Origin of the sequence: Stutzerimonas sp. FeSN7, from assembly GCF_030263795.1 — a bacterium.
In the GTDB taxonomy this organism is placed as follows: Bacteria; Pseudomonadota; Gammaproteobacteria; order Pseudomonadales; family Pseudomonadaceae; genus Stutzerimonas; species Stutzerimonas stutzeri.
The window spans coordinates 1,486,323-1,541,778 of sequence record NZ_JARPMN010000001.1 but is presented as its reverse complement, the minus strand read 5'-3'; the positions used below and the strand labels follow the sequence as shown (position 1 = coordinate 1,541,778).

The 55,456-nt window shown below is 63.5% G+C and carries 60 protein-coding genes (2 of these 60 only partly in view); 10 read left to right on the top strand and 50 right to left on the bottom strand.

Features of this window, described 5'->3' with window-relative positions:
* From P5703_RS07215 to ccmA, 3 genes are all read right to left on the bottom strand, one after another.
* Positions 1-469: the 5' portion of a heme ABC transporter permease gene (locus P5703_RS07215; protein ID WP_011913665.1), read on the bottom strand. It extends 287 nt beyond the left edge of the window; only the first 469 of its 756 coding nucleotides appear in the window; its start codon is at positions 467-469; its stop codon lies beyond the left edge, outside the window.
* An 87-nt stretch (positions 470-556) separates the two neighbouring features.
* Positions 557-1,228 (bottom strand): heme exporter protein CcmB, encoded by a 672-nt coding sequence (gene ccmB / locus P5703_RS07210; protein WP_011913666.1) that lies wholly within the window; start codon positions 1,226-1,228, stop codon positions 557-559.
* On the bottom strand, positions 1,225-1,860 hold the full coding sequence (gene ccmA / locus P5703_RS07205) for a cytochrome c biogenesis heme-transporting ATPase CcmA (protein ID WP_011913667.1): 636 nt from the start codon (positions 1,858-1,860) through the stop codon (positions 1,225-1,227). The genes ccmB and ccmA overlap by 4 nt, the downstream gene beginning before the upstream one ends.
* A gap of 136 nt (positions 1,861-1,996) precedes the next feature.
* Between ccmA and fliK the strand changes: the two genes are divergently transcribed.
* Both fliK and P5703_RS07195 read left to right on the top strand, forming a co-directional pair.
* On the top strand, positions 1,997-3,523 hold the full coding sequence (fliK, locus tag P5703_RS07200) for a flagellar hook-length control protein FliK (RefSeq protein WP_014597052.1): 1,527 nt from the start codon (positions 1,997-1,999) through the stop codon (positions 3,521-3,523).
* Positions 3,520-3,852: an EscU/YscU/HrcU family type III secretion system export apparatus switch protein gene (locus P5703_RS07195; protein WP_234493406.1), complete on the top strand. Its 333-nt coding sequence runs from the start codon at positions 3,520-3,522 to the stop codon at positions 3,850-3,852. The genes fliK and P5703_RS07195 overlap by 4 nt, the downstream gene beginning before the upstream one ends.
* Here P5703_RS07195 and P5703_RS07190 read toward each other — a convergent pair.
* The 15 genes from P5703_RS07190 to flhA form a co-directional block, all read right to left on the bottom strand.
* Entirely contained in the window at positions 3,833-4,273 is a 441-nt protein-coding gene (locus P5703_RS07190; RefSeq protein ID WP_011913670.1) for a rhodanese-like domain-containing protein, read from the bottom strand. The genes P5703_RS07195 and P5703_RS07190 overlap by 20 nt on opposite strands.
* A gap of 124 nt (positions 4,274-4,397) precedes the next feature.
* The gene (locus P5703_RS07185; RefSeq protein WP_011913671.1) at positions 4,398-4,811 is read right to left on the bottom strand and encodes a DUF2802 domain-containing protein; all 414 of its coding nucleotides are present in this window, start codon (positions 4,809-4,811) and stop codon (positions 4,398-4,400) included.
* Positions 4,812-4,814: 3 nt separating this feature from the next.
* Entirely contained in the window at positions 4,815-5,294 is a 480-nt protein-coding gene (locus P5703_RS07180) for a chemotaxis protein CheW (protein WP_003296576.1), read from the bottom strand.
* A gap of 81 nt (positions 5,295-5,375) precedes the next feature.
* Positions 5,376-6,206, bottom strand: coding sequence for a CheW domain-containing protein (locus P5703_RS07175; RefSeq protein WP_049339443.1), 831 nt, complete (start codon positions 6,204-6,206; stop codon positions 5,376-5,378).
* An 86-nt stretch (positions 6,207-6,292) separates the two neighbouring features.
* Entirely contained in the window at positions 6,293-7,081 is a 789-nt protein-coding gene (locus P5703_RS07170; protein ID WP_011913673.1) for a ParA family protein, read from the bottom strand.
* An 86-nt stretch (positions 7,082-7,167) separates the two neighbouring features.
* Positions 7,168-8,004, bottom strand: a complete 837-nt coding sequence (gene motD / locus P5703_RS07165; protein WP_013983214.1) for a flagellar motor protein MotD — start codon at positions 8,002-8,004, stop codon at positions 7,168-7,170.
* A 5-nt stretch (positions 8,005-8,009) separates the two neighbouring features.
* Positions 8,010-8,750, bottom strand: a complete 741-nt coding sequence (locus P5703_RS07160) for a flagellar motor protein (RefSeq protein ID WP_013983215.1) — start codon at positions 8,748-8,750, stop codon at positions 8,010-8,012.
* Complete coding sequence (locus P5703_RS07155) at positions 8,750-9,868, bottom strand: protein-glutamate methylesterase/protein-glutamine glutaminase (protein ID WP_017243984.1); 1,119 nt, start codon at positions 9,866-9,868, stop codon at positions 8,750-8,752. The genes P5703_RS07160 and P5703_RS07155 overlap by 1 nt, the downstream gene beginning before the upstream one ends.
* A gap of 50 nt (positions 9,869-9,918) precedes the next feature.
* Positions 9,919-12,135, bottom strand: coding sequence for a chemotaxis protein CheA (locus tag P5703_RS07150; protein ID WP_279641031.1), 2,217 nt, complete (start codon positions 12,133-12,135; stop codon positions 9,919-9,921).
* An 11-nt stretch (positions 12,136-12,146) separates the two neighbouring features.
* Positions 12,147-12,941: a protein phosphatase CheZ gene (locus P5703_RS07145; protein ID WP_011913678.1), complete on the bottom strand. Its 795-nt coding sequence runs from the start codon at positions 12,939-12,941 to the stop codon at positions 12,147-12,149.
* A gap of 23 nt (positions 12,942-12,964) precedes the next feature.
* Complete coding sequence (locus P5703_RS07140; protein ID WP_011913679.1) at positions 12,965-13,339, bottom strand: chemotaxis response regulator CheY; 375 nt, start codon at positions 13,337-13,339, stop codon at positions 12,965-12,967.
* Between the two features lie 74 nt (positions 13,340-13,413).
* Entirely contained in the window at positions 13,414-14,139 is a 726-nt protein-coding gene (gene fliA / locus P5703_RS07135) for an RNA polymerase sigma factor FliA (RefSeq protein WP_013983217.1), read from the bottom strand.
* A 17-nt stretch (positions 14,140-14,156) separates the two neighbouring features.
* Positions 14,157-14,984 (bottom strand): flagellar synthesis regulator FleN, encoded by an 828-nt coding sequence (fleN, locus tag P5703_RS07130; protein ID WP_013983218.1) that lies wholly within the window; start codon positions 14,982-14,984, stop codon positions 14,157-14,159.
* 91 nt (positions 14,985-15,075) lie between these two features.
* Positions 15,076-16,368, bottom strand: a complete 1,293-nt coding sequence (flhF, locus tag P5703_RS07125) for a flagellar biosynthesis GTPase FlhF (protein ID WP_013983219.1) — start codon at positions 16,366-16,368, stop codon at positions 15,076-15,078.
* Positions 16,369-16,383: 15 nt separating this feature from the next.
* Positions 16,384-18,504 (bottom strand): flagellar biosynthesis protein FlhA, encoded by a 2,121-nt coding sequence (gene flhA / locus P5703_RS07120; protein ID WP_151320052.1) that lies wholly within the window; start codon positions 18,502-18,504, stop codon positions 16,384-16,386.
* Between the two features lie 222 nt (positions 18,505-18,726).
* On the opposite strand from flhA, the gene sodC reads away from it, so the two are divergent.
* A complete protein-coding gene (gene sodC, locus P5703_RS07115) occupies positions 18,727-19,248 on the top strand; it encodes a superoxide dismutase family protein (RefSeq protein ID WP_011913684.1) in 522 nt (173 codons plus the stop codon).
* 39 nt (positions 19,249-19,287) lie between these two features.
* Here the strand turns inward: sodC and flhB are convergent, their stop codons facing one another.
* The 18 genes from flhB to fliE all read right to left on the bottom strand — a co-directional run bounded on the left by flhB (position 19,288) and on the right by fliE (position 34,766).
* A complete protein-coding gene (flhB, locus tag P5703_RS07110; protein ID WP_279641030.1) occupies positions 19,288-20,424 on the bottom strand; it encodes a flagellar biosynthesis protein FlhB in 1,137 nt (378 codons plus the stop codon).
* A 33-nt stretch (positions 20,425-20,457) separates the two neighbouring features.
* Positions 20,458-21,234 (bottom strand): flagellar biosynthetic protein FliR, encoded by a 777-nt coding sequence (fliR, locus tag P5703_RS07105; RefSeq protein WP_285585954.1) that lies wholly within the window; start codon positions 21,232-21,234, stop codon positions 20,458-20,460.
* A 4-nt stretch (positions 21,235-21,238) separates the two neighbouring features.
* Positions 21,239-21,508 (bottom strand): flagellar biosynthesis protein FliQ, encoded by a 270-nt coding sequence (fliQ, locus tag P5703_RS07100; RefSeq protein WP_011913687.1) that lies wholly within the window; start codon positions 21,506-21,508, stop codon positions 21,239-21,241.
* A 12-nt stretch (positions 21,509-21,520) separates the two neighbouring features.
* Positions 21,521-22,297, bottom strand: a complete 777-nt coding sequence (gene fliP / locus P5703_RS07095) for a flagellar type III secretion system pore protein FliP (RefSeq protein ID WP_068506625.1) — start codon at positions 22,295-22,297, stop codon at positions 21,521-21,523.
* Positions 22,297-22,716: a flagellar biosynthetic protein FliO gene (fliO, locus tag P5703_RS07090; RefSeq protein ID WP_017243980.1), complete on the bottom strand. Its 420-nt coding sequence runs from the start codon at positions 22,714-22,716 to the stop codon at positions 22,297-22,299. Before fliO ends, fliP begins: the two co-directional genes overlap by 1 nt.
* Before the next feature lies 1 nt (position 22,717).
* Positions 22,718-23,200: a flagellar motor switch protein FliN gene (gene fliN / locus P5703_RS07085; RefSeq protein ID WP_264884992.1), complete on the bottom strand. Its 483-nt coding sequence runs from the start codon at positions 23,198-23,200 to the stop codon at positions 22,718-22,720.
* A 40-nt stretch (positions 23,201-23,240) separates the two neighbouring features.
* The gene (gene fliM, locus P5703_RS07080; RefSeq protein WP_013983226.1) at positions 23,241-24,212 is read right to left on the bottom strand and encodes a flagellar motor switch protein FliM; all 972 of its coding nucleotides are present in this window, start codon (positions 24,210-24,212) and stop codon (positions 23,241-23,243) included.
* A gap of 13 nt (positions 24,213-24,225) precedes the next feature.
* Entirely contained in the window at positions 24,226-24,759 is a 534-nt protein-coding gene (gene fliL, locus P5703_RS07075) for a flagellar basal body-associated protein FliL (protein ID WP_011913692.1), read from the bottom strand.
* Positions 24,760-25,004: 245 nt separating this feature from the next.
* On the bottom strand, positions 25,005-26,234 hold the full coding sequence (locus tag P5703_RS07070; RefSeq protein WP_020307190.1) for a flagellar hook-length control protein FliK: 1,230 nt from the start codon (positions 26,232-26,234) through the stop codon (positions 25,005-25,007).
* Positions 26,235-26,393: 159 nt separating this feature from the next.
* Positions 26,394-26,744, bottom strand: a complete 351-nt coding sequence (locus P5703_RS07065) for an Hpt domain-containing protein (RefSeq protein WP_285585953.1) — start codon at positions 26,742-26,744, stop codon at positions 26,394-26,396.
* A 28-nt stretch (positions 26,745-26,772) separates the two neighbouring features.
* Complete coding sequence (locus P5703_RS07060; RefSeq protein WP_285585952.1) at positions 26,773-28,464, bottom strand: ATP-binding SpoIIE family protein phosphatase; 1,692 nt, start codon at positions 28,462-28,464, stop codon at positions 26,773-26,775.
* Position 28,465: 1 nt separating this feature from the next.
* Entirely contained in the window at positions 28,466-28,771 is a 306-nt protein-coding gene (locus P5703_RS07055) for an STAS domain-containing protein (protein ID WP_011913696.1), read from the bottom strand.
* Between the two features lie 262 nt (positions 28,772-29,033).
* The gene (gene fliJ, locus P5703_RS07050) at positions 29,034-29,486 is read right to left on the bottom strand and encodes a flagellar export protein FliJ (RefSeq protein ID WP_285585951.1); all 453 of its coding nucleotides are present in this window, start codon (positions 29,484-29,486) and stop codon (positions 29,034-29,036) included.
* A gap of 3 nt (positions 29,487-29,489) precedes the next feature.
* Positions 29,490-30,848, bottom strand: a complete 1,359-nt coding sequence (gene fliI / locus P5703_RS07045; protein WP_285585949.1) for a flagellar protein export ATPase FliI — start codon at positions 30,846-30,848, stop codon at positions 29,490-29,492.
* Positions 30,838-31,611, bottom strand: coding sequence for a flagellar assembly protein FliH (gene fliH, locus P5703_RS07040; protein WP_133456682.1), 774 nt, complete (start codon positions 31,609-31,611; stop codon positions 30,838-30,840). Before fliH ends, fliI begins: the two co-directional genes overlap by 11 nt.
* Positions 31,612-31,629: 18 nt before the next feature.
* On the bottom strand, positions 31,630-32,646 hold the full coding sequence (fliG, locus tag P5703_RS07035; RefSeq protein ID WP_011913700.1) for a flagellar motor switch protein FliG: 1,017 nt from the start codon (positions 32,644-32,646) through the stop codon (positions 31,630-31,632).
* The gene (gene fliF / locus P5703_RS07030) at positions 32,639-34,423 is read right to left on the bottom strand and encodes a flagellar basal-body MS-ring/collar protein FliF (protein WP_049326201.1); all 1,785 of its coding nucleotides are present in this window, start codon (positions 34,421-34,423) and stop codon (positions 32,639-32,641) included. The genes fliG and fliF overlap by 8 nt, the downstream gene beginning before the upstream one ends.
* 13 nt (positions 34,424-34,436) lie before the next feature.
* Positions 34,437-34,766, bottom strand: a complete 330-nt coding sequence (gene fliE / locus P5703_RS07025) for a flagellar hook-basal body complex protein FliE (protein WP_011913702.1) — start codon at positions 34,764-34,766, stop codon at positions 34,437-34,439.
* A 246-nt stretch (positions 34,767-35,012) separates the two neighbouring features.
* Here fliE and P5703_RS07020 point away from each other — a divergent pair, with 246 nt between their 5' ends.
* Entirely contained in the window at positions 35,013-36,200 is a 1,188-nt protein-coding gene (locus P5703_RS07020) for a benzoate/H(+) symporter BenE family transporter (RefSeq protein WP_285531538.1), read from the top strand.
* 45 nt (positions 36,201-36,245) lie between these two features.
* Here the strand turns inward: P5703_RS07020 and P5703_RS07015 are convergent, their stop codons facing one another.
* A complete protein-coding gene (locus tag P5703_RS07015; RefSeq protein WP_011913704.1) occupies positions 36,246-37,007 on the bottom strand; it encodes an SDR family oxidoreductase in 762 nt (253 codons plus the stop codon).
* Positions 37,008-37,224: 217 nt separating this feature from the next.
* On the opposite strand from P5703_RS07015, the gene P5703_RS07010 reads away from it, so the two are divergent.
* On the top strand, positions 37,225-38,229 hold the full coding sequence (locus tag P5703_RS07010) for an NADP-dependent oxidoreductase (protein WP_011913705.1): 1,005 nt from the start codon (positions 37,225-37,227) through the stop codon (positions 38,227-38,229).
* Positions 38,230-38,285: 56 nt separating this feature from the next.
* On the opposite strand, the gene pyrF is transcribed toward P5703_RS07010, so the two are convergent.
* A complete protein-coding gene (pyrF, locus tag P5703_RS07005) occupies positions 38,286-38,981 on the bottom strand; it encodes an orotidine-5'-phosphate decarboxylase (protein WP_017243975.1) in 696 nt (231 codons plus the stop codon).
* Between the two features lie 158 nt (positions 38,982-39,139).
* Here pyrF and P5703_RS07000 point away from each other — a divergent pair, with 158 nt between their 5' ends.
* From P5703_RS07000 to P5703_RS06990, 3 genes are all read left to right on the top strand, one after another.
* Positions 39,140-39,307 carry a DUF2897 family protein gene (locus tag P5703_RS07000; protein ID WP_011913707.1) on the top strand — a complete coding sequence of 56 codons (168 nt, stop codon included), beginning with the start codon at positions 39,140-39,142 and terminating at the stop codon, positions 39,305-39,307.
* A 114-nt stretch (positions 39,308-39,421) separates the two neighbouring features.
* Positions 39,422-41,926 carry a bifunctional diguanylate cyclase/phosphodiesterase gene (locus tag P5703_RS06995; protein WP_285585945.1) on the top strand — a complete coding sequence of 835 codons (2,505 nt, stop codon included), beginning with the start codon at positions 39,422-39,424 and terminating at the stop codon, positions 41,924-41,926.
* A gap of 55 nt (positions 41,927-41,981) precedes the next feature.
* Positions 41,982-42,971 (top strand): IS5 family transposase, encoded by a 990-nt coding sequence (locus tag P5703_RS06990; RefSeq protein WP_049341153.1) that lies wholly within the window; start codon positions 41,982-41,984, stop codon positions 42,969-42,971.
* A gap of 252 nt (positions 42,972-43,223) precedes the next feature.
* On the opposite strand, the gene P5703_RS06985 is transcribed toward P5703_RS06990, so the two are convergent.
* The 7 genes from P5703_RS06985 to P5703_RS06955 form a co-directional block, all read right to left on the bottom strand.
* Positions 43,224-43,733, bottom strand: a complete 510-nt coding sequence (locus P5703_RS06985) for a hypothetical protein (RefSeq protein WP_017243973.1) — start codon at positions 43,731-43,733, stop codon at positions 43,224-43,226.
* 36 nt (positions 43,734-43,769) lie between these two features.
* Entirely contained in the window at positions 43,770-45,200 is a 1,431-nt protein-coding gene (locus tag P5703_RS06980) for an aminotransferase-like domain-containing protein (protein WP_017243972.1), read from the bottom strand.
* A 106-nt stretch (positions 45,201-45,306) separates the two neighbouring features.
* Positions 45,307-46,104 carry an OmpA family protein gene (locus tag P5703_RS06975; RefSeq protein WP_013983238.1) on the bottom strand — a complete coding sequence of 266 codons (798 nt, stop codon included), beginning with the start codon at positions 46,102-46,104 and terminating at the stop codon, positions 45,307-45,309.
* Positions 46,101-46,454: a DUF4398 domain-containing protein gene (locus P5703_RS06970; RefSeq protein ID WP_017243971.1), complete on the bottom strand. Its 354-nt coding sequence runs from the start codon at positions 46,452-46,454 to the stop codon at positions 46,101-46,103. Before P5703_RS06970 ends, P5703_RS06975 begins: the two co-directional genes overlap by 4 nt.
* 11 nt (positions 46,455-46,465) lie before the next feature.
* Positions 46,466-47,290, bottom strand: a complete 825-nt coding sequence (locus P5703_RS06965) for a substrate-binding periplasmic protein (protein WP_017243970.1) — start codon at positions 47,288-47,290, stop codon at positions 46,466-46,468.
* Between the two features lie 123 nt (positions 47,291-47,413).
* Positions 47,414-48,343, bottom strand: a complete 930-nt coding sequence (locus tag P5703_RS06960) for an electron transfer flavoprotein subunit alpha/FixB family protein (RefSeq protein ID WP_017243969.1) — start codon at positions 48,341-48,343, stop codon at positions 47,414-47,416.
* Entirely contained in the window at positions 48,344-49,093 is a 750-nt protein-coding gene (locus P5703_RS06955) for an electron transfer flavoprotein subunit beta/FixA family protein (RefSeq protein ID WP_013983240.1), read from the bottom strand.
* Positions 49,094-49,424: 331 nt separating this feature from the next.
* On the opposite strand from P5703_RS06955, the gene P5703_RS06950 reads away from it, so the two are divergent.
* Positions 49,425-51,080, top strand: coding sequence for an electron transfer flavoprotein-ubiquinone oxidoreductase (locus P5703_RS06950; protein WP_279641025.1), 1,656 nt, complete (start codon positions 49,425-49,427; stop codon positions 51,078-51,080).
* Positions 51,081-51,141: 61 nt separating this feature from the next.
* On the opposite strand, the gene P5703_RS06945 is transcribed toward P5703_RS06950, so the two are convergent.
* The 4 genes from P5703_RS06945 to P5703_RS06930 form a co-directional block, all read right to left on the bottom strand.
* Complete coding sequence (locus tag P5703_RS06945) at positions 51,142-51,708, bottom strand: DUF1285 domain-containing protein (RefSeq protein WP_011913718.1); 567 nt, start codon at positions 51,706-51,708, stop codon at positions 51,142-51,144.
* 50 nt (positions 51,709-51,758) lie between these two features.
* The gene (locus P5703_RS06940) at positions 51,759-52,370 is read right to left on the bottom strand and encodes a DUF4823 domain-containing protein (protein ID WP_014597078.1); all 612 of its coding nucleotides are present in this window, start codon (positions 52,368-52,370) and stop codon (positions 51,759-51,761) included.
* A 109-nt stretch (positions 52,371-52,479) separates the two neighbouring features.
* Positions 52,480-53,376 (bottom strand): radical SAM protein, encoded by an 897-nt coding sequence (locus tag P5703_RS06935; RefSeq protein ID WP_285585940.1) that lies wholly within the window; start codon positions 53,374-53,376, stop codon positions 52,480-52,482.
* A 21-nt stretch (positions 53,377-53,397) separates the two neighbouring features.
* Positions 53,398-54,018: a TetR/AcrR family transcriptional regulator gene (locus P5703_RS06930; RefSeq protein WP_011913721.1), complete on the bottom strand. Its 621-nt coding sequence runs from the start codon at positions 54,016-54,018 to the stop codon at positions 53,398-53,400.
* A gap of 74 nt (positions 54,019-54,092) precedes the next feature.
* On the opposite strand from P5703_RS06930, the gene P5703_RS06925 reads away from it, so the two are divergent.
* Positions 54,093-55,226, top strand: coding sequence for an aminotransferase class V-fold PLP-dependent enzyme (locus P5703_RS06925; RefSeq protein ID WP_045157633.1), 1,134 nt, complete (start codon positions 54,093-54,095; stop codon positions 55,224-55,226).
* Between the two features lie 218 nt (positions 55,227-55,444).
* Here the strand turns inward: P5703_RS06925 and P5703_RS06920 are convergent, their stop codons facing one another.
* On the bottom strand, positions 55,445-55,456 hold the 3' portion of the coding sequence (locus P5703_RS06920) for an amino acid permease (protein ID WP_048329513.1). It continues 1,383 nt past the right edge of the window; the window shows 12 of its 1,395 coding nt (coding positions 1,384-1,395); the start codon falls outside the window, past its right edge; it ends in the stop codon at positions 55,445-55,447.

Genomic DNA, 55,456 nt, shown 5'->3' with positions numbered 1-55,456 from the left:
CCGCGCTGTCACGGTTACTGATTGCCTGGCCCAGCGCAATGATGCCGAAGTACAGGAACAGTAGGATCAGCATCGAGGTCAGCCGCGCGTCCCACACCCACCAGGCGCCCCAGGTCGGTTTGCCCCAGACCGCGCCGGTGAGCAGTGCGATGAAAGTCATCCACGCGCCGATCGGCGCCGCCTGCTGCAGCGCAACGTCAGCCAGCTTCATCTTCCAGACCAGTCCCACCACGCCGGCGACGGCGAGCATCACGTAGATGGACTGGGCCAGGAATGCGGCGGGGACATGAATGTAGATGATCCGGAAGCTGTTGCCCTGCTGGTAGTCCTCGGGAGCGAACGCCAGGCCCCAGACCACGCCGACGCTGACCAGCAACACGGCTGCCCAGGCCAGCCAGGGCAACCAACGCCCGCTGATCTCGTAGAACCACTTCGGTGAGCCCAGCTTGTGAAACCATGTCCAGTTCATCGGATGACTCGTCGTCCAGCGAGGCCCTGATGGATCAGGCCTCGAAATTCGTTACATCGACCGGCACATGCCGGCCATCTGGTATCGCTATTCGCCGACGCTGATCTTCAGCCCGGCGGCTATCGCAAAGGGTGCAAGAGTAACGGCCAACGCGGTCAGGCTGGCCAGCCAGAGCAGGTGTCCGACCGCCGGCAGGCCTTGCAGCGCCGCCTGCAGTGCACCACTGCCAAGGATCAGTACCGGGATGTAGAGCGGCAGGATCAGCAGTGCCAGCAGCAAACCGCCGCGCTTGAGCCCAACCGTAAGCGCCGCACCGACCGCACCGAGCAGGCTGAGGATCGGCGTTCCCAGCAGCAGCGATACCAGCAACACCGGGATGGTCCCAATCGGGAGGCCGAGCATCAACCCCAGCAGGGGCGCCAGCAAGACCAACGCCAAGCCGGAAAATGCCCAGTGTGCCAGCACCTTGGCGAGCACCAGAAGCGCGAGCGGGTGCGGCGAAACGACCCACTGCTCCAGGGAACCATCCTCGAAATCGCTGCGGAACAGGCCATCCAGCGAAAGCAGAACCGCAAGCAGCGCGGCAACCCATACCAGTCCCGGCGAAATCGTCTGCAGCAATTGCGTTTCCGGCCCGACCGCCAGAGGAAACAGTGCGATGACGATGGCGAAGAAGACCAGCGGGTTGGCCAGTTCGGCTGGGCGGCGGAACAACAGGCGAGTCTCGCGCGCCAGCAGGAGAGTGAAGACGCTGCTCATGCGGCCCGCTGCCCCAGATCCAGCTCACGATAGCCGATGGGCTTCTCCGTCAGGCTGTGGTGGGTGGTCAGCACGACCAGCCCGCCCTGCTCGCAATGGGCTGCCAGATGCCGTTCCAACTGCGCCACGCCATGCTTGTCGAGCGCGGTGAAGGGTTCATCGAGGATCCACAAAGGCGGCGGCGAGAGATACAACCGTGCCAGGCCGACGCGACGCTGCTGACCGGCGGACAGGGTGTGACAGGGCACGTCTTCGAAGCCCCGCAGTCCTACCTCGGCAAGGGCTTGCCAGATCGCGTCGCGGCCCGCGGGTTGATGCAGAGCGCAGAGCCAGGTGAGATTTTCTTCCGCAGTCAGCAGCCCCTTGATTCCGGCTGCATGACCGATCCACAACAGGTTGCGCGCCAATTCGCCACGCTGGGCATCCAGCGGCTGCCCCTGGAGCCGCACCTCGCCGGAGGTCGGCTGCATCAAACCGGAAAGCAGGCGTAGCAGGCTGGTCTTGCCGCTGCCGTTGGGGCCCGATATCTGCAGCATCTCGCCGCGCTCGAGACGGAGATCGAGCTTGTCGAACAACAGCCGCCAATCCCGCTCGCAGGCGAGCGCTACAGCTTCGAGAAAGGGAGTTGACACGGCTGGCGACACCTCAAGATGAAAAAGGCCCGGCCGCTATACTCAGGCATCAGGGCCAGGCGGGCGGAATTATACATGGCAACCCCAGGTGCCGAGGGCCGCAAACGCGAAAGGTTGTAAGAGCATTTGAGGAAAGATGACCGAGATCAAGAGTACCACTGCCCTGCCCCCGACCAGCGCGACACGTCCGGCTGTAGCGGCACAGGATCTCGCCCTCAAGGTGCTGCAACCGATGCAGAACCTGCTGGCAGCTGGCGAGCAGATCGAAGCCGAAGTGGTCAGCATCCGGGAGGCCGCCGAAGCGTTCCGCCTGGTGTTGCGCCTGACCATGGGCAGCGGACGCCAGGCCACGGTAGAAGTCAGCAGCAACAAACCCGCCGCGCCCGGCACGGCGCTGGTCGTCACCGCATTGTCCGATACCCGTCTGCTGGCCACGCCGCAAGCGGCCGGACGTCAGCCGGCCTCGATGATCGATCTGCAGCAGCTTCCGGTAGGCAGCGTGATCCAGGGCCGCGTCGTGGCGACCAGCCAGCAGCGCACGGAGGACGGGCAAACGTCTTTCAAGATCGTTGTCAGCCTGCTCAACTCACCCGTTGCCGGGCAGAAACTCAGCATCGAATCGGCCAACCCGCTGGCGCTCGGCAGTCTTTTGACGGCGCAGGTCAAGGACAGCCAGTCCCTGGCGTTTCTGCCACTGAGCGGTCGGCTCGATCAACTGCATGTCGGTGAGCAGCTGGGCGCGCAGCAGAACCGACAGGCTTCGCTGGAAGGATTGTTCAGGGCGCTGCAGGGCGCGCCGGGCGCGCTCCCGGAAGGGCTGCGCGGTGCAGCGGAGAAGCTGCTCGGGCTGATTCCGGAGATGCAGCAGTTGGGCGACGCCAAGGCGCTGGCAGCAGCGCTGGCTCGGAGCGGCGTGTTCCTGGAGGCCCGCCTGCTTGCCGGCCATACCGATGGACTGCAAGGCGACCTCAAGGCCGGACTGCTGCGCCTGCTGGCGCAGATGCCCAATCTGCCGGGTAGTACGCCTTTGGGGGGAGCGCAGGCCGGCGCCATCGGCCAGGCACTGCCTGCCTTCGCGCGGCAAGCGCTGGGCTCGCTGGCGCAGAACAGTCCGCGTCAGCTCGCGCTCGGCTTTCCGCTGCCGGCCAGGTTACCGCCCGGTCTCGAGGAAGAAGCCGATCTGGAAATGCTGCTCAAGCTCGCTGCCGCTGCCGTATCGAGGCTCCAGACCCACCAGCTTTCCAGCCTGGCGCAGACACAGGTCGGGCCCGACGGCACTATGGTCACCACCTGGCAGCTGGAATTGCCGATGCGGGACCACCGCGACATCGTGCCACTGCAGATCAAGCTGCAGCGCGAAGACCAGCCGAAACGACAGGAAAAGGAGCGCGGCGATCCGCTGTGGAAGATCGAACTGGCGTTCGACGTCGCTCCGCTCGGCCCGTTGCAGGTTCAGGCCCAATTGACGCGCGGAACGCTGTCCAGCCAGCTCTGGGCCGAGCGCAGCGCCACCGCCCAGCTGGTCGCCAAGGAACTAGCTCATCTGCGCGAGCGCTTGCAGGCGGCCGGGCTGAGCGTAGGCGAACTGAGCTGCCGCCAAGGCACACCGCCGCAGGGCCCCAGCACCACGCTGGAACAACGTTTCGTGGACGAAAAAGCATGACAGACAAGCAGCCGCGCCAAGCCATCGCCCTGAGCTACGACGGCGTCAACGCGCCGAGCCTCAGCGCCAAGGGTGACGATGAGTTGGCCGAGGCGATTCTTGCGATCGCTCGGGAACATGAAGTGCCGATCTACGAGAACGCCGACCTGGTAAAACTGCTGGCGAGACTGGAGCTGGGCGACGAGATTCCCGAGGCCCTGTACCGGACCATCGCCGAGATCATCGCGTTCGCCTGGTACCTCAAGGGCAAGTGCCCACCCGGTTTTCAGGCAGCGTCCGACTCCGGTTCTGCGGCGAACCTGCCGCTGCTCAGTGGGCCTGGGCGTTGAGCGTGGCGGCCGCCCGGTCTTCTCCGGTGACCTGCGGAAAATCGTGCAGCTGCCAGGCAAAATAGCCCGAGCGGAAGTAGAACACCCGCGTGTAGCCCCAGCTGACAGCCATGCGCGCCGCTTCCGCGCTGCGCGGGCAGACTTCGCTGTCGCAGTAGATCACCAGCGGCAGCTCGCGGGGCCATTCCGGCCCGGCCAGGCTCACGAAGTCACTGGCGAGATCGAAATGTACGGCGCCTTCCACATGCCCCCACAGCCATTCCCGATCAGCACGGACGTCAATGAACACTGCGCCCAGCTCATGCAGTCGCTTGGCCTGAAAGACGTTGACGGTCATCGCCCCGTCGACATTGTCCGGGGCCTCGGCAGCATGCGCGCCAAACGAAACCACGACCAACAGCACAACCAGTATGCGCCGCATCTTTGCCCTCCTCGTCCCAGGCCGGGACATGGATGCGCTCAGCGAAGCCAAGCCGATACGGTGTTGGAATATGGGGGATTCAGGAGGTTCCGATCAGGCCGACGAGGGGCTCGATCAGCCGGGATCAGGGCTTCTGACGGGCCTTGTGCAGCTTGCTCATCAGCTCGGCTTCGGACTGCGACAGCCCACAGGACTGGGTCAGGTCGTCGATGCTGGCGCCCATGCCGACCAGCTTGGCGGCCTGGGACAGCGCGAAGTTGTTGGGATCGCGCTGCTCCAGCTGAGTGAGCTTGTCCGGCAACGGGGCAACGGTACGGCTCAGTTCGCGTAGCTCGTCGCCCATGCGCAGGCTGCCCTCCAGATAGGCATCCAGACGGCTGCTCAGCTCCTTGATTCGCTTGTCCCTGCTGGCGTCACGCTGCTGCTGTTGCTCGGCCAGCAGGCGCTGCCGTCTGAGCAGCCACAGGCAGAACCCCAGCAGCCCCAGACAGCAGAAGGCCAGCGCAACCAGCGATGCGACCAGCGACGCGATCAGCATGTATCAGATGCTCTCAAGCTCGGCCCATTCTTCTTCGCTCATCATCTTGTCGAGTTCGACCAGAATCAGCAGCTCGCCGTTCTTGTTGCAAACGCCCTGAATGAACTTGGCGGATTCGTCGTTGCCCACGTTCGGCGCGGTTTCGATCTCGGACTGGCGGAGGTAGACCACCTCGGCAACGCTATCGACCATGATGCCGATGACCTGGCGGTCGGCTTCGATGATCACGATGCGGGTGTTGTCCGACACCGGCGCCGGCTCCAGACCGAAGCGCTGGCGGGTATCGATGACCGTGACCACGTTGCCGCGCAGGTTGATGATGCCCAGCACATAGCTAGGTGCACCCGGCACCGGAGCGATCTCGGTATAGCGCAACACTTCCTGAACCTGCATCACGTTGATGCCATACGTCTCGTTGTCCAGACGGAAGGTCACCCATTGCAGAACAGGATCTTCGGAACCCTGCGCAGACGTCATCTTCATAGTCCCACCTTCTCTAGTTACCGCTTTGGCGGTCGATTCTATCGTGGGGCCGCGCAAAGCACGGCCCCCTCGTCGGTTGTGTCAATGTGTTTTCGGCTTCGCCGCGTCGTGCATATGCTTGACCGCACCGCTGGCAATCAGCTCGGCCAGCGCAGTCACGTCGACCAGTGCGCACATGTGTTCGATCACCGTGCCGGCCAGCCAGGGGCGCTGATGACGCTGGGTGCGCCACTTCACCTCGCTAGGGTCCAGGCGAATCGAGCGGCTCACCTGGTGCACCGCCAGCCCCCACTCGTAGCCCTGGACAGAGATCACGTACTGCAGGCCCTCACGAAAATCGTCGCGATAACGGTCCGGCATCACCCAACGCGCGGTATCCAGTACTTTGAGATTGCCCGCCTGGCTCGGCAGTATGCCAAGAAACCAGCTGGGCTGACCGAACAGCGGGGTCAGTTCCTGCCCTGCCAGCGGATAGATGGAACCCAGACACACCAGCGGTACCGCCAGCGTCAGCCCGGCGACATCGAACAGCAGGCACTCGAAGGGCTCATCACCCCAACCCGGATGTGCTTGTGCCGGAACCTCCAGCGGTTCGCTGGCAGGCGGCGGTGCCACCAGCACTTCTACGACCGGTTCGGGGGCCGCTGGCGCCGCTACTGCTTCGGCAACGACCAGGGGCGGAGCGACAGGAGCCGTCTCGGGGACGGCAACCGGCGGCGCGGACGGCACGATTTCCAGCCGCGGAGGTTGGCTTTGCCGGATATCGCGCAGCTGCTCCTCGAGCACCGCGGCCTTGAATTCATCCTGACTGACCGAATCCGCCAGCTCGATGGCAGCATCCTGCAGCAGCCCATCGAGATAGGACTGCAGCGCCTGCTGGGATCGGGTTTCGGTGAGAACGGTGCGGTTCATGGAGCGAACTCGTGATGAGAATCTGAACAGGCTATCGGCCATGTGCGCGACAAACTTGAGCCATCAGCCGCCGAGCGGCATGCCATTCATGCCACCTGCGGTGAGGCTTGCGACGCCAGCAGATGCTTGAGCAGGGCACGATAGGCAATCACCGCCCGGCTGGCCGGATCGAACTGCGACGGCGTCAGGCCGGCGCGGCTGGCATCACGCAGGCGAGTATCGACCGGGATAAAGGCCGGCCACAGGTGATCGGCATAACCGGCACGCAGCACCTTGAGCGTGTTCATCGACGCCTGGGTCCGGCGATCGAACAGCGTAGGCACGATGGTGTACGGCAGCGCCTGCTTGCGCGACCGGTTGATCATCGCCAGCGTGCTGACCATCCGCTCCAGCCCCTTCATCGCCAGGAACTCGGTCTGTACCGGAATCACCAGCTGCTGGCTCGCCGCCAGGGCATTGACCATCAGCACGCCAAGCAGTGGCGGACTGTCGATGATCGCGTAATCGAAATCCTGCCAGAGCTGGGAAAGGCTCTTGGCGATCACCAGCCCGAGACCGTTCTGCCCCGGGGACTGGCGCTCCAGTGTCGCCAGCACGGTGCTCGACGGCATCAGCGAGATGCGCTCGTGGCTGGTGGCCAGCAGTAACTGCCAGGGCAGCCCCTCCGGAACGGTGCCCTGATGCTGGAACAGGTCGAACACGCTGTGCTCCAGATTGTCGGGATCGTGACCGAAATAGCTGGTCATCGAACCATGCGGGTCCAGATCCAGCACCACGACCCGTTTACCGGAGTCGGCCAGCAGACCTGCCAGCGCGACCGACGTGGTGGTCTTGCCCACTCCACCCTTTTGATTGGCTACAGCCCAGACTCTCATTGCTTATCCACCCGGCGAATGGACCGGAACGGCTCCGCCTGAAAATGGCAGAGCGACGGTGTTTTGACGACTGCGCCCGGAAGCGCTTACATGGACCCGGCTGGTGCAGATTGTGTGCCAGCACGTCGCAAGGCTTCGTTCGGCCGGGCGTTGCCGCTGCCTACGCCGGTCACACTGCGCCGCACATCGAGATTGCGCGACACTACCAGCACCACACGGCGATTCCGTGCCCGTCCCTCGGCAGTCGCATTGTCCGCCACAGGCTGAAACTCACCATACCCCACCGCTGCCAACCTGGACGGATTGACGCCCTGCGCCGCCAGCATCCGAACCACGCTGCCGGCACGCGCGGCAGACAGCTCCCAGTTGGTCGGAAACTTGTCGGTACTGATGGGCAGATTGTCGGTGAAGCCTTCGACGTGGACCGGGTTGTCGAACGGAGCCAGAATTCCGGCAACCTTGTCGATCAGCTGGAACGCCTGATCGTTGGGCAACGCATCGCCGCTGGGAAACAGCAGGCTGGAGCTGAGCTCTATCTCGATCCACAGCTCGTTGCCCCGAATCGTCAGCTGGTCATTGGCGATCAGCTCGCCGAATGTCTCACGCATGCTCTGTGCGATGCGCTCCAGCGGATCGAGCGTCGGCTCCCCGGAGCCGGGACCGGTGAGATCCTCGACCTGCGAAACGTCGGGCTCGGTGGTGCGCGGTCGCTCTTCACCGATGGGAATGGGTTTGACCGAACGGTCGACCTGGTTGAACACGCCGACCAGCGAATCGGAGAGGATCTTGTACTTGCCTTCGTTGATCGAGGAAATGGAATACATCACCACGAAAAAGGCAAACAGCAAGGTGATGAAGTCAGCATACGAGACCAGCCAACGTTCGTGGTTCTCGTGCTCTTCCGGCGCTCTGCGTCTGGCCATGGCGCTCAGTCCATGAAGCCTTGCAGCTTCATCTCGATGGAGCGCGGGTTCTCACCCTCGGCGATCGACAGGACCCCCTCCAGCAGCATCTCGCGGTAGGCCGTCTGCCGCTGGACGATGCTCTTGAGCTTATTGCCGACCGGCAACACCAGCAGGTTGGCAAAGGCGACGCCATAGATGGTGGCAACGAACGCCACGGCGATACCGCTGCCCAGCTGACTGGGATCGGCAAGGTTGCCCATCACATGGATCAGCCCCATCACCGCACCGATGATTCCGATGGTCGGCGAGTAGCCGCCCATGCTCTCGTAGACCTTGGCGGCGCGCAGGTCGCGGCCCTCCTGGGTATAGAGATCAACCTCGAGAATGCTGCGGATCACCTCCGGCTCGGCGCCGTCGACCAGCAGTTGCAGGCCTTTGCGCGCGTACGGATCGGGCTCGGTCTCGGCGACGGGCTCGAGGCCGAGCAGCCCCTCCTTGCGTGCCGTGTTGCTCCAGGTGGTCACCATGAGAATGCCGCGCGCCAGATCGATGCGCGGCGGAAAGAAGATCCAGCGGCCGATGCTCATCGCCCGCATGAACACCGCGATCGGCGTCTGCAGCAACACCGCGCCCAGCGTACCGCCCAGCACGATCAATGCTGCCGGTCCGTTGAGCAACGCCGAGATATGGCCGCCCTCGAGAAAGTTGCCCCCGACGATGGCGACGAACGCAAGCAACAGCCCGATAAGGCTGAGTACGTCCATCAGATGCAGGCCTCGGCCAGATTGCGGCCGATGTCATCCAGACCGTACACGGCGTCGCTGAGGTTGGCCTTCACCACCGCCATCGGCATGCCGTAGATCACGCAGCTGGCTTCATCCTGCGCCCACACCTGGCTGCCGCTCTGCTTGAGCAGACGCGCGCCTTCACGGCCATCGGCGCCCATGCCGGTCAGCACCACCGCCAGCACCTTGTCGTGGAACGACTTGGCCGCCGAGCCGAAGGTCACGTCGACACAGGGCTTGTAGTTCAGGCGATCATCGCCGGGCAGGATGCGCACGGCGCCGCGCCCATCGATCATCATCTGTTTGCCGCCGGGTGCCAGCAATGCGAGCCCTGGGCGCAGCACATCGCCGTCCTCGGCCTCCTTGACGCGAATACGGCAGAGCTTGTCCAGGCGATCGGCGAAGGCCTTGGTGAAAGCCGCCGGCATGTGCTGGATCAGCACGATCGGCGCGGGAAAGTTGGCCGGCAGCTGGGTCAGCACACGCTGCAGCGCCACAGGGCCACCGGTGGAAGTACCGATCGCCACCAGCTTGTAGGCCTTGCGCTTGGGCGCGGGAGAGCGGCTGGCCGCAGGCGCAGGTGTTGCCGCTGCGCTGCCCGCACGAGGCGCAGTCGAAGCGGGCAGCGCCGAAGCCGTGCCACGCGGTGAAGTCGAAGGCGTAGCAACGCTCGAAGAGCAGAAGGTGCTGTAGCGACGGTTACTGCGCGAGACGGTATGCACCTTTTCGCACAGCAGCTGCTTGACCTTGTCCGGGTTGCGCGAGATGTCCTCGAAGTTCTTCGGCAGATAGTCCACCGCGCCGGCATCCAGCGCATCGAGGGTGACCCGCGCGCCTTCGTGCGTCAGCGAGGAAAACATCAGCACCGGCGTGGGACAGCGCTGCATGATCTGCCGGACCGCGGTGATGCCGTCCATCATCGGCATCTCGTAATCCATGGTGATGACGTCCGGCTTCAGCGCCAGCACCTGATCGATCGCCTCGCGCCCGTTGGTGGCGGTGCCGACGACCTGGATATTGGGATCAGAGGAAAGGATTTCCGAGACACGCCGGCGAAAGAAACCGGAATCGTCGACGACCAGGACCTTGACTGCCATACATCACTCCTAGCGACAGCGCCGCACACAGGCGGCGCTGCCTGACCGAATCAAACCCTGCGCGCGTACCGCTTGAGCATGCTGGGCACATCGAGAATCAGAGCGATGCGGCCATCGCCGGTGATGGTCGCGCCGGACATGCCGGGCGTACCCTGCAGCATCTTGCCCAGTGGCTTGATAACCACCTCTTCCTGGCCGACCAGCTGATCGACGACGAAGCCGATGCTCTGGTTGCCGACGCTGAGAATCACCACGTGACCTTCGCGCTGCTCTTCCTGAGCGGCGTCATGGACCAGCCAGCGCTTGAGGTAGAACAACGGCAGCGCCTTGTCGCGCACGATCACCACTTCCTGACCGTCGACGACGTTGGTACGCGACAGGTCCAGGTGGAAGATCTCGTTGACGTTGACCAGCGGGAAGGCGAACGCCTGGTTGCCAAGCATCACCATCAGCGTCGGCATGATTGCCAGGGTCAGCGGCACCTTGATCACCACCTTCGAGCCCTGGCCCTTGGTGGAGAACACGTTGACCGTACCGTTGAGCTGGGAAATCTTGGTCTTGACCACGTCCATGCCGACGCCGCGGCCGGACACGTCGGAAATCTCGGTCTTGGTCGAAAAGCCCGGCGCGAAGATCAGGTTGTAGCACTCCAGATCGCTCAGGCGGTCTGCGGCATCCTTCTCCAGCATGCCCTTTTCCACAGCCTTGGCACGCAGGATGTTGGCATCCATACCCTTGCCGTCATCACTGATGACCAGCAGGATATGGTCGCCTTCCTGCTCGGCGGACAGCACCACTCGACCGGTACGCGGCTTGCCGGCGGCCTCGCGCTCCTCCGGCATCTCGATACCGTGGTCGACGGCGTTGCGCACCAGGTGCACCAGCGGATCGGCCAGGGCCTCGACCAGGTTCTTGTCCAGGTCGGTTTCCTCGCCCACCAGCTCCAGGTTGATCTCTTTCTTCAGGCTGCGCGCCAGATCGCGAACCAGTCGCGGGAAGCGACCGAAGACTTTCTTGATCGGCTGCATGCGGGTCTTCATCACCGCGCTCTGCAGGTCGGCGGTGACCACGTCGAGGTTGGAAACGGCCTTGGCCATCGCCTCGTCGCCGCTATTGGAACCCAGGCGCACCAGGCGGTTACGGACCAGCACCAGTTCGCCGACCATGTTCATGATCTCGTCGAGGCGCGCGGTATCGACACGCACGGTAGTCTCGACTTCGGCCGGAGCCTTGTCCGCCGCGGCCGGTGCCGGAGCGGCCGCCTTGCTCGCTGCCGCGGCCGGCTTGGCTGGCGCAGCGGCACGTGCGGGCTCCGCCTTGGGTGCCGCCTTTGCCGGGGCTGCCGCAACGGGCTCGGCCGGGGACGCATCGGCGACCGCCGGCTCGAACTTGCCCTTGCCGTGCAGCTGATCGAGCAGCGCTTCGAACTCGTCGTCGGTTATTTCGTCGCCGGACGCCGCGGGCGCACTGTCCTTGGCGGACTCGGCGCCGGCCGCTTCGGCCGACGAGCCGACTGGCTCGAACTTGCCCTTGCCGTGCAGCTGGTCGAGAAGCGCTTCGAATTCCTCATCGGTGATTTCATCACCGGTCTTTGCAGCGGCTGCATCCGGCGCAACAGGTACCGCAGGCGCTGCGGCGCTGGCCGGTGCCGAGAACTGGCCCTTGCCATGCAACTGATCGAGCAGCGACTCGAATTCGTCGTCGGTGATCTCGTCGGTAACGGGGCCGTGTTCGGCCTCGCTCGCAGCCGTCTCGCTCGCAGCCGGCTGGATCGCGTCGAGCAACTGCTCGAACTCGCTATCGGCGCCAGCGGGCTCGGCCTCAGGCTCGGCGACCACCTGCGGGGCAGCCGGAACGACTGGCGCCGCATCGGCGGAAGCGGGCTCGGCGAGGCGCGCAAGCGCAGCCAGCAGCTCGGGTGAGGCTGGCGTCGGTTCGACGCGTTCGCGGACCTGACTGAACATTTCGTTCACGGCGTCCAGCGCCTGCAGAACGACATCCATCAGTTCGGAATCGACGCGACGCTCACCCTTGCGCAGGATGTCGAAGACGTTTTCGGCGATATGGCAGCACTCCACCAGCTCATGAAGCTGAAGGAAGCCTGCACCGCCCTTGACCGTGTGGAACCCGCGAAAAATCGCATTGAGCAACGCCATGTCATCGGGGCTGCTTTCCAGCTCCACGAGTTGCTCGGACAATAGTTCGAGAATCTCGCCGGCCTCTACCAGGAAGTCCTGGAGGATTTCTTCATCGGCGTCGAAGCTCATATTCACTTCCCCTAAAAGCCCAGGCTTGAAAGCAGATCATCGACATCGTCCTGGCCGGAAACGACGTCTTCACGCATATCGGCATGCATCTGCGGACCTTCACCGTTGGAAGGCATTTTTTCTTGTTTTTTCTTCTCTTGCTCGGCGCGCATGGCATCGCGGTCGTGCTGGATGCCGGCAACGCGGTCCACCTGCCCCGCCATGAGGACGAGATTGAGCAGGTTGCTTTCAAGCTCGGTGATCAGTCGGGTCACCCGCTTGATCACCTGGCCGGTTAGATCCTGGAAGTCCTGGGCCAGCATGATCTCGCTGAGATTCTGCGAAAGCTGGCTGCCATCGTTCATGCTGCGCTGCAGGTACTGGTCGATGCGCTTGACCAGATCGCGGAACTGCTCGGCATTCATGTCACGGCGCATGAAGCGCTGCCAATCGGCCGTCAGGCTCTGGGCCTCGTAGCTGACATAGTTCACCAGCGGGGCCGATTCCTCGACCAGGTCCATGGTGCGATTGGCGGCTTTCTCGGTCATTTCCACCACGTAGGACAGACGGTCGGTGGCATCGGTGATCGGTGACGGGTCGCCGCCCGTGGCGCAGGTATCCATCTCAAGCTTGACGATGGCGTTGTGCAGCTCGCGCGTGAGCTTGCCCACTTCCTGATAGAGCCCGTTGTTGCGCACCTGATTGAGCTCGTTGAACATCTGCGTCGCTTCATCGAAGCGGCCTTGCTGCAGGCTTTCAATCAGGCGGGGTGCGTTGGCCTTCAGAGTCGCTTCGAACTCTGCCAGGCTTTGGTCTGCTTGCGTCATAGTGCCCTCGCGGCGTTACTGCTTCAGCCGTTGACGCGCTCGAAGATCTTCTCGATCTTTTCCTTGAGCACCTGGGCGGTGAAGGGTTTGACCACATAGCCATTGACCCCGGCCTGGGCCGCTTCGATGATCTGATCGCGCTTCGCCTCGGCGGTCACCATCAGTACCGGCAGATGCTTGAGGCGCTCGTCCGCGCGCACTGTGCGCAGCAGATCGATACCGCTCATGCCCGGCATGTTCCAGTCGGTGACCAGGAAATCGAAGCTGCCGCTTTTCAGCATCGGCAGTGCGGTGGTGCCGTCGTCCGCCTCGGCGGTGTTGGTGAACCCCAGATCACGCAAGAGGTTCTTGATGATTCGTCTCATCGTCGAGAAGTCATCGACGATGAGGATTTTCATGTTCTTGTCCAAGTCGACCTCCGTAAGTCCCAAAATGCCTCAGCAAACCGAGCACGTCATACCGCAAACAATTGTCAATTGGCGCGCCATTCGCCGAGGCGTGCACGCAAGCGCGCAGCACACTGGCTATGCAACTGGCTCACACGCGACTCGCTGACTCCCAGCACCTGACCAATTTCCTTCAAGTTCAACTCTTCGTCGTAATACAGCGACAGCACCAGCTTCTCGCGTTCGGGCAGATTGCCGATGGCATCGGCCAGCGCCTGCTGGAAACGCTCGTCCTCCAGATCGCGAAACGGTTCCGGATGGGTGCTGCTCGCGTCTTCCTGCAGTTCGCCGTGCTCGCCTTCCTGCAGCAGATCGTCAAAGCTGAAGAGGCGGCTGCCCAGCGTGTCGCCGAGAATGGCGTAATACTCGTCGAGGCTAAGCTTAAGTTCGGCCGCAACCTCGTGATCTTTAGCGTCACGCCCGGTTTTCGCCTCGATGGCGCGGATCGCCTCGCTGACCATGCGCGAGTTGCGGTGCACCGAGCGCGGCGCCCAGTCCCCCTTGCGAACTTCGTCGAGCATGGTGCCGCGGATGCGGATACCGGCGTAGGTTTCGAAACTGGCACCTTTGCCGGCGTCGTATTTCTTCGCTGCTTCCAGCAGTCCGATCATTCCAGCCTGGATCAGATCGTCCACCTGCACACTGGCAGGCAGGCGCGCCAACAGGTGGTAAGCGATTCGCTTGACCAACGGGGCGTACTGATCGATCAGGCGGTACTGCGCATCCTTTGCCTGAGCCTTGCTGTAATACATAGCGGATCCGGCACCTGTCATTCGTGGCTGGGTGAAGCGGGGCTGATGAGGCGCTCTACGAAGAATTCGAGATGGCCCCGCGGTGTCGCCGGCAGCGGCCAGGTATCGACCTTCTGCGCGATCGCCTTGAAGGCTAGTGCACATTTCGAGCGCGGATACGCTTCATAGACCGCACGCTGTTTCTGTACCGCCTTGCGCACGGCCTCGTCGTAAGGCACGGCGCCGACGTACTGCAATGCGACATCGAGAAACCGTTCGGTAACCTTGGTCAGTTTGGCGAACAGGTTGCGACCTTCTTGCGGCGCATGGGCCATGTTGGCCAGCACGCGGAAGCGGCTGATGCCGTAGTCACGATTGAGCAGCTTGATCAGCGCATAGGCGTCAGTGATCGATGTCGGCTCGTCGGTGACCACCAGCAGCACCTCCTGCGCGGCGCGCACGAAGCTGACCACCGAGTCGCCGATACCGGCCGCGGTGTCGATGATCAGCACGTCGATCTCGTCGCCCATCTCGCTGAATGCCTGGATCAGCCCTGCGTGCTGCAGGGACGACAGTTGCACCATGCTCTGGGTACCGGACGCTGCCGGCACGATGCGAATGCCACCTGGTCCCTGGATGAGCACGTCACGCAGATCGCACTCGCCGGCGATTACATCGGCCAGGGTGCGCTTGCTGGTCAGACCCAGCAGCACGTCGACGTTGGCCAAGCCGAGGTCGGCGTCGAGCAGCACCACGCGCCGACCGAGATCGGCCAGGGCCAGCGCCAGATTGACCGACACGTTGGTCTTGCCGACGCCACCCTTGCCGCCGGTCACCGCAATCACCTGTACGGGATGCATACCCATGTTCACACGCCTATACCTTGCTGGGGCCTTTCGGCCGGCGATGCGCACGCAGGGCACGCATCTGATTCATTCTGGTACCGCTGTCGCCACATCATCCAGCCCGCCGTGACGAACCGTTGTACAACCCGGCGAACATATCGGCCATGGTTTCCTCGCTCGGTTCCTCGCCGGATTGCAAACTCACCGCACGGCTCACCAGCTGATGGCTACGCGGCAGATGCAGGTCGTCCGGAATGCGCGGGCCGTCCGCGAGGTAGGCTATCGGCAAGTGCTGGCTGATTGTGAGCCCGAGCACATCACCGAGGCTGCCCGCCTCATCCAACTTGGTCAGAATACAGCCAGCCAGGCCGCAACGACGATAGTTGTGCCATGCCGCCTTGAGCACCTGGCTCTGGCTGGTTGCCGCCAGCACCAGGTAATTCTTCGATTTGACACCCTTGTCCGAAAGCGCCTGCAGCTGCATGCGCAGCGTCGGATCGCTGGCGGGCAGGCCGGCAGTGTCGATCAGGATCACCCGCTTGCGCGCCAGCGAAGCCAGCGACTTGCTCAGGGGCTCGCTCGGATCGAGTTGCAGCACCGGTACGTCGAGGATGCGGCCAAGCGTCTTGAGCTGCTCCTGGGCGCCGATGCGGTAGTTGTCCATGCTCGCCAGAGCGATGCTCTGCGCGCCGTACTTCAGCACATAGCGAGCGGCAAGCTTGGCCAGCGTGGTGGTCTTGCCAACGCCCGCGGGCCCGACCAGGGCAATCACCCCGCCCTCTTCCAGCGGCTCGTTCTTGCTGACCTTGATGGCCTGCGCCAGATGCGCCAGAACCATCCGCCAGGCCTGACGCGCATCAGTGATGGCGGCGACCTTGTCCAGCAGGCTGCGCGACAGTTCCGCCGGCAGACCCAGACGCTGCAGGCGACGCCACAGGCCTGCCTGCTGCGGGCGGCGGCTCTGCTCCTGGCCCCAGGCGATCGAACCGAGCTGCACTTCGATCAGCTCGCGCAGCCCGTGCAGTTCCGAATACATCGCCTCGATCGCGCGGGCGTCCACCGCAGCGGCCGGCTCGGCCACCGCGGCAGGTTGCGGCTTGCTCGCCGCAGCGGCTGGCTTCTCGTCAACCAGTTGACGATCCTGCATCTTCGCGCGGGGTGCGGCACTCAGCTCGGCATGGGCACTGGCCAGGCGCGACTGCGTCTTGCGCAATTCGGCCTCCAGCGCAGCATTCGGCTTGGCTGCCGCCGGCGCGGACTGCATCGGGTAGTCGAGGACAGCCGTCAGCTCGACGCCGCCGGCGACCCGGCGATTGCCGATGATCACGGCATCGGCGCCCAGCTCGTCACGCACCATTTTCATGGCGATGCGCATATCGGCGGCGAAGAAACGTTTGACCTGCATGGCCTGCACCCTCGGTTAATTCTGACCCACCGTCGAGACGATGGTGACCTGCTTGTTGTCCGGTATTTCCTGGTAGGCCAGAACATGGATGTTCGGCACCGCCAGACGCGCAAATCGCGACAGCATCGCCCTGACCGGGCCGGCCACCAGCAGAATCGCTGGCTTGCCGAGCATTTCTTGACGCTGTGCCGCTTCTACCAGGGACCGTTGCAACTTTTCGGCCATTCCGGGCTCGAGCAAAATGCCGTCGTCGGAGCCCTGATTGGCCTTCTGCAAGCTATTGAGCAAGATCTGTTCCAACCGGGGCTCGAGGGTGATCACAGGGAGCTCCGGCTCTAGTCCCACAACGTTTTGCACGATTGCGCGCGACAGCGCGACACGGACCGCGGCCACCATTGCGGCGGGATCTTGACTCTTGGCGGCCACGTTAGCGATGGCCTCGGCGATGGTGCGGATGTCGCGTACCGGCACCTGCTCCTGCAGCAGCGCCTGCAGCACCTTGAGCAGCGTCGAAAGCGACACCATGCCCGGCACCAGCTCCTCGGCCAGCTTGGGCGAACTCTTGGCCAGCAGCTGCAGCAGCTGCTGGACCTCTTCATGCCCGAGCAGCTCATGGGCATGCTTGTGCAGAACCTGGTTGAGGTGCGTGGCGACGACGGTACTCGCATCCACCACGGTATAGCCGAGCGACTGCGCCTGGTCGCGCTGGCTCGCTTCGATCCAGACAGCCTCCAGACCGAACGCCGGATCCCTGGCGGCGATACCGTTGAGCGGACCGAACACCTGCCCCGGGTTGATCGCCAGCTCGCGATCCGGGTAGACCTCGGCTTCGGCCAGGCTCACCCCCATCAGCGTCAGTCGATAGGCGTTGGGCAGCAGGTCGAGGTTGTCGCGGATATGCACCGACGGCATGAGAAAACCCAGATCCTGCGAAAGCTTCTTGCGAACGCCCTTGATGCGCGCCAACAGCTGGCCACCCTGGTTGCGATCCACCAGCGGAATCAGGCGATAACCCACTTCCAGACCGACCATGTCCACCGGAGTCACATCGTCCCAGCCAAGCTCCTTGGTCTCGGCCGCGCGCTGGGCCGGCAACATCTCCTGCTGCTTCTGCACTTCCTGCTCGGTCTTCTTGACCGCCTGCTTCTGCCGATGCCAGATCCAGTAGGCGCCAGCGGCGGCAGCCGCCCCGAGACTCAGAAAGGAGAAATGCGGCATGCCCGGCACCAGGCCCATTGCGATCATGATCGCCGCCGACACGGCCAGCGCCTTGGGAGAAGCGAACATCTGCCGCTGCACCTGCTGCCCCATGTCCTCGGAACTGGTCACGCGGGTAACCATGATCGCCGCCGCCGTCGACAGCAGCAGCGATGGAATCTGCGCCACCAGACCGTCACCGATGGTCAGCAGCGCGTACACCTGGCCGGCCTCGCTGAAGCTCATCTGGTGCTGCGCGATACCGATGGCGATACCACCGATGAGGTTGATGAACAGGATCAGCAGGCCGGCGATCGCATCGCCGCGGACGAACTTCGAGGCACCGTCCATGGAGCCGTAGAAGTCGGCTTCCGAAGACACCTCGGAGCGACGTTTCTTGGCTTCTTCCTGGTCGATGAGGCCGGCGTTGAGGTCGGCGTCGATCGCCATCTGCTTGCCAGGCATGGCATCGAGGGTGAAACGCGCGCTGACTTCCGAGATGCGGCCGGCACCCTTGGTCACCACGACGAAGTTGATGATCATCAGGATCGCGAACACCACGATACCGACGACGTAGTTGCCACCGATCACCACATTGCCGAAGGCTTCGATCACATGGCCGGCAGCGGAGCCGCCTTCATGGCCGTTGATCAACACCACCCGCGTCGACGCCACGTTCAACGCCAGACGCATCAGCGTGGCGACCAGCAGAATCGTCGGGAACACCGCGAAATCCAGCGGGCGCAACGCATAGACGCTGACCAGCAGCACGACGATTGACAGCGCGATGTTGAAGGTGAACAGCAGATCCAGGAGGAACGGCGGCACCGACAGCATCATCATGCCCATCATCACGAGCAGCAGCAGCGGCACGCCGAGGTTGCCGCGCCCCGCGCCCGTCAGGCCGTTGCGAATATTGATGAGTTGCGTGCGATCCAACCTAGCCCCCGGGGATACAGAACGAATTCTTGACGCGACAAGCGTCCTGCCGGGGTTATAGCAAGAAGGAGTCCAACTTCGACGGCCCGTCGCAGAGCCCGCCGCACGGTCTGCCCCCAGGCCATACCCACGAGCCGCCGCACCAGCGAACGCCACCGACAACTGGCAGTCACACTAGCAACCGGCGACAGCCCGTCGCCGTTTGTACAAAGGAGCTTTCAGATGAAACAGTGGATCATCGCCGCGCTGGCCGGCTGCACTGCCCTCGCCGCCCAGGCGGAAACCCTGAGCGTCAAGGTCAACGCCGTCACCGCCCAGGGCATTGGCGAATCCGTGGGCAGCGTAAAGATCGAGAGCAGCGAGTACGGCCTGGTGTTTCGCCCCGAGCTGACCGGGCTGCAGGCCGGCCTGCACGGCTTTCATATCCACGCCAAAGGCAGCTGCGAGCCGGCCGAGGTAGACGGCAAGCCGACTGCCGCCGGTGCCGCCGCCGGCCACTGGGATCCGAAGAACACCGGTAAGCATGGCGAGCCCTGGGGTGATGGACATATGGGCGACCTGCCAGCGCTCTACGTAGACAGCGACGGCAAGGCCAGCCAGCCGGTACTGGCGCCGCGCCTGAAGAGCCTGGGTGACATCAAGGGCCTGGCGCTGATGGTCCATCAGGGCGGCGACAATCACTCCGACCATCCGCAGCCCCTGGGCGGTGGCGGCGCACGTGTCGCCTGCGGCGTAATCGAATAAGCGCAGTGGCCGGGCGACGCCGCCAGTCGCCTGGCCGGATCACTCGTCGCGACGCAGGTCGGGCGGAATCGGCAGATTGTTCAACGGGTCGGGGCGGCGTCCCTTGCCCGAGCGGTACTGACGCAACTGATAGACGTACGCCAGCACCTGCGCCACCGCCAGGTAGAGACCAGCCGGGATTTCCTGGTCCAGTTCGGTGGAGTAATAGACCGCCCGCGCCAGCGCCGGCGATTCCAGCACCGTCACCTTGTGCTCCTGGGCGATTTCACGAATCTTCAGCGCCACGAAGTCGCCACCCTTGGCCACTAGCCGCGGTGCACCGCCCTTGTCGCCGTCGTATTTCAGCGCGACGGCGAAGTGCGTCGGGTTGGTGATCACCACGTCGGCCTCGGGCACCGCCTGCATCATGCGCCGCTGCGCAGCCTCACGCTGCAGCTGGCGGATGCGCGACTTGACCTCCGGCTTGCCCTCGGAATCCTTGTATTCGTCCTTGACCTCCTGCTTGGTCATCATCAGCTTCTGCTTGTTGTCCCAAAGCTGGAACGGCACGTCCACCGCCGCGATGATGATCAGCCCGCAGGCCATCCACAGGGCGCACCAGCCGACGATCTCGACGCTGTGCATGATGGCGAGGTCCAGCGGCTGCTTGGCGATGGACAGCAGGTCGTCCTGATACGCCGACAACACCAGCAGCGCAACGCTGAGCACGACGAGGAACTTGCCCAGCGCCTTCAGCAGCTCGACCAACGCTTGAGTGGAAAACATGCGTTTAAGGCCGGCCGCTGGATTCATCCTGCTGACCTTGGGCGCCATCGCCTTGGCCGAGAACAGCCAGCCGCCCAGTGCCACCGGGCCGACAATCGATGCGATCAACAATGCGATCAGCAGGGGCATGATCGCCTCCAGCGCCATCAGACCGCTGCCCATCAACAGACTCGCCATGGAGCCCTCGTCCAGCAGCGTTTCGCGGCTGAGCTCGAACGTGCCCTGCATCATGGCCATCAGGGCTTGCGCCAGGCCCCCACCGGACGCCAGCAACCCGCCGATACCACCCAGCGTTACCGCCACCGTGCTGAGTTCGCGGGAACGTGCCAGCTGCCCTTTCTCGCGTGATTCGCGCAGGCGTTTCTCTGTGGGTTCCTCGCTTTTGTCGGCGCCGCTTTCGCTCTCAGCCATGCGCGACCTCCGTCAGGTACAGGGCCCGGTTCATCAGCGTGCCCCCGCCAGCTCGCGCAGCATCATCAGTGCCTCGCTGACGAATATCTGGTATTGGGCGAAGATATCGGCCATACCGATCCAGACGATGAACAGGCCGAGCACCAGGGTCAGCGGAAAGCCAATGGAGAAGATGTTCAACTGCGGCGCCGCACGGGTCATCAGGCCGAACGCGAGGTTGACCACCAGCAGCGCGGTGATCGCCGGCAGCACCAGCAACAAGCCGGCACCCAGTACCCAGCCCAACTTGCCGGCCACTTCCCAGAAGTGATTGGTCGACAGGCCAGCCCCTACCGGCAAGGTGACGAAGCTCTCGGCGAGGATCTCCAGCACCACCAGATGACCGTTGACCGAGAGGAACAGCAGGATCACCAGCATGTTGAAGAACTGGCCGAGCACCGGCACGGAGATGCCGTTGGCCGGGTCGACCATGGAGGCGAAGCCCAGGCCCATCTGCATGGCGAGCAGCTGACCCGAGACGATGAAGACATGGAAGAACAGCTGCAGGACGAAACCGAACATCACGCCGATCAGCAGCTGTTCGGCGATCAGTAGCAGCGAAGCCAGGCTCAGGGATTCGACCACCGGCATCGGCGGCAGGGTCGGCACCAGAACCAGGGCGATGGCCAGCGCCAGATACAACCGCACGCGCACCGGCACCAGCTGGGTGCCAATCAGCGGCATGCTCATCAGCAACGCGGCGATGCGAAACAGCGGCAGGAGGAACTGCCCTACCCAGCCGCCGATCTGCGCATTGCTCAGCTCAAGCACGCGCCTACCCGATCAGCAACGGAATGTTGTGCACGAGGTTCTGGGTGTACTCCATCAGCTCGCGCACCAGCCACGGGCCGGCCCAGATCAGCGTCAACAGCATGACGAGCAGGCGCGGCAGAAAGCTCAGGGTCTGCTCGTTGATCTGCGTCGCCGCCTGGAACATCGCCACCACCAGACCGACCAGCAGGCTGGGCACCACCAGCACGCCGACGATCATCGCGGTCATCCAGAGGCCTTCACGAAACAGGTCCACCGCCACTTCTGGAGTCATCTGCGTCCTTCCCTAAAGCGTGCCGAAGCTGCCGGCCAGGGTGCCGATGATCAGCCCCCAGCCGTCCACCAGCACGAACAGCATGATCTTGAACGGCAGCGAGATGATCAGCGGCGACAGCATCATCATGCCCATCGCCATCAGCACGCTGGCCACCACCATGTCGATGATCAGGAACGGAATGAAGATCATGAAACCGATCTGAAACGCTGTTTTCAGCTCGGAGGTCACGAACGCCGGGACCAGGATGGTCATCGGTGCGGCTTCCGGCGAGGGGATGTCGGTGCGCTGCGACAGCCGCACGAATAGCTCCAGGTCGCTCTCGCGGGTCTGCGCCAGCATGAAGTTCTTCAGCGGTACTTCGGCGCGGGCGATCGCCTCCTGTGCCGGAATCTGCTCGCTCAGATAGGGCTGCAGCGCGTCCTGGTTAATCCGGTCGAACACCGGCGCCATGATGAACAGCGTGAGGAACAGCGTCAGGCCGATGAGGATCTGGTTCGACGGCGTCTGTTGCAGCCCCAGTGCCTGACGCAGGATCGAGAAGACGATGATGATCCGGGTGAAGCTGGTCATCAGCATGACGAACGCCGGGATGAAGCTCAGCGCCGTCATGATCAGCAGGATCTGCAGACTGACCGAATACTCCTGCTGCCCCTCGGCATCGGTGGTCAGGGTGATCGCCGGGATCGACAGCGGATTGTTGCCCTGCGCCAGGATGCCGGAAGGCTCCTGCGCCATGGCCAGAGGGCCGACCAGCATCAGCGTGGCCAGCAGCAGAATGCGCAACATCAAGGCTTGTCCTTGTGATCCTTGCCGAGCAGCTCCATCAGACGCTGGGCGAATTCAGGGTTGGCCGGCTCGGCATCCGGCAGGTGCACCGGCTCGCGCATCACATGCAGCGGCGTGATGCGCCCGCCACTCAGGCCGACGAGAATCTGCTCGCCACCGACCTGCACCAGCACCAGCCGCTCACGCGGCCCCAGCGCCTGGCTGGAGACCAGCTTGATCACCTGGGCGCCACGCGGATTGAGCTGCTGTACACGGCGCAGCAGCCAGGCCAGCAGAAAGATCAGGCCGATCACCAGTAGCAGGCCGAGCAACAGCTTGCTCAGCTGCGCACCCATGCTCGCGCTGCTCATGCTCGTTGCCGGCTCCGCCGCCCACACCGGAAGCGCCACGAGCGCGGCCAGAATTGCCAGGCCACGCATGTCAGCGCAAGTTCTTGATGCGTTCGGTGGGGCTGATCACATCGGTCAGCCGGATACCGAACTTCTCGTTGACCACCACCACTTCGCCGTGGGCGATCAGCGTCCCATTGACCAGTACGTCCAGTGGCTCGCCGGCCAGTCGATCGAGCTCCACCACCGAGCCCTGATTGAGCTGCAGCAGATTGCGGATGCTGATCTCGGTACTGCCGACCTCCATCGAAATCGATACGGGAATGTCGAGGATGACGTCCAGGTTCGGGCCGTCCAGCCCCAGCTGCATACCATTGGATTTCGGCGCGCTGGCGAAATCCTCCAGCGGCGCGCGCGGCGCCGCGGGTGCGGCGGGCGCCGCCGCTGTCGGCCCCTGGTTGAGCAGCGCATCGATATCGTCCTGGGAGGCATCGCCCGCCTCGGCCAGAGCCGCGGCCCACTCGTCGGCCAGCGCCTGTTCCTCGGGAGATGTAGTGTCGCGTTCGTCTGCCATCGCTAATCCTCGATCGGCTCGAATTGAGTAAAGGGCTGGTTCAGCGTGGGCGAACCACGGGTTCCAGCACCTGCAATGCCAGGTTGCCCTTGTGGGCACCCAGCTTGACCTTGAAGGCCGGCATGCCATTGGCGCGCATGATCATGTCTTCCGGCATTTCCACGGGAATCACATCGCCGGGCTGCATGTTGAGAATGTCGCGCAGCTTGAGCTGGCGGCGCACAACCGTCGCGCCCAGCGGAACATTGACGTCCAGGATGTCCTCGCGCAGGGCCTTTACCCAGCGCTCGTCCTGGTCGCTGACATCGGACTGGAAACCGGCATCGAGCATCTCGCGGATCGGCTCGATCATCGAATAGGGCATGGTCACGTGCAGATCGCCGCCGCCACTGTCCAGCTCGATGTGGAAGGTGGACACCACCACCACCTCGCTGGGGCTGACGATGTTGGCCAGCGCCGGGTTCACCTCCGAGTTGACGTACTCGAAGTTGACGTCCAGCACCGCGTGCCAGGCTTCCTTCAGATCGGCAAAGGCCTGATCCAGCACCATGCGCACGACGCGCAGCTCGGTCGGGGTGAACTCGCGGCCCTCGATCTTGGCGTGGCGCCCGTCACCTCCGAAGAAATTGTCCACCAGCTTGAATACCAGCTTGGCGTCGAGGATGAACAATGCCGTGCCACGCAGCGGCTTCATCTTCACCAGGTTGAGGCTGGTCGGCACGTACAGCGAATGCACGTACTCGCCGAACTTCATCACCTGGACGCCGCCCACCGAGACATCGGCCGAGCGGCGCAACAGGTTGAACATGCTGATGCGGGTATAACGGGCGAAACGCTCGTTGATCATCTCCAGCGTGGGCATGCGCCCGCGCACGATACGGTCCTGACTGGTCAGGTCGTAGCTCTTGATGGACCCCGGCTCGGAATCGCTTTCGGTATCCACCAGACCGTCGTCGACCCCGTGCAGGAGCGCATCGATCTCGTCTTGCGAGAGCAGGTCTTGAACAGCCATCTGCGGCAGCCTTCTATTGCAATACGAAGTTGGTGAAAAGCACTTGCTCGATGGCAAGCTTGCCAATTTCCTTCTGCGCCAGCTCCTGCACGCTGGCAGTCGCCTGCTGACGCAGCATCTCCTTGCCTACCGGCGTTTTCAACGCCTCGAAATCCTGGCTGGACAGCAGCATGACCAGACGATTGCGCAACAGCGGCATGTGCACCTTGAGCGCATCCAGTGCCGCCTGATCACGCGACATCAAAGCGATGCTCACCTGCATGTAGCGCTGCCGCCCCTTGTGGTTGAAGTTGACCACGAACGCCGGCATGAGCACCTCGTAGATGGCCGGCTGCTTGCCGGAAACGGTAGTCGCCGCCTCCTGCGTCTTGCTGCCTTCCAGATCGTCGCCCTTGCTCATGAAGTACAGGGTGCCGCCCACGGAAAGTCCTACGGCCACCAACATGGCGACCACGATCAGGATGATGAGTTTCAGTCGCCCCTTGCCCGCTGGCGCCGCATCCGGCCCGGTGGGCGGCACCGCTGCGGGAGCCTGTTTCTTAGCCATGCCAAATATCCGTCATCAACAGCGTTTCGTTGTGGGTTTTGCGAGTTCGGAGCAACAGCTGTGCCAACGTCCTTTCGCCGGCACGGCTACGGCGCCAGCCAAATGCTGCTCGGACAAGGTATCAGGAAATCGAAGACGGCAACCTCTGCGCCAGGCCCGGGACCGCGACAAGCACGACGGGCGGCGACAGGCCGGCGCCAGCCTCGAGGCTACGCCGGCGTCGGAAGATATTGGCGGGGGGCGCCTTAGGCGTAGTAATCCACCAGGCCACGATCGCCCGTGGCCCGGTTGCTGGCGATCTCGCTGACACCGGCCTGCAGTTCTTCTTCGGCCTCTGCCGAAGCTCCGCCGCGCGACGAACCACCCTCGCCACCGCCCTGCCAGCCGCGGGCCTGGGACTGATCGGAGACGTTGACATCCATCAGGTTCATGCCCTGCTGGGTGAACATTTCGCGCAAGCGCTGCATCTGGCCTTCAAGGGCCTCACGCACACCGGCATGAGGGCTGAGGAATGTCACCTGGGCCTGATCCTTGGTCAGATCTATCCGCACTTCCATGCGACCAAGCTCAGCCGGATCGAGCTGGATCTCGGCCGACTTCAAGTTCTGGCTGGACAGCCACATCACCCGATCCACCACTGCCTCGCTCCAGCCGGCCTGCTGCATCTGCACCGGCTGGCCAGGAACCAGGGCCGGTCGCTGCGGCTGCTGGACCTGCTGGGCGATGGCCTGGCTCAACGGGTTCAGGCGAGCCGCAGCTGGGTCTGCGGAACTCGAGCTGCGGCTCTCCTTCGGCCCCTCGAGGCTTTCCAGAAGCTCCTTGGTTGTCAGCTCCAGCTCTGGCTCTTCAGGCGTATCGGCGGACTGGCCGGCCAATAGACTGGCGAAACCGTCATCCACTTCGGCCTTTGCCTGAGCGTCCACGAGCGGGTTCTGTGGTTGTGCCTGGACGGCCTTCGGCAGCGCGCTCGACGCTTCGTCCAGCGTCGGCAGCCCCGCAGAGAGTGTCTCCTCCATCGTCTGATCAATGGCGGCAGCAATCGGCGGCTGCGCGACCGGCAAGCCGGACAGAAGCGTCTCACCGCCTGCATCCGTCGCCGGTTGTACGTCTTCCGCGGGCACCAACTGGGCGCCCAGACCGAGCAGCAGCAATGGGTCGAGCTCGCTGTCGGGCGCCTCGTCCGTCACTGTTTCGGCAGGCAAGGTATTGCCGCTCTCGGCAACCGCCGGCTTTTCGTCACTGGTTGCGCCGGCGGCCTCTTGCCGCCCCTTGTCCTCGACGGACTTGTCACGAGCGCCATCGTTGCGCGCGGGTCGGTCGACCGGCTTGGCCTGGCGCTCCTTGGCGTAGACATCGGAAAAGCTGGCGTTGCCGTTGTCCCGACCGTCGCGCGGCGTATCAGGCGCCTTGGTCGCGGCTTTGGGTCGCGCATCGACGGTCGGGGATTTGAGCAACAGGTCGGGGGAAACGGCCATGAGGAGATTCCGCTACGGATGGATCGTGGCGGGAAACGGAGCAAGTTCCGGGCCAGCGTAGCGATGCCCTGTCGGAACAAGCTGAACCGCGCGCTTGACGGGCAGGTTCGGCCGCATCGCCTGGCCGGCGACGAGCGGCTGCGTCAGAGAATTGGCCGCTCAGCCGTAGCGCTGGCGCTCGGCACGAAACAGGATGCCGATGATGGCGAACTCGCGCTCGATGGACTCGATGAGCGCCGGCGCCTTGCCCAGCTGCTCCTCCCGAGCCGCCGTTTCCAGCTCCTGACACAATTCGGCCAGCAGGGTCGCACCCATGTTGCTGCAGCTGCCTTTGAAACTGTGTGCGGCACGGCGCAGCGCCTCGGCCTGGTCAGCCTGACATGCCTGGCGAAGCAGCCGAACCCGCTCTTCGGAATCGGCGAGAAAGGTATCCAGCAGCGCCGGGTACTCACCCTCCATCACGTCCTGCAGCGTGGCGAGCACGGCACTATCGAGATGAGTGTTGGTCACCGGGACACTCCTGATTCAAAGGGCCGGATTATGCCTCAGGCGGCCAGCTGAACTCTACGCTCAGACCTCGCCCGTCCGGCCGCCACTCGAACCCATCGCTCAGCTCGCGCACCAGGTGCAAGCCGCGCCCACTGAACTGGTCTCGGCCGAGCCCGAGCCGCAATGCCCGGGCCACATCGAACCCGCTGCCGCTGTCGCTGATAGCGACCCGCAATCGTCCGCCCTGCGGGCCGGTCTTGATGCTCAGCTCGAGGTGCACATGGCCCTCGGCAAGCGTCTGCAAACGCTGCTGACGCAACTCGTAGTAGCGCTTGAAGCCGTCCCCATCGCACTTGAGGGTCGAATCGAGCCCCAGCACGCCGTGCTCCAGCGCATTGGAATAGAGTTCGCCAAGCACTGTATAGATCTGACCGGCACGCGGACGCAGCTGGTTGACCTGCAAGAGAACTTGCAGCACGGAGGGCAGCGGATTGCCGCCACGCAGGCTGTCGGCGCGCAGTTCGATCCGAAACGACCAATCCATTGGACGTACACGACTTGCCGAAACCGGCGCCGCCAGCGGCATCGGCACCGCTTCGTCACTGACCACGACCTCGACCAGGCTCAAATCGTCGTGGGGCTGGCCATGAAAGTCGAGCAGCGCCTGCTCGATCTCGTCGAACAACCGCGACGGATCGCGGTTGGCAGCCAGGGCGGCCAGCAGACGCTGCTCACCGAACAGCTCGTCGTCGGCATTGCGGCTCTCCACGACCCCATCGGAAAGCAGCAGAAGCCGATCGCCCGGCGCCACAGGATAGTGTTCGAACTTGTCATCCAGCTTCGCAGCCGAGACGACGCCCAGCGGTAGATGCCGTGACACCAGCGGGGTCTGCCGACCATCCGCCGAAATCAGGTAGCCATCAGGAAGACCGCCGTTCCACACGCGTAAACGCCCCTGCTTGGGGTCGATGTCCAGCAGCGTTGCGCAGCAGAACATCTCCACCGGCAGGATCTGTTTGAGCTTGGCATTCATCTCGCGAAGGATGTCGTTGCTCGAATGGCCCTTGGCGGTCATGCCATAGAAGGTTTCCGCCAGCGGCATGGCGCCGATCGCCGCTGGCAGTCCATGGCCGGTGAAATCACCGAGCAGAACGAACATCTGCCCTGCCGGCGCCTGCGCAGCCAGCAGCAGATCGCCGTTGAACAGCGCCTGGGGTGATTGTCGGTAACGGATGTTAGGCGCGCTGAGACAGCCAGCATGGGCAACCTTGTCGAAGATCGCCTTGGCCGCGCGATGCTCGTCGAGCAGCTGCTGGTTGCGCCGGACGATCAGATCGCGCTGCTCGAGCACGGTCGCCTGCAGACGGCGCAGGCGATGCATGGCCTGGATCTTGGCTTCGAGAATGATCGGGTTGTAGGGCTTGGCGATAAAGTCGTCACCCCCTGCCTCGAGGCAACTGACCAGCGCCTGATGCTCGGTCAGCGAAGTCAGGAAGATGATTGGCACCAGCTCGTCGCCGGCCAACTGCTTGATGCGCCGGGCCGCCTCGAAGCCATCCATCACAGGCATCAGCGCGTCCATGAGCACCAGCTGCGGTTTCTCCCGCTCGAACAGCTGTACCGCTTCAAGACCATCGGCGGCGGTGAGCACGCGATGCCCCTGCTTGGCGACGATGGTCGAAAGCAGCATCCGATCGACCGGGCTGTCCTCGGCGATCAGGATCGTCAGCCCCACGGGCATGTCAGGCGATCACGAACAGCTGTTCGAAGTTGGATACCGAGAGGATCTTGCGCACGTCGGGGCTGCAGTTGAGCAGGCGAATGTCGGCTTCGTCGCCCCCGGCATGGTCACGCAGCAGCAGCAGCATGCCCAGCGCCGAGCTGTCCATGTAGGTGGTGCCCTGCAGATTCACCACATAACGCTGCGGGCTCACGTCCTGACGCTGGTAGGCGTCGCGGAAGGCCTGATGCGCATTGAAGTCGAAGCGTCCGCTGATGGCTATGGTCAGCTCCTGCCCATCTGCCGAAGGCTGCGAGGTAATGGTCATGTGGCACTCCCTGATCCGGAACATCTCGACGGCCGCTTCGTTGGCAGCCATCGTTGATTATGCGAGTTGGGCAGCCGCACACCGGCTGAAAAGGCAGCGATCCAGGCCAGCGAACTGACAGGGCGGGACCGAACCGCTATTCATAACCCGATCGGCGACCGCCGCGTTGAACGGGTGAAGATTTATCATTCAAGCCTCGGCGCGGCAAGCACGAATCCCGCCGGAGCCGCCTCGTGCTGCCGCGAAACAGAGCCGGTGCCGCTCAGTGTTCCCGTGAACGACCGGCCAGACGCTGGGCGAATTCGTCGAGCAGTTTCTGTTCGCGCTTGTCCGCCGCGATACGGGCTTCGCGCTGATAGCTCTCGATGAGCTTGCTCAGCCCTTCCACCCGCGCGTGCTTTTGATGCCATTGCTGACGGACCTTGAGCAGATTGTCGCGATACCAGTTGACGCTACGCTGCTGCTGGCTGATGGCCGACTCCAGCTGCGACAGGAAGCGCTGATAGTTCATCAGCCACTGGCCGGAAACGCCTTGGCTACCCTGCTGCATCCACTGCTGCTGATAATCACGAAAGTACTGCTCGAGCTCGGCGAGCTTGGTTTCGGCCTGCGCGAGCTGGGTCTGCGCCTGCCCCAGCAGGCGCGCGGCATCCTGCTCGGCCTTCTCGGCCATCTCGATCACCGGCGCCAGGCGTGCCGCTCGGCTGGCCGCCATCGATTAGCCCGCCTGCCGAGGGGCGAACACCGCAGCCAATTGCGCGGCACTCTGGCTCAGCCCCTCGCTTTCATCGAGCCCCTGACGCAGGTAGCTGACCATTTCGGCCTGGCGTGCAATGGCCATATCGGTCTCCGGATCGCCGCCCGGCACGTAGGCGCCGACGCTGATCAGATCGCGGCTCTGCTGATAACGGGACCAGAGCTGCTTGAAGCGTTGCGAGGCGCGAACGTGCTCGGCGCCCACCACCTGTGGCATTACGCGGCTGATGGAAGCCTCGATGTCGATAGCCGGATAGTGGCCTTCCTCGGCCAGGCGGCGCGACAACACGATGTGCCCATCGAGCACACCGCGAGCAGCATCAGCGATCGGATCCTGTTGGTCATCGCCTTCGGACAGCACCGTGTAGAACGCCGTGATCGAGCCGCCACCCTGCTCGGCATTGCCCGCGCGCTCAACCAGGCTGGGCAGCTTGGCGAACACCGATGGTGGGTAGCCCTTGGTAGCCGGCGGCTCGCCGATGGCGAGGGCGATTTCACGCTGGGCCTGGGCATAGCGGGTCAGCGAATCCATCAGCAGCAGTACGTTCTTGCCCTTGTCGCGGAAATACTCTGCGATACGCGTGCAGTACTGCGCGGCACGCAGGCGCATCAGCGGCGCTTCGTCGGCCGGCGAGGCGACTACTACCGAACGTTTGATGCTCTCTTCACCGAGGATATTCTCGATGAACTCCTTGACCTCGCGACCGCGTTCGCCGATCAGCCCGACCACGATGATGTCGGCTTCGGTGAATCGGGTCATCATGCCCAGCAATACCGACTTGCCGACACCGGTACCGGCGAACAGACCGAGACGCTGGCCGCGCCCCACCGTGAGCAGCCCGTTGATACTGCGGATGCCGACATCCAGCGGCTCGCTGATCGGGTGACGCTTGAGCGGATTGATCACCGGGCCGTCCATCGGTACCCAGTCCTCGGCTTTCATGCCGCCCTTGCCGTCCAGGGCACGCCCTGCACCGTCCAGCACCCGGCCGAGCATCGACATGCCCATGGGCAGACGTCCGGTGTTGACCAGCGGCACCACACGCGCGCCAGGGGCGATACCTGCCAGGCTGCCGACCGGCATCAGATACAGCTTGCCACTGGAAAAGCCCATCACCTCCGCCTCGACCTCGGTAGGGTGATAGCTGTCGTCGTTGATCACCAGGCAGCGGCTGCCGACCGCCGCACGCAGCCCCTCGGCCTCCAGGGTCAGGCCGACCATGCGCAGCAGGCGGCCCTCCAGCAGCGGCTGGCTGGCCAGCTTGATCGCGTCACCGTAGGCTTCGAAACGTTTGGCGAAGCTGGTTCGCTCAAGGCGCATCGGACACATCCAGGTCGATAGTCAGGTCGGCTGCTGGCGGATGGGTCGCATTCTCCCGCTGCTGTTCGAAGAGCTGCTTGATGGCCTGGGTCAGACGCGTTTCGATACTGGCATCGATGCGGCTGTGCTCGGTTTCGATGTGGCAGCCGCCCGGTAACAGACTGCTGTCCTCGAGAATCCGCCAGCTTTCCTCGTGGCGTTCGCGCAACGCCTTGATCAGTTCGAAGTCCTGCGGGTTGACATGGATACGCACGTTGCTGGCCCCCATGGGCAGCAACTTCAGCGCCTCGCGCAGCACCTGACGAATCTGGCTGGAATCGATCAGCAGATCACGCTGGATCACTTCCCGGGCCATGTGGCTGACCAGGGTCGCCATGGCGTGCTCGAGATTGCGATCCTGATCGGCGATCGGATCGAGCAACTGTGTCATCAACCGCTCAAGGCTTTCCAGGCGTGGCGCCAAAGCGGCCTCGGCTTCCTGACGAGCCTTGAGCTGGCCCGCGTGGAAACCATCCTTTTCACCGGTGGCAAAGCCTTCGTTATAAGCCTGCTGGCGAATCGCCTCGAGCTCATCGAGCGTCAGCGGTTTGACTTCCTCGACCGGCACATCCTCACTGCGCGCCAACTCTTCGACTGGCTCGTCGACGTTCGGCTCCGCAGGCGGTTCCTCTTCACCCTGCGGGTCGAAGCTGGGCAATGACCAGCGATCGAACAGACTGACGTCTTTCGCGCGAATGAGGTCGCTGGGGTTGTCCTTCGCCATCTATGCAGTGTTGTCCTGTCAGATCATCTCTTCGCCGCCCTTGGAGCCGAGAACGATCTCCCCGGCTTCGGCCATGCGACGAGCAATGGTGAGAATTTCCTTCTGGGCATTTTCCACGTCGCTGACACGTACCGGCCCTTTGGCCTCCAGATCGTCGCGCAGCAGCTCACCGGCGCGCTTGGACATGTTCTTGAAGACCTTCTCCTTGATGCCGTCGTCGGCGCCTTTGAGCGCCATCACCAGCACGTCGGAGGATACCTCACGCAGCAGCACCTGGATGCCACGGTCGTCGACCTCGGCGAGATTGTCGAAGACGAACATCAGGTCTTCGATCTGGCTGGACAGGTCCTCGTCCACCTCGCGGATGGCGTCCATGAGCTGACCTTCGATGGAGCTGTCCAGGTAGTTCATGATGTCGGCCGCCCGCTTCACGCCGCCCAGGCTGGCGCGGCTGGTATTGGTGCTGCCGGAGAACTGCTTCTCCAGGATCAGGTTCAATTCCTTCAGGGCGGCGGGCTGCACGGTATTCAACGAAGACACGCGCAGCACGATGTCCAGGCGCACCTTGTGGTCGAAGTGGGACAGCACCTCGCCGGCCTGATCCGGATCGAGATAGGCCACCACGATGGCCTGGATCTGTGGATGCTCGTAGCGGATCACATCGGCCACGGCGCGCGGCTCCATCCACTTCAGGCTGTCCAGACCGCTGGTGTTGCCGCCCAGCAGGATACGATCGATCAGGCCGCCGGCCTTGTCCTCGCCCAGTGCCTGGGTGAGCATCTTGCGGATGTAGCCGTCGGAGCCAACGCCCAGACTGGTCTGGTCGCCGACGATCTCGACGAACTCGCTCATCACCTGCTCGATCTGTGCCTTCTGCACGTTGCGCATCTGCGCCATGGCCGTACCGACGCGCTGGACCTCTTTCGGACCGAGGTGGCGCAGCACCTGCGCCGCATCGGTCTCGCCCAGCGAGAGCAGCAGGATGGCAGCCTTGTCGACCTTGTTGAGCTTGGCTGGAACTCGATTGTCACTCATCGGCGTTGATCCACTCTTTCACCACCTGGGCTACCCGTCCCGGGTCATCGGCCACCAGGTTCTTGATCGCGTTCAGCTGGGCTTCATATCCCTCGCTGGGGCTTGGCAGCAGGATGTTCTGCGGACCGCTCAGGCTGACCCTGTCGTTGGTCAGGCCGCCATCCAGACCTTCGTCCTCGCCCAGTTCACCGGGCATGCCGGCCACCTGCAGTTCTTTACCGGCGTTCGGATTGGTCAGGCTCTTGAGCACCGGGCGCAGTACACCGAACACCAGGACCAGGATGAACAGCACGCCGAGCACCTGCTTGACGACATCCCAGAACCAGGGCTGCGAGTAGAACGGAATCTCCTCGAAGGTTTCACCGAAGCTGTCGGCGACGAAGGCGGTATTGATCACGCTGACGCTGTCGCCGCGGCTGGCGTCGAAGCCAACGGCGTCCTGTACCAGCCGGGTGAAGCGCGCCAGATCGTCGGCATTCCACGGCACGCGCACCATCTCGCCAGCCGCATTGAGCGACATCTGGTCGTCGACTACCACCGCCACCGACAGGCGGCGCAGGCGGCCATGCTGCTGCTTGGTGTAGCTGATGGAACGGTCGAGCTCGTAATTGCGCGTGGCCTGCTCGCGCTTGTCTGCCGGGAACGGCGCCAGCATCGGCTGGCCGGTCACCGGGTCCATGATCTGTTGACCGTTGGCGTCCACCAGCGGTTGGCCGGGCGCCACGGCACCGGCGGCCGCAGCGGCCTGATTGGCCTGCTCGGGAGCCGAAGCCGGGCCCGGCGGCTGGTTGCTCAGGGCACCCGGCACACCTTGCGGCGGCAGGCTGCTCTGGCGCTGTTCATTGACGCTCTGCTCGCTGCGCAGCGCCGGCTGGTCCGGGTTGAAGGTCTCCGAGGTGGATTCAACCGCGCTGAAATCCACATCCGCCGAGACTTCCGCCTTGTAGCGGCCACTGCCAAGCACCGGCTGCAGGATATTGTGCACACGCTGGGTATAGAGGCTTTCCATGCGGCGGCTGTAGTCGAACTGCTTGCCCGCCATGCTCAGCTCGGTCAGCTCCTGTTGGTCGGAGAGCAGGTTGCCCTTCTGGTCGACCACGGTGATCTGCGACTTGTTCAGCTCCGGCACGCTGGTGGCAACCAGGTTGATGATGGCCATCACCTGGCTCGGCTCCAGCGCTCGCCCTGGATAGAGTTCCACCAGAACCGAAGCGCTGGGCTTGCGCTCGTCGCGCACGAATACCGAGCTTTTCGGAATCGCCAGGTGCACACGAGCACCCTTGACGTTGTTCAGGCTGGAAATGGTACGACCCAGCTCACCCTCGAGGCCACGGCGATAACGGGTCGCCTCCATGAACTGGCTGGTGCCGAGGCCCTGATCCTTGTCCAGAATCTCGAAACCGATGTTGCTGTCGGCCGGTGCGATGCCGGCGCCTGCGAGCTTCAGGCGGGCACGCGCCAGATCATTGGCCTTGACCAGCAGGGCGCCGGAATTGGGTTCGACGGTATAGGCGATGTCCGCGGCGGCGAGGGTTTCCATCACCTGATTGGCATCCATTCCCGCCAGGCTGCCGAGCAGCGGGCGGTAATCGGGTTGCTGCGACCAGAGCACCACGGCAAAACCCATCGCCACGCTGGCCGCCAGCCCGACCAACAGGCCGATCTGCCGCAGCATGGACATTTCCGAAAGGTTTTCCAGGAACGACAGGCCCAGCAAGGGCTTCTTGCCACCCTCGGGGGTTGCCGGCACCGGAACGTTGCTCACCGCTTCAGCCATGATTCAATCCGCCTCACACCGGCATCTGCATGATGTCTTGGTAAGCCTGAACCAGCTTGTTGCGCACCTGGGTCATGGCTTGAAAGGAAACGCTGGCCTTCTGCGAGGCGATCATCACTTCGGTCAGGTCGACGCCGCCCTGCCCCATCTCGAAGGCAGAGGCGAGCTGGCTCGAAACCTGCTGGGTTTCGTGCACCTTGTTCACCGCCTGGCCAAGCATGTCGGAAAAGCTCGGCGCGCCGACCTCCTGGGTCTGGACCTCCGGCTTGGAACGCGCCATGGCATCGGTCTGCATGGCCCGCATTTCCAGCATCAAGCGATTGAATTGAACGCCCTGACTCATCTAATCCTCCAACAGCCGCGGTTTTTTTGACGCATCGCGCGGCGAGCAAAGACTAGATAGCAACAAGGGTGCCAGTTCGCAGGTGAAGCGCCTGGCGGGGCGATGACAGGCAGCAGCCTTTGCCGACTGTTACGCCCAACGCGCCTTTGGCTGTACCGGGACGCTGGCCAGCGCAGCCCCCTAGGCTTGTACCATAGGCTGCGGCGGCCGTCGGCCTCCCATCGCTCAGCAGAAGAACAGCAAAGAATGAACGAAATCAGTCGCAGCGCCCTGCGTCCTCTGAGCGACAGCTCGCCATCCACTGTCGTCGCCGGCTTCATTGCCATGCTCACCGGCTACACCAGTTCACTGGTGCTGATGTTCCAGGCGGGCCAGGCGGCCGGGCTGAGCGCCGGACAGATCTCGTCGTGGATCTGGGCGCTGTCCATCGGCATGGCGATCTGCAGCATCGGCTTGTCGTTGCGCTATCGCACGCCCGTGGTGGTTGCCTGGTCGACGCCCGGCGCCGCGCTGCTGATCACCAGCCTGCCCGGCGTCCCCTATGCCGAAGCGATCGGCGCCTTCATCTTCGCATCGGCCTTGATCGCGCTGTGCGGCATCACTGGCAGCTTCGACCGCCTCATGCGGCGGGTACCGGCGTCCCTGGCCGCCGCGCTGCTGGCAGGCGTGCTGTTCAACATCGGCAGCGAAATCTTCCGCGCCGTTGGTGTCCAGCCGGTGCTGGTGCTCGGCATGTTCTTCAGCTACCTGCTGGCCAAGCGCCTGCAGCCACGTTACGCAGTGCTGGCCGCACTGCTGGTGGGTTGCCTGATCGCCGAGGTTACCGGCCTGCTGGATTTCCAGCGCTTCAGCCTGCAGATAGCGGTGCCGGTGTGGACCACCCCGGCGTTCTCTTTCGCTGCCGTATTCAGCATCGGCATCCCGCTGTTCGTTATCGCAATGGCCTCGCAGAACATGCCGGGGCTTGCCGTGCTGCGCGCCGAGGGCTATCAGGTGCCGGCTTCGCCACTGATCTCGACAACGGGCATCGCCTCGGTGCTGCTGGCCCCATTCGGCTCCCACGGCATCCATCTGGCGGCGATCACCATGGCGATCTGCGCCGGCCCGGAGGCGCACCCCGACCCAGGCAAACGCTACACCGCAGCAGCCTGGTGCGGCGTGTTCTACGGCATCGCCGGTATCTTCGGTGCGACGCTGGCGGCGCTGTTCGCGGCCTTTCCGGCCGCGCTGGTGCTGTCCATCGCGGCGCTGGCCCTGCTCGGCTCGATCGGTTCGGGGCTGACCCAGGCGATGCAGCAGCCCAACGAGCGCGAAGCAGCGCTGATCACCTTCATGGTGACGGCATCGGGGCTGACGCTGTTCGGCATCGGCGCGGCGCTGTGGGGCCTGATCGCGGGGGTAATCACCTTGCTGATTCTGCGCCGCCGCAACTGAGCGGCGCTGAAGGGGGTGTCCGGCCAGGCAGCGTCGGGTGCGTCGTCAGATCGCCGTCGCACCACCATCCACTGCCAGGGCGTGGCCCGTGGTGAACGCGGCGCCGTCGCTGCACAGATAGAGCACAGCCGCGGCGATCTCCTCCACCTTGCCGATGCGCCCGACCGGGTGCATGGCGGCCGCGAACTCCGCTTTGCGCGGGTCGGCTTCATAGGCGCGGCGGAACATGTCGGTATCGATCACGGCCGGGCAGACGGCGTTCACGCGAATCTGCTTCTTGGCGTACTCGATCGCCGCCGACTTGGTCAGGCCGATCACCGCATGCTTGGACGCCGCATAGATGCTCATCTTCGGCGCGGCACCGAGCCCCGCGACCGATGCGGTGTTGACGATCGCTCCGCCGCCCTGGGCGAGCATGACCGGCAGCTGATGCTTCATGCACAGCCAGACACCCTTGACGTTGACGCCCATGATCGCGTCGAACTCCGCTTCGCTGCCCTCGGCCAGACGCCCCTGCTCGATCTCGATGCCGGCGTTGTTGAACGCATAATCCAGGCGGCCGTACTGCGCCAGTGTCTGCTCGATCAGCGCCTTGACCTGCTCGTCGCGCGTCACGTCACAACGAACGGCGATCGCCTCGCCACCCGCGGCGCGAATGGCCTCGGCGCCGTCGCGAATGCCCGCCTCGTCGATGTCCGCCAGTACCACCTTGAGCCCCTGCTGGGCGAATGCGAGCGCCGTGGCGCGACCGATGCCGGCCGCCGCGCCCGTCACCAGGGCGACCTGGCCGGAGAATGTCATGCTCATGATTGTTCTTCCCGAAGATTTTCGACTCGCTTTGTGCCTGAAATGACCACGCCAAGCGTCCCGGTCAGACTTATACCCTCATGCGTACGGGCATTTCACCGCCGCCGCGGTCATATCACCGAAGTGGATGCCTGTGCATTCCAGCGCTCCGACGTCCCTTGCAGCTGCGCGCCGGGCGAGCTACACCAAACCTTTCGCAACTACGAGGCAAACGTTCATGACCCTGCTCAACCAGCAATTCCTGCTCGCCCAGCGACCTGTCGGTGCACCGACCCGCGAGACCTTCGAGTTCGTCGAGAAACCGCTGGGCGAGCCTGGACCGAATCAGATTCTGGTCAAGGTCGAGTATCTGTCCATCGATCCGGCCATGCGTGGCTGGATGAACGACGCCAAGTCCTACATCCCGCCGGTGGGCATCGGCGAGGTGATGCGTGCACTGGGCGTGGGCAAGGTGATCGCCTCGCAGCATCCCGATTACAAGGAAGGTGATTACGTCAACGGCGCCCTGGGCGTGCAAGCGTACTACCTTGGCGAGCCGAAGGGCTTCTACAAGGTCGATCCGCAACAGGCACCACTGCCGCGCTATCTCTCGGCGTTGGGCATGACCGGCATGACCGCCTACTTCGCGCTGCTGTCGGTCGGCCAGCCGAAGGCCGGCGAGACCGTGGTGATTTCCGGGGCCGCCGGCGCGGTCGGCAGCATTGCCGGGCAGATCGCGAAGATCAAGGGCTGCCGCGTGGTCGGCATCGCTGGCGGCGCGGACAAGTGCCGGTTCCTCACCGAGAAGCTCGGCTTCGATGGCGCCATCGACTACAAGAACGAGGACCTGGCCGCGGCGCTCAAGCGTGAGTGCCCGAAAGGCGTGGACGTGTACTTCGACAACGTCGGTGGCGACATCCTCGACACGGTGCTGCAGCGCCTGAGCGTCGGCGCGCGGGTAGTGATCTGCGGCGCCATCAGCCAGTACAACAACAAGGAAGCGGTGAAGGGCCCGTCCAACTATCTGTCGCTGCTGGTCAACCGCGCACGGATGGAGGGCATGGTGGTCACCGACTACGTTTCGCGCTACCCCGAAGCGATGCGCGACATGGCCGAGTGGCTGGCCAGCGGCAAGCTCAAGAGCAAGGAGGACGTCATCGAGGGCCTGCAGACCTTCCCCGAAACACTGATGAAGCTGTTCACCGGCGGCAACTTCGGCAAGCTGGTCCTTAAGGTCAGCTGAGCGTAACGAGGTGAAGTCACAGGCCGAGCCCAGTGGCTCGGCCTTCTCGTTCGCGCTTACGCCAGCTCGGCTACCACGCTGGCCAGCGCGCTCGCCGGGTCCGCGGCCTGGCTGATCGGGCGACCAATAACCAGATAATCGGACCCCGCCGCCATGGCCTGAGCCGGAGTCAGAATCCGGCGCTGATCGTCCTGGGCACTACCCGCAGGCCGGATACCCGGTGTAACCAGTTGCAGCGCCGGGAACTGCGCTTTCAGCGGCACGGCTTCCTGGGCCGAACACACCAGTCCGTCCAGCCCCGCCTGGGCGGCAAGACCGGCCAGACGCAGTACCTGCTCCTGCGGCGCGACATCCAAGCCGATGCCGGCCAGATCGTCCTGCTCCATGCTGGTCAGAACGGTGACGCCAATCAGCAGCGGCGCGGGGCCGGCCATGCCGGCCAGGGTCTCGCGACAGGCCGCCATCATCCGCAGGCCACCGGAGCAATGCACGTTGACCATCCACACACCCAGCTCGGCAGCGGCTTTCACCGCCATCGCCGTGGTGTTGGGGATGTCATGGAATTTGAGGTCGAGGAAGACTTCGAAATCCATTGCCTGCAACGCCTCGACGATCGCTGGGCCGCAGCGAGTGAACAGCTCCTTGCCGACCTTCACCCGACACAGCCGCGGATCGAGCTGCCTGGCCAATGCCAGTGCGGCATCGCGGGAGGGGAAGTCGAGCGCTACGATAATCGGAGTCTGGCAGGTCATGGCATGTCCTCGAGAAATTCGGCGCGCATTGTCGCAGAAAATGTCCCATGCGACGAAAGCCTCGGCGCAGGGTCCAAACAGGCATGATCAGCAAAACGGTGACCGCTCGGGCGCACCCAAGTAAAGTGCGTAAACCGCTCGCCTGTCTGGAGGAACCCATGCCCTGGTATTTCTGGCTGATTCTGGTCGTCGCGCTCGGCTCGATCGTCGGCAGTCTGTTGATGTTGCGCTCCACGGCCCGGAAAATTCCGCTCACCGACGAGCAGAAGAAGCGTATTGCCCAGCGCAATGCCGAGGCCGACGCACAGGAGTCGCGCGACCGCTGAGCGCCGACCGATGCCGGGCGCAGGTACCGGCAGACGTTTACAGATGCCCGCCGCACTCAATAGTGGCACTATGCCCGTTTGCCGCGATCATGCAGTTCTGGCAGGACTTTCTTAATGCAATCTCCCCTCCCCGTTGACGGCCCGACCAACCCGAAGGCCAAGGCGATCTTTGCCCGTCGCATTCTCCCCGGCATGGTCGCGCTGCTGGTGGCGGCAATCGTCGCGGCCGCTTTCGCGGTCGTTCATATCGCCCGCAAGATCGACCAGGACGCCCTGCAACAGAGCCGTTTTCTCGCTGGCAAGGCGTTGCAGGCACAGCACGAATGGATGAACCGCTCCATCGTCGACTACGCCTTCTGGGGCGACGCGTACGTGCACCTCAATCAGCAGGTCGATGTGAACTGGGCATTCACGCAGGCCAATCTTGGCCCTTCGCTGTACAAGGATTTCGACTACGAGGCGGTACTGGTGATCACCCCGACGGGCGAAACCCCGTACGCCGTCATCCAGGGCAAGCTGCAGTCGGTGGATGCGTTCCAGTATCTGCAGCACGGCTTGCCCGAGCTGCTGACGCGGGCCCGTGCTGCGGCTGAGAATGACGCCGGCGCCTCGGCCCTGCTCTGGGTCGACGGGCAACCCGCGGTGGTCGCGGCTGCGTCGCTGGCCACGGGTGGGGCAGATATCGAAGAGCACGAAGGACCACCATCCACGCTCGTCTTCGTCGATGTGCTCGACACGGCGCGGTTGGAAGCTATCGGCGGGCAGTACGCTGTGGAGCAGTTGCGATTGCTCGGCGAGCCGTCGGACCAGACCGGGCCGATCATCAGCCAGACGCTGGAGGATGGAACAGCCGTTCACTTCACCTGGACGGCGCCACAGCCGGGGCGCCTGTTGCTTCTGGTCACCCTGCCCGTTCTCGCCGCCGTGGCGATCGGCCTTGGGCTGCTGGCCTGGCTGCTGGTGCGCCATGCGCTGCGCATGATGCACCTGCTCGACGTCAGCTACGCACGACTCGCCTCCAGCCGCTCAGCGCTGGCCGAGAGCGAGGAGCGCTTCCGCGATGTGGCGGAAGCGGCCTCCGACTGGATCTGGGAGACCGACGAACAAGCGCGCCTGACCTTCCTTTCCAGCCGTTTCCGGCAGATCACCGGCCACGAACCGGCACAGTGGCTGGGCCGCCCGCTGCTGGAGCTGCTGATCACCGACAGCGCCGCGCTGCAAAATTGGCTCGAGGCGCCCCACAGCGCACCGCTGCGCAGCAGCTACCGTGCCGCCGATGGCTGCGAGCGCTATTGCCGGCTGGCTGCGCGCACCATCCAACACGACGGCAAGCTGCTCGGCTACCGCGGCACCGCCAGCGACGTGACCGAGGAGACCCGGGCACAGGCGCGGGTTCAATACCTGTCGCAGCATGACGCACTGACCGGGCTGCCCAACCGCAGTCGCCTGCGTGATTACCTCGAGCAGAACCTGGCCTCGCTGCGTAGCGGCTCGACCCTGACGCTGCTGTATATCGACCTCGACCGCTTCAAACCGGTGAACGACACCCTTGGCCATGCGGCCGGCGACGAAGTGCTGATCGGCGTCGCGTCACGTCTGCGCGAGCGCACCCGCGATGGCGACCTGGTGGCGCGCCTGGGCGGCGACGAGTTCGTCGTCGTGCTCCATCGCATGGGCGAAGACAACGATATCGATCGGCTGTGCAACCGAATCATCGATGCGCTGAGCGCTCCGTTCATCTACGAGGATCAGCAGATCAGCATCGGCGCCAGCATCGGCGTGGCGCTGGCGCCGACCGACGCCAACCAGGCCAATGAACTGTTGCGCTGCGCCGACATCGCGCTCTACCAGGCCAAGGACGCCGGCAGAGGCACCTGGCGCGCCTACGGCCGGGAGATGGATCAGCGCCTGCATGAAAGGCTGCGCCGCGAAGAGGAACTGCGCGTGGCGATCACCGAGCAGCAGCTCGAGGTGCACTACCAGCCGCGTTACCAGAGCCAGGGCCTGTACATCATTGGCGCTGAGGCACTGGTGCGCTGGGATCATCCGCAACGCGGCATGCTGTTACCCGAGCAGTTCATCCCGCTGGCCGAGGAAACCGGGCTGATCATCCCGCTCGGCCGCTGGGTGTTGCGTCAGGCCTGCCAGCAGGCGGCGCGCTGGCCGGGCGACACGGTGGTATCGGTCAATCTCTCACCGCTTCAGCTGCATGATGATCGGCTGCTGGAAGAGATCACCCAGGCACTGGCGGACAACGGCCTTGCCGGCAACCGCTTGGAACTGGAGGTGACCGAGAGCGCACTGCTGCGCGAAACCCAGAACACCCTGGAGTTGCTCAAGCGCATCAAGGCGCTGGGTGTTCGCCTCGCGGTGGACGACTTCGGCACCGGCTATTCGTCCCTGACCACCTTGCGGCACTACCCCTTCGACGTGATCAAGATCGACAACAGCTTTGTCGCCGGCATCGGCCAGTCCATCGAAGATCACTCCATTGTCCGCGCCCTGATCGAGCTGGGCCGTGGCCTGCGGATGCGGGTGACGGCCGAGGGCGTGGAAACCGAAGAACAGCTGCGCCTGCTGACCGACGACGGCTGCACGGAAGTGCAAGGGAAACGCTGATTTAACCCCGTCCCCGTAGAATGCCCCGGTCATCCCGATAGGCGCAACCATCCAGATGAAACAGCAAGCCAGCTTCGCCGATCTCGAGTACTCGGCGCGTCGCAAGCCGACGCGGCGGGAGAAGTTTCTGACCGACCTGGATCGTCTGGTGCCGTGGTCGCAGCTGGCGGCATTGATCGAGCCGCACTACTACCGCGGTGAGCGCGGTCGTCCGCCGGTCGGTCTGGAAACGATGCTGCGCATGTATCTGTGCCAGAACTGCCTGGGCCTGTCGGACGAAGGAATTGAAGATGCCATCGTCGACAGCATCGCGGTGCGTCGCTTCGTGGGCATCGACCTGATCGAGCGTCAGGCGCCCGATGCCACCACGCTGCTGAAGTTTCGCCGTCTGCTTGAACGTCACGAGATGCCGGTGCGCATCTTCGCGCTGATTCGCGAACAGCTCGGTCAGCAAGGGCTGATCCTGCGCGAAGGCACGATCGTCGACGCCACCTTGATCGCTGCGCCCCCCTCGACGAAGAACAAGGAGGGCGAGCGCGACCCCGACATGCACCAGACGAAGAAGGGCAAGCAGTGGTATTTCGGCATGAAAGCGCATATCGGTACGGATGCGCACACCGGCATCGTTCATTCGCTTGCCGCCACGGCGGCGAACGCCTCCGACGTGAGCCAGACGCACAAGCTGCTGCATGGTGAGGAGAAGCACGTGCATGCCGACGCCGGCTACCAAGGCGCAGACAAGCGTCCCGAACTGAAGGAGTGCGAGGCTGAGTTTGTCATTGCACGTCGCCGCTCAACCTACAAGAAGCTGGACAAGACGGACCCGAGACGCCAACTCATCGAGCAGGCGGAGCACGCCAAGGCGAGCATCCGCTCGAAGGTCGAGCACGCGTTCCATGTGGTGAAGAACCTGTTCCGGCATCGCAAGTGCCGCTACAAGGGTCTGGCGAAGAACACGGCGCAGTTGCATGTGCTGTTCGCGATGGCGAATCTGGTGCTGTCGCAGAGAAGTCTGTGCGCGCCCTACAGGACAGGTGCGTCCTGAGGGCGAGAAATCGGGGTGATGAACCCCGAAAGGGCCTCGGGTTGATGATTCGGGGCTGAAAAAGAGCCGAAATTCGATGTCATGACGATGCGAATTTCGGAGTTGCTGCCTCATGGACGAAAAATCCCGGACGGGTGGCTTTGATCAGCGTTTCCCAAGGTTTCCACATGAGCCATCCGCTGCCTGCGCAGGACCTATGGACGATGTTGCATGCAGCGGAGCGCCAGAGCTAGGCGCGCCGATGGAGCAGCATCAGCGCTTGAATTCGAACTGGATTTCCGCACCTTCGATCAGCGATTCGTCATCGTCTTCGCCCGAGATCAGGCGACCGCCGATCTGCATCGAGCGTGACGGTTTCGCCGCGTCGAAAAGCGGCGGCAGCAGGCGGATGGATTCGCTGCTTGGCGCAGGCATCAACTCTTCGGCCAGCTCTTCCGGCAGGCGTAGGTCGAGCACCGGCTCGACGAGCTCGAATTCGGCCGGCTTCTCCGGCTGCTTGGCTGGCGCGGGGCGCGGTCGAGCCGCGGGCTGAGGTTCGGGCTCCGGAATGCTGATCTGCACAGGCGGTGGCTCGGTTTCCGCTGCCTGCTCCACCGGCGCCACCTCGATATCCAGATCAGGCGGCGCCTGTGCCTCGTCAACGGGCTCCGCTGCCGGTTGCTGCGACTGTGGCGTTTGCCGCTCGGCATCCCGAGGTTGCTCCTCGCGCTCGCATCCACCGAGCAAGGCCAACAACAGCAACAACAGGGGCGGCCTCGGCATCGGCATCTTTCCTCACGACGAACGACTCAGGTGCATCTATTGTGCGTTCCGGCACAGCTCCGACGCCAGTTGCCCGAGCGTACGCAGCGCCCGCTCGGTTTCATGATTCCACGGCAGGCCACAGTTGAGCCGTATGCAGTGGTTGAACTGCTCGGTGTTGCTGAAAATCAGACCCGGCGCGATGCTGATGCCCTGCTCCAGCGCCCTCACGTGCAGTTCCTGAGTATTGACCCGCACCGGCAGACTGACCCAGAGAATGAAGTTGCCCTTGGGCCGCGTCATCTGCGTGCCTTCCGGGAAATAGCGCTGCACCGCCAGCTGGAAAGCGCTGAGGTTCTTGCGGTACTCCTGGCGGATCGCCCGCAGGTGTCGATCATAGCCACCATTCTCCAGGTACGCGGCCACCGCCATCTGCGTCACGCTGCAGGCCGAATGGGTACTGAAGGTCTGCAGGCGCTCGATCTCCGGTTGATGGCGTCCGGCGATGACCCAGCCGATACGCACACCGGGTGACAGGGTCTTGGAAAAACTCGAGCAATAGATGACCCGCCCGTCCCGGTCGTTGGACTTCAGCGCCTTGTACTGGTCCTGCTCGAACATCAGCTCACCGTAGATATCGTCCTCTACGATCTGGATGTCGAACCGGGCCGCGAGGTTCAGCAATTGCTTCTGCCGGTGGTCGGGCATGCTCACACCCAGCGGGTTGCTCAGCCGCGCCGTGAGCACCAGCGCCTTGATCGGCCATTGCCCGGCTGCCAGCTGCAGCGCCTCGAGGCTCATGCCAGTATCAGGATCGCTGGGAATTTCGATGACCTTGAGTCCCAGCAGGTCCGCCAGTTGCAGCAGGCCGTAATAGGTTGGCGATTCGGCGGCGATCAGATCACCGGGCCGGGTCAACACCCGCAGCGACATTTGCAGTGCATCGACGCAACCATGGGTGATGACAATCTCGCCGGGATCGACCACCACGCCGGCGTCGCGCATGCGGATCGCCACCTGACGACGCAACGGCTCGTAGCCGGGACTGAACATGTAGCTGAACGCCCGTGGGCTCTGGAAGCGCGTGACCTTGGCAAGTTGCTGGTGCAAAGCCCTGACCGGCAGATAATCCACATGCGGCACGGCGGCACCCAGCGGAATCAGCCCTTCGCGACGGGACTCGCTGAGCACCTGGTTGATGATGCTGCTGCGCGTGACCAGCGTGGGTCGCTCGACCCGCGCGATATCGGGTGTCGGCGCGGTCAGGACCGGCGTCTGGTGGACATAGAAGCCGGACTGCGGACGCGCCCGGATCATGCCCTGATCCTCCAGGTTGGCGTAGGCCTGCAGCACCGTCGCGTGACTGACGCTCAGCTGCCGGCTCATCTTGCGCACCGAAGGTACACGTTCGCCAGGCCGATACACTCCCCGCCGGATGTCCTCGGCGAGCTGCTGGGCAATGCGTTGATAGAGCAACAGATTGGTCATCTCGCCGGTCTCCCGCCAACTGAACCGTAACAGTAGCTCAGCGGAACACCTGCGGACCAATACAGTTACGCAGCATGTGGGCGAAACAGTCTATCCAGACGGGGCGCTAGCGGTCCGGGCCGAGATTGCCCGCCGCATCGGAAAACAGTATTTCCACGCGCCGATTCTGCGCGCGCCCGCGTGCAGAGGCGTTCTCGGCGATCGGAAAGCGCTCGCCGTAGCCGCGCACCTCGACGCGCTCGGCTTCGATGCCCAGGCTGATGAGCAGGTCGGCCACCGTTTGCGCCCGCGCGCGCGATAGTTCGAGATTGGCTTGCGGATCGCCACGGCTGTCGCTGTAGCCTTCGATGCGTACCTTGCGCTGCGGATTGAGCTGAAGAAAGTGCACCAGCTTGAGCAAGGTTCGGTTGGCCGAGTTGCCAAGCTCGGCACTGTCAGGGTGGAAAAGCACGTCCCCCAGGGTCATCACCAGACCTCGGTCGGTCTCGCTGGCGGCCAGGCTCATCATCTGGTCTTCCAGCCAGCGCCCCTGCTGTTCAGCGGTCATCAGCTGGGCATCCTGCAGCATGCGCCGCAGTCGGTCGCGCTCCATCTCCAGACGCGCCACCTGCTCCTGATGCTGCAACAGTTCGCCCTGCTGCGCGGCGATCTCGCTGTAGCGTCGGCTCAGGTAAGCGTAATGGCGAGCGTCTTCGGCTCCCCCCCAGTAGTCATTGAAGCGTTCGGCGCGCTGCAGGGTCTCCAGCGCTCGCTGCAGGTCCTTCGGCGCACCGCGCTGAACCATGCCGTCAGCCTGAATGCGCTCCAGCGCGGCCGACGCCTGGGCGAGCTCATGCTCAGTGTCCTGGCTCGAGCAGCCGGCCAGTGCCAGCGCGGCCATGACGAGGAAGAAACGCATGTTCACCGGACCTCTCCCAACTGCTGGCGTAGACGCTGGATGCGTCGATTCAGATCGTCGATCTGTGCCTGGCGCTGATCCTTCAGCACACGCGCCTCCGCCAGGCGGGCATCCAGCTCCGCCTGCTCGGCCAGCATGCGGGCCTGACGATTGTCACCGGCTTGCAGCGCTGCACGCGCAGCGTTCAGCTTGCTTTCGGCCAGTGCCAGTTCCTCATGGGCTCTGGAGGCCTCCATGGAGCGGGCCTGCGCCACGGCCTGCTCGCTCAGCTGCAGCTGAGCGGTCGGTGCGGGATCGCTGGCACATCCGGCCAGCATGAAGAAGGCCAGTGATGCGCTGGGGAAGAGACGTTTCAACACGCTGAATCCTACTTTTTCGAAGCCTTTGGCCGCTCCGCCTGCTGGTTTTTCCAGACGGTCAGGTTGTGCGCCACCAGCTGTTCCGGCACACCTGCGGCGCGCAATTCTGTCATTTTCCGCGCCAGTTGTCCGCGCAGCCAGGGATCGTTGCAGGCCGAATCGTGCGAGATGGCCAGATGCATGTCACGCCCTACCACTGGCGGATCAAGCCGCTGAATCTTGTCCAGCAAGCCCGATGCATCCGCCGCGGCAACCGTGCTGTAGCGCTCGTGCAACAGGTAATCACTGCCGCCGGCGACCAGTCTCTGCAAGCCCTGGTCGAGGCTGTTGACCTGCTGCAACTGCAGGCTGCTCTTGGCGAACGCATCGAACTCGCTGCCGAAACGGCCGGCGCCAACGGTCAGCCCGCCGTGCCCCTTCAGGTCCTCGCGGCTGGCATAGAAGAAGCCCGGCTCGTTGCGTACCCAGGCGACGGTCTGCAGCTGGATGATCGCCGGGTGCACGAAATCCAGCTCTTCCAGGCGCTGCACGTTGAGGGTCGCATCGGCCAGCACATCGACCCGACCGCTGCGTACCTCGTCGAGCGCCTTCGCTCGATCGCCCGTATAGAGCAGATCCAGCTTCAGTCCGAGGGAATCGGCGATCTGCCCGAGCAGATCGGCATTGGCACCGATCAGCCGTTTGGGGTTCTGCGGATCGCGCCAGAGAAACGGCGGGTTGTCCGCGGCACCGGTTGCCACCAGGCGATCACATTTTCCCGCGGCCGTTGCCGTGAGCGGCGTCGCCAGGGTCAACGCGATCAAGGCCGATTTCAACGCAAAGGCGAAACGCATGAAAATCCTCTTAGTGCGGTTGAGCGGGTGCGAAACGGTTGCGCCGATGGTACACCGACGAACCCGCTGACCGCCCATGAAAAAACCCGCTACATGAGCGGGTTCTTTCGACAGCGATCAGCTTCAGACGAGCCGTTCCAGCTCCGGAATGATCTCGAACAGATCGCCAACCAGGCCATAGTCGGCAACCTGGAAGATCGGGGCTTCCTCGTCCTTGTTGATCGCAACGATCACCTTGGAGTCCTTCATGCCGGCCAGGTGCTGGATGGCACCGGAGATACCGACGGCGATGTACAGCTGCGGTGCGACGATCTTGCCGGTCTGGCCGACCTGCATGTCGTTCGGCACGAAGCCGGCATCGACCGCGGCGCGGGATGCACCCACCGCGGCGCCGAGCTTGTCGGCCAGCGAGTACAGGTGCTTGAAGTTGTCACCGTTCTGCATGCCGCGGCCGCCGGAAACGACGATCTTGGCAGCGGTCAGTTCGGGACGGTCGGACTTGGCCAGCTCTTCGCCGACGAACGCGGACTTGCCCGCATCGCCAGTACCGGAGATCTGCTCAACCGCAGCCGAGCCACCGGTGGCGTTCACGGCATCGAAACCGGTCGAACGCACGGTGATCACCTTGATCGGCGCGCTGGATTGCACGGTGGCGATGGCGTTACCAGCGTAGATCGGGCGCTTGAAGGTGTCCGGGCTTTCCACCGAGATGATCTCGGAGATCTGGTCGACGTCCAGTTGCGCGGCAACGCGCGGCAGGAAATTCTTGCCGTTGGTGGTGGCAGCGGCCAGTACATGGCTGTAGTTCTTGGCCAGATCAGCGATCAGCGGCGCGACGTTCTCGGGCAGCTGGTTGGTGTAAGCCGCATCGTCGGCGACCAGTACCTTGGCTACACCTTCGATCTGTGCGGCTGCTTCGCCGATGGCAGCGCAGCCGCTGCCGGCTACCAGCACGTGGATGTCGCCACCGATGGCCTTGGCGGCGGCGACGGTGTTCAGGGTAGCGGCCGCGAGGACGGCGTTGTTGTGTTCAGCGATAACCAGGATAGTCATTTAGATTACCTTCGCCTCGTTCTTCAGTTTCTCGACCAGTTCAGCCACGGACTTGACCTTGATGCCGGCGCTGCGGGCAGCCGGTGCTTCGACTTTCAGGGTCTTCACGGTGGACGTGGTGGCGACGCCCAGCGCATCCGGGGTCAGCACTTCCAGCGGCTTCTTCTTGGCCTTCATGATGTTCGGCAGCGACGCGTAGCGCGGCTCGTTCAGACGCAGGTCGGTGGTGACGATCGCCGGCAGGTTCAGCGCGACGGTCTGCAGGCCGCCGTCGATTTCGCGGGTGACGTTGACCTTGTCGCCAGCCACTTCCACCTTGGAGGCGAAGGTGCCCTGGGCATAGCCGGTCAGCGCGCCGAGCATCTGGCCGGTCTGGTTGTTGTCGCTGTCGATTGCCTGCTTGCCGAGGATCACCAGTTGCGGCTGCTCCTTGTCGACCACGGCCTTGAGCAGCTTGGCAACCGCCAGGGAGTTCAGTTCGTCGTTGGACTCGACCAGCACAGCACGATCGGCGCCCAGCGCCAGTGCGGTGCGCAGCTGCTCCTGGGCAGCGGTCGGGCCGATGGAGACGACAACGATTTCGCTCGCCACGCCCTTCTCTTTCAGGCGAACCGCTTCTTCCACGGCGATCTCGCAGAAGGGGTTCATCGACATCTTGACGTTGGCGAGGTCAACGCCGGAGTTGTCCGCCTTGACGCGAACCTTGACGTTGTAATCGACCACTCGTTTGACAGCTACAAGAACCTTCATGGATTCCTCGTTACTCTCCGGTGAATAGAATTCCGCCGAGGCGAACCGAGCCTTGCTCGTGGCTTGGGGTTTCGATAGCCGCTGCCCTGTTCGGCGAGTGCAAACCGTCCGTATCTTGACCGCAGGCCGCAGACGGGGTCAACAACGCATATGACCCGTCATAACCTCGCGGTTCGGCCGATTCTAACAGGCTTCCAGAAAATTCAAACAAACGTTTGTATTGGACCGATTCGAGCGTCTATATATAATGCGCCGGCCCGGCTCGGTCAGGGGCCGATCACAGCCCTCCACCACTTATATAACAACCAAGCCCTGAGTAGGAGAAAGCCTAATGGAACGCGAATACATGGAATTCGACGTTGTCATCGTCGGCGCCGGCCCTGCAGGCCTATCCGCAGCCTGCCGCCTGAAGCAAAAAGCCGCCGACGCTGGTCAGGAAATCAGTGTATGCGTCGTCGAGAAAGGCTCCGAAGTAGGTGCCCATATCCTGTCCGGCGCGGTCTTCGAACCTCGTGCGCTGAACGAACTGTTCCCCGACTGGAAAGAACTCGGCGCCCCGCTCAAAACGCCGGTCAAGCGTGACGACATCTATCTGCTGAAGACCGCCGAAGCGGCCAGCAAGCTGCCCAATGCGCTGGTCCCCAAGACCATGCACAACGAAGGCAATTACATCATCTCCCTGGGCAACCTGTGCCGCTGGCTCGCCCAGCAGGCCGAGAACCTGGGTGTCGAGATCTACCCGGGCTTCGCCGCCCAGGAAGCGCTGATCGACGAAAACGGCATCGTGCGCGGTATCGTCACCGGTGACCTGGGCGTCGATCGCGAAGGCAACCCGAAAGAAGGCATGTACACCCCAGGCATGGAGCTGCGCGCCAAGTACACGCTGTTCGCCGAAGGCTGCCGCGGACATATCGGCAAGCAGCTGATCAACCGCTTCCAGCTCAACGCCAATGTCGACCCGCAGCACTACGCCATCGGCATCAAGGAGCTGTGGGACATCGATCCCGCCAAGCACGAGCAAGGCCTGGTCGTGCACACCGCGGGCTGGCCGCTGAACGACGAGAACACTGGCGGCTCGTTCCTCTATCACCTGGAAAACAATCAGGTCGTGGTCGGCCTGATCGTCGATCTGTCCTACAGCAACCCGCACCTGTCGCCGTTCGACGAGTTCCAGCGCTACAAGCACCACCCGGTGATCAAGCAGTACCTGGAGGGCGGCAAACGCGTTTCTTACGGCGCCCGCGCCATCGCCAAAGGTGGCCTGAACTGCCTGCCGAAGATGGTCTTCAACGGCGGCGCACTGATCGGCTGCGACGCCGGTACCCTGAACTTCGCCAAGATCAAGGGCAGCCACACCGCGATGAAGTCCGGCATGCTGGCCGCCGAAGCTGCGGCGGACGCGCTGCTGGCCGGTCGCGAAGGTGGTGACGAGCTGAGCGCCTACGAAGAAGGCTTCAAGAACAGCTGGCTGTACGACGAGCTGTACAAGAGCCGCAACTTCGGCGCTGCCATTCACAAATGGGGCGCAATCAAGGGTGGCGCGTTCAACTTCATCGACCAGAACATCTTCGGCGGCAAGATTCCCTTCACGCTGCACGACACAAAGCCGGACTACGCGTGCCTCAAGCCGGCCGCCGAGTCGAAGAAGATCGAGTATCCGAAGCCGGACGGCAAACTGAGCTTCGACAAGCTCAGCTCGGTGTTCCTCTCCAACACCAACCATGAGGAAGACCAGCCGGTTCACCTCAAGCTGACCGACCCAAGCATCCCGATCGACAAGAACCTGCCGCTGTACGACGAGCCGGCTCAGCGCTACTGCCCGGCAGGCGTCTACGAAGTGGTCAGCAACGACGATGGCAGCAAGCGCTTCCAGATCAACGCACAGAACTGCGTGCACTGCAAGACCTGCGACATCAAGGACCCGGCGCAGAACATCACCTGGGTCGCGCCGGAAGGTACCGGTGGGCCGAACTACCCCAACATGTAAGCAACGAAAAAGGCTCCCTCGGGAGCCTTTTTTATGCCGTTGAAACCGGTATACCGCGACGCTACTCGGTACGTCCTATGGGAAAAAACACACCGCCGCTCCACACGCCGAGCCAGCTCTCGCCGTCCACATCACCCGGCACGGCCAGATCCACCAGCCGATAGAACACGTTGCGATGAACCAGCGCCTCGAGATTGGCGCGCACGTGAATGTACGGCGATGGTTCCTGAGTCTGCGGGTCGAGGCTGACGCGCAGCGGATGCTCCTGACCGGCCTCCACCACATCGTCAACATTGGTGACGAAACGCAGCAACTGCGCTTCGCCCTCCCCGCTCACGTCCAGCCGCACCGCGACGAAGGGCGCATCTTCGACCTGGATCCCGACCTTTTCCACCGGCGTAACCAGAAAGTAATCATCGCCGTCGCGTCGAATCACTGTGGAGAACAGACGAACCATCGCCGGACGTCCGATGGGCGTGCCCTGGTAAAACCAGGTACCGTCTCGTGCGATACGCATGTCGAGGTCACCGCAGAATGGCGGGTTCCACAAATGCACCGGCGGCAGCCCCTTCTTCTCGCCCGCCGAGAGCTGGGCCAGCAGGTCTCCCGCCTTGCCTGTCTCGTTCATCCCGTTCTCCTCGCTTCGCAGCTATGTCGGCTTCGATACTGCCACATCCCTCAGCGTGACAGACCCAGTAACCGACGAGCATAGTCCTGCAAAGGCGGCCGCAGGAGATGCTCGGGTCTGGCATCGTAAATGCCGAGCAGCCCGCCACGGCTGCGAATGCGCGCGGTATCGACCAGATAGTGCGTGCCGGTTTCGATCAGCATCAGTTGCACCACGCCGGAATCCACGCCAAGCCGATCCAGTGCGCGCTGCTCGTTCAGCTCGTCGAAGCTGCCGATGCGATCGTCCGCCGCTGCGTAGCGCAGATACAGAAGGTAATGGGCGCCGACCGCAGAGGCCTGCGTCATGGCTTCCTCCAGCCCGGCCGGCTCGCGAGCGCGGCGCACCAGCGGGAAGTATTCGACGAAGCCGTTGAAGGCTTCCTCCGCCACGACATTCGGCCGCGGATAGACATCACCCGGGGGTACGAAATGGCCCTGCGCGATATAGATGAAGGAATCCGGCTGCAGACGCCATGAACTGGCCCGGCGTGTCTCGCTGTGATCGAGAATACCGGCATCCCTCAGGTGGTAGCGGGTGCCCTCGGCCATGTCGCTGACTTTCATGCAGCCAGCCAGGGCAAGCAATGCCAGCAAACCTGGCACGCCTAATAGAAAACGCATGGATTTCACCCTCCAGAGGCCGGTGACGGAAAACCGGCAATCGCACCGGCAATGCAGCATCCACGCCAGATCGGCCAGCCGATGGTGCTGGTACCAGCGCGTCTGCCGCTCACAGCCGGCGCTGCCACTCCTGGCGCAAAGGGGCGGCACGGGGATCGTCGATCGCCTCGCGCAGCTGGCGCATCAGGCGCGGCTTGTCGGCTCCCAGCGTGCCTTTGAGCACCAGATAGTTGGAGGCGTGGTCGCTGCGGAACACCGTGTCACGCAACTGAAGATCACCCAGCAGCCTTTCCAGCTCAACAAGCAGGTCGGAAAGCGGTAGCGGCTCGAAGTCTTCATATCCCTGGCGAAAACGCCCATCACCCTGCGGGAAACTGACCACCAGCGTGGAAAGAAACTCGGGCTGCGCTGCGTTCATCAGGCGTGCCGAATTGCGCGCATGCTGCCGGCTCAGCGCCCGCCCGCCAAGGCCATTGAGGATCATCACCGAACGGGTGATTCCCGCCTGGCCAAGCTTGTCCAGCGCGCTCAGGGTCGACTCGTAGGTTTCGCCCTTGTTGACCCGCGCCAGCACCTCGTCGTCACCGGACTCCGCGCCAACGTAGGCCATGCCAAGCCCGGCGTCCGCCAGCTCACGCAGCTCCTGGACCGACTTCTTGCGCAAATTGCGTGGCAGGCAGTAGCTGGACACGCGCTGCACCTCCGGCAGGCACTGGCGAATCTGCTCCAGAATCTTCAGCAGCCTGCGAGTCGGCAGCACCAGCGCATCGCCATCGGCCAGAAACACCCGCTGAACGATCAGCTGCTCGCCGCAGCGGCGAATCTCTTCGAGCACTTCCACCTCATCGCGGGCGCGGAATTTCTTCTGCGGCGCGGTGTACATCTCGCAGAACGTGCAGGCGTTCCACGAACAGCCGTTGGTCACCGGCAGGATCAGTGAATGCGCTTCGCTCGGCGGCCGGAAAACCGGCTCGATATAGCGGACGGGAAACTCGCTCATGCTCATTGTGCTTCGCCTGCGCCGACGTCAATCACGCTTGCGCTTGTTGCCCATGCGCACACCGATATCCATCAGGAACTGGAAGAATCCGTCCTGATCCTCCAGCACATTGCTCCAGAACGGCGAGTGATACAGCGCGACCGCGCCGTGCACCAGAGCCCAGGCGGCGCAGTAATGGAAATACGGTGGCACGTCTTCGAGCTTGCCCTCGGCGATACGCCCCTTGATCAGCTGGGTCAGGTGTTCGAAGTTGGATGCGCGGATGCTGTGCAGCTGCTCGACCATCTCCGGGACCTGGTTGCCCTTGACCACTTTCTCCTCGAGGCGGTCGAACAGACGGTAACGCTGCGGGTCGCGCATGCGGAACTCGAAATAGGCGCGCGAAAGCGCTTCCTTGTCGCGATCAAGATCCGGGGAATGCAGCAGCTGATTCAGGTCGCGCTCGTAGTCGAGCATCAGCCGCAGGTAGATTTCGGCCTTCGACTTGAAGTGCTTGTAGATGGTGCCTTTGCCGATGCCCACCGCATCGGCAATCATCTCGACCGTGACGCTATCCTCTCCCTGGTCGAGAAAGAGCTGCAACGCGGTATCGAGGATTTCCTGTTCGCGGCGACGAAATTCGCGGACCTTACGGGGTTCATTCTGCATAGGAGGCTGCTTAGATGAGAAATCGAGGCGGTCATTATGCCTAACCGGTCATCAAATGCACGGGGCATCCACCGATGATTCACATAAATGACGAATTTCCGCAAATAGTCGGTTTGCGATATCTCAACCATGCTGCCGTCGCGCCCTGGCCTCGGCGAGCCGCCAGTGCCGTCAGTGCCTTTGCCGAGCAGAACGCCACCCTCGGCGCACGTGACTATCCGCAATGGCTTACGGTCGAGCGCAGCCTGCGCCAGCGCCTTACGCGCCTGCTCAACGCACCGACCAGCGCCGACGTGGCACTGGTCAAGAACACGTCCGAAGCACTGTCGTTTGTCGCCTTTGGCCTGGACTGGAAAAGCGGTGATCGCATCGTCATCAGCGATGAAGAATTTCCATCCAACCGTGTCGTCTGGGAGGCACTGCAGCCATTCGGCGTGGAGGTCGTTCAGGTCAGCCTTAAGGGTGCCGATCCGGAAGGCGACCTGCTGGCGGCCTGCGGGCCGCGGGTACGACTGATGGCGATCAGCGCGGTGCAGTACGCCAGCGGCCTGCGCCTGGATCTTGCACGTCTGGGCGAAGGCTGCGAGCAGCGCGGTGTGCTGCTGTGCATCGACGCGATCCAGCAGCTCGGCGCCCTGCCCTTCGATGTCCAGCAGAATCGCTGCGCTTTCGCCATGGCCGACGGCCACAAGTGGATGCTCGGCCCCGAGGGGCTCGGCGTCTTCTATTGCCGGAGCGACCTGCGCGATCAACTGAAGCTGCACGAGTACGGCTGGCACATGCTGGAACACGCCGGCGATTATGATCGCACGGACTGGGAACCGGCCCGCAGCGCACGACGCTTCGAATGCGGCAGTCCCAACCTGCTCGGGGCGATGGCGCTCGAGGCCAGTCTTTCCCTGCTGGAGGAAGTGGGCATGGAGCAGGTCGCCGCAGCCCTCGACGAACGCGTCGAATGGCTGTGTCGGGGATTAGGCGATCTGGGCGGGGTCGACATCCTGTCGCCGACAACAGCCGAGCGTCGGGCCGGCATCCTCACCTTCCGCCTGCATGGCTGGGACAATGCAGCGCTCTTCGAGCGGCTGAAGGCGGCGCAAGTCGTCTGCGCCTTGCGTGGCGGCGGCATTCGCTTCTCTCCGCATTTCTACACGCCGCAGCGCGTCATCGATGAAACCCTGGCGCTTCTGCACGAGCTGGCAAGTCACTGACGGCGATCAGCCAGCGAGACATGTATTCCAAATGCGTTTAAAAAGCGCGGAAATCCGCCAGCAGACCGCTAATGCAGCGTTAATACTTGAGTCACTGGCTAGGCAATCCCCCCACTGCCTGGCCAGATGAGGTCGCCTGGATTGCGATTTCATACTCCTAATGGTCTTGGCCCGGTTTCTCAGGAATCCGGGTTTTTTTTTGCGCGCTCGTGAGCCGATCAAGTCGACGC

Excerpts from the sequence above, each read along its gene's own strand:
- ccmB (WP_011913666.1), bottom strand. The coding sequence starts at position 1,228 with ATGAGCAGCGTCTTCACTCTCCTGCTGGCGCGCGAGACTCGCCTGTTG.
- fliK (WP_014597052.1), top strand. The coding sequence starts at position 1,997 with ATGACCGAGATCAAGAGTACCACTGCCCTGCCCCCGACCAGCGCGACA.
- P5703_RS07195 (WP_234493406.1), top strand. The coding sequence starts at position 3,520 with ATGACAGACAAGCAGCCGCGCCAAGCCATCGCCCTGAGCTACGACGGC.
- P5703_RS07190 (WP_011913670.1), bottom strand. The coding sequence starts at position 4,273 with ATGCGGCGCATACTGGTTGTGCTGTTGGTCGTGGTTTCGTTTGGCGCG.
- P5703_RS07185 (WP_011913671.1), bottom strand. The coding sequence starts at position 4,811 with ATGCTGATCGCGTCGCTGGTCGCATCGCTGGTTGCGCTGGCCTTCTGC.
- P5703_RS07180 (WP_003296576.1), bottom strand. The coding sequence starts at position 5,294 with ATGAAGATGACGTCTGCGCAGGGTTCCGAAGATCCTGTTCTGCAATGG.
- P5703_RS07175 (WP_049339443.1), bottom strand. The coding sequence starts at position 6,206 with ATGAACCGCACCGTTCTCACCGAAACCCGATCCCAGCAGGCGCTGCAG.
- P5703_RS07170 (WP_011913673.1), bottom strand. The coding sequence starts at position 7,081 with ATGAGAGTCTGGGCTGTAGCCAATCAAAAGGGTGGAGTGGGCAAGACC.
- motD (WP_013983214.1), bottom strand. The coding sequence starts at position 8,004 with ATGGCCAGACGCAGAGCGCCGGAAGAGCACGAGAACCACGAACGTTGG.
- P5703_RS07160 (WP_013983215.1), bottom strand. The coding sequence starts at position 8,750 with ATGGACGTACTCAGCCTTATCGGGCTGTTGCTTGCGTTCGTCGCCATC.
- P5703_RS07155 (WP_017243984.1), bottom strand. The coding sequence starts at position 9,868 with ATGGCAGTCAAGGTCCTGGTCGTCGACGATTCCGGTTTCTTTCGCCGG.
- P5703_RS07150 (WP_279641031.1), bottom strand. The coding sequence starts at position 12,135 with ATGAGCTTCGACGCCGATGAAGAAATCCTCCAGGACTTCCTGGTAGAG.
- P5703_RS07145 (WP_011913678.1), bottom strand. The coding sequence starts at position 12,941 with ATGACGCAAGCAGACCAAAGCCTGGCAGAGTTCGAAGCGACTCTGAAG.
- P5703_RS07140 (WP_011913679.1), bottom strand. The coding sequence starts at position 13,339 with ATGAAAATCCTCATCGTCGATGACTTCTCGACGATGAGACGAATCATC.
- fliA (WP_013983217.1), bottom strand. The coding sequence starts at position 14,139 with ATGTATTACAGCAAGGCTCAGGCAAAGGATGCGCAGTACCGCCTGATC.
- fleN (WP_013983218.1), bottom strand. The coding sequence starts at position 14,984 with ATGGGTATGCATCCCGTACAGGTGATTGCGGTGACCGGCGGCAAGGGT.
- flhF (WP_013983219.1), bottom strand. The coding sequence starts at position 16,368 with ATGCAGGTCAAACGTTTCTTCGCCGCCGATATGCGCATCGCCATGAAA.
- sodC (WP_011913684.1), top strand. The coding sequence starts at position 18,727 with ATGAAACAGTGGATCATCGCCGCGCTGGCCGGCTGCACTGCCCTCGCC.
- flhB (WP_279641030.1), bottom strand. The coding sequence starts at position 20,424 with ATGGCTGAGAGCGAAAGCGGCGCCGACAAAAGCGAGGAACCCACAGAG.
- fliQ (WP_011913687.1), bottom strand. The coding sequence starts at position 21,508 with ATGACTCCAGAAGTGGCGGTGGACCTGTTTCGTGAAGGCCTCTGGATG.
- fliP (WP_068506625.1), bottom strand. The coding sequence starts at position 22,297 with ATGTTGCGCATTCTGCTGCTGGCCACGCTGATGCTGGTCGGCCCTCTG.
- fliO (WP_017243980.1), bottom strand. The coding sequence starts at position 22,716 with ATGCGTGGCCTGGCAATTCTGGCCGCGCTCGTGGCGCTTCCGGTGTGG.
- fliN (WP_264884992.1), bottom strand. The coding sequence starts at position 23,200 with ATGGCAGACGAACGCGACACTACATCTCCCGAGGAACAGGCGCTGGCC.
- fliM (WP_013983226.1), bottom strand. The coding sequence starts at position 24,212 with ATGGCTGTTCAAGACCTGCTCTCGCAAGACGAGATCGATGCGCTCCTG.
- fliL (WP_011913692.1), bottom strand. The coding sequence starts at position 24,759 with ATGGCTAAGAAACAGGCTCCCGCAGCGGTGCCGCCCACCGGGCCGGAT.
- P5703_RS07070 (WP_020307190.1), bottom strand. The coding sequence starts at position 26,234 with ATGGCCGTTTCCCCCGACCTGTTGCTCAAATCCCCGACCGTCGATGCG.
- P5703_RS07060 (WP_285585952.1), bottom strand. The coding sequence starts at position 28,464 with ATGCCCGTGGGGCTGACGATCCTGATCGCCGAGGACAGCCCGGTCGAT.
- P5703_RS07055 (WP_011913696.1), bottom strand. The coding sequence starts at position 28,771 with ATGACCATTACCTCGCAGCCTTCGGCAGATGGGCAGGAGCTGACCATA.
- fliJ (WP_285585951.1), bottom strand. The coding sequence starts at position 29,486 with ATGGCGGCCAGCCGAGCGGCACGCCTGGCGCCGGTGATCGAGATGGCC.
- fliI (WP_285585949.1), bottom strand. The coding sequence starts at position 30,848 with ATGCGCCTTGAGCGAACCAGCTTCGCCAAACGTTTCGAAGCCTACGGT.
- fliH (WP_133456682.1), bottom strand. The coding sequence starts at position 31,611 with ATGGCGAAGGACAACCCCAGCGACCTCATTCGCGCGAAAGACGTCAGT.
- fliG (WP_011913700.1), bottom strand. The coding sequence starts at position 32,646 with ATGAGTGACAATCGAGTTCCAGCCAAGCTCAACAAGGTCGACAAGGCT.
- fliF (WP_049326201.1), bottom strand. The coding sequence starts at position 34,423 with ATGGCTGAAGCGGTGAGCAACGTTCCGGTGCCGGCAACCCCCGAGGGT.
- fliE (WP_011913702.1), bottom strand. The coding sequence starts at position 34,766 with ATGAGTCAGGGCGTTCAATTCAATCGCTTGATGCTGGAAATGCGGGCC.
- P5703_RS07020 (WP_285531538.1), top strand. The coding sequence starts at position 35,013 with ATGAACGAAATCAGTCGCAGCGCCCTGCGTCCTCTGAGCGACAGCTCG.
- P5703_RS07015 (WP_011913704.1), bottom strand. The coding sequence starts at position 37,007 with ATGAGCATGACATTCTCCGGCCAGGTCGCCCTGGTGACGGGCGCGGCG.
- P5703_RS07010 (WP_011913705.1), top strand. The coding sequence starts at position 37,225 with ATGACCCTGCTCAACCAGCAATTCCTGCTCGCCCAGCGACCTGTCGGT.
- pyrF (WP_017243975.1), bottom strand. The coding sequence starts at position 38,981 with ATGACCTGCCAGACTCCGATTATCGTAGCGCTCGACTTCCCCTCCCGC.
- P5703_RS07000 (WP_011913707.1), top strand. The coding sequence starts at position 39,140 with ATGCCCTGGTATTTCTGGCTGATTCTGGTCGTCGCGCTCGGCTCGATC.
- P5703_RS06995 (WP_285585945.1), top strand. The coding sequence starts at position 39,422 with ATGCAATCTCCCCTCCCCGTTGACGGCCCGACCAACCCGAAGGCCAAG.
- P5703_RS06990 (WP_049341153.1), top strand. The coding sequence starts at position 41,982 with ATGAAACAGCAAGCCAGCTTCGCCGATCTCGAGTACTCGGCGCGTCGC.
- P5703_RS06985 (WP_017243973.1), bottom strand. The coding sequence starts at position 43,733 with ATGCCGAGGCCGCCCCTGTTGTTGCTGTTGTTGGCCTTGCTCGGTGGA.
- P5703_RS06980 (WP_017243972.1), bottom strand. The coding sequence starts at position 45,200 with ATGACCAATCTGTTGCTCTATCAACGCATTGCCCAGCAGCTCGCCGAG.
- P5703_RS06965 (WP_017243970.1), bottom strand. The coding sequence starts at position 47,290 with ATGCGTTTCGCCTTTGCGTTGAAATCGGCCTTGATCGCGTTGACCCTG.
- P5703_RS06960 (WP_017243969.1), bottom strand. The coding sequence starts at position 48,343 with ATGACTATCCTGGTTATCGCTGAACACAACAACGCCGTCCTCGCGGCC.
- P5703_RS06955 (WP_013983240.1), bottom strand. The coding sequence starts at position 49,093 with ATGAAGGTTCTTGTAGCTGTCAAACGAGTGGTCGATTACAACGTCAAG.
- P5703_RS06950 (WP_279641025.1), top strand. The coding sequence starts at position 49,425 with ATGGAACGCGAATACATGGAATTCGACGTTGTCATCGTCGGCGCCGGC.
- P5703_RS06945 (WP_011913718.1), bottom strand. The coding sequence starts at position 51,708 with ATGAACGAGACAGGCAAGGCGGGAGACCTGCTGGCCCAGCTCTCGGCG.
- P5703_RS06940 (WP_014597078.1), bottom strand. The coding sequence starts at position 52,370 with ATGCGTTTTCTATTAGGCGTGCCAGGTTTGCTGGCATTGCTTGCCCTG.
- P5703_RS06935 (WP_285585940.1), bottom strand. The coding sequence starts at position 53,376 with ATGAGCATGAGCGAGTTTCCCGTCCGCTATATCGAGCCGGTTTTCCGG.
- P5703_RS06930 (WP_011913721.1), bottom strand. The coding sequence starts at position 54,018 with ATGCAGAATGAACCCCGTAAGGTCCGCGAATTTCGTCGCCGCGAACAG.
- P5703_RS06925 (WP_045157633.1), top strand. The coding sequence starts at position 54,093 with ATGATTCACATAAATGACGAATTTCCGCAAATAGTCGGTTTGCGATAT.